We start from the raw sequence: 57,671 nt of genomic DNA on the forward strand, positions 1-57,671 counted from the left end.
AATTTGGAGACAAAGATAATAATTTATAAATTTACCCCTCAGGTTTTTACATTGACCCCAAAAGACAAACATTTCTATTTCATATTCAAAGATTTAACATACATTTGCCAAATGTAAAGTAAGGAGTTTCATAAAAGCACCTGTCTTTATTTATTAGAAAAACATATTTTAATCCAAACACCAAACTACAATGAAAACTCTTTTATTCTTTTTAGTCATAGGATTCAGCCTATGTACCGCTGGTAAAGCACAAACCTCTCTTGTTTCTACGCGAGAAAAATTCCGCCACCATGAAATATCCGTCAGTTACGGCTTCCTCCCCATTACCGACGCCAATAGTATAGCCGAAGAGTTTATTGCTCCGACAGCAAGTTTTGGAATCTATACACGCGAGAAGACCAGCTATTACGGCGCTCTGAATATCAGTTATATTTATAGAATCAACCGTAAAATCAGCCTAGGCGTAACCGGAGGAATAACCGGTAATAGAGGGACGGCCAGTAGCCTTTATGAAGTTTTGGATGAGAATAAGAACGATGACCGGCGCTATCTGTATATCCTCCCCACCTTCCGGTGGCATTGGTTCACCCGCCCCCAATTCTCCCTATATTCCTCTGCAGGGCTCGGCGCCTATTTCCTCCGGAACAGCTTTGGAGGAGACACTTATCACAAAAAGGAATTTGCCTATCAGTTCAGTTTTCTGGGTATCGAATATGGAAATCAGTTTGCCTTCTTCACCGAATTCGGCGTAGGATATACGGGAACAATCGTGGCAGGCGGACGTTTCCGCTTCTGATTCACGAACCCGCCACTGCCAGCGTCAGGATACTAACATGTACGCCTCCCACATCTTTAAGCGCATCGGCACATGCAGTTGTAGTGGCTCCGGTGGTCAGTACATCATCCACAATAAGGATATGTTTCCCCACAAAGCGTTCCGGATAGCGGAGAAGGAAAATACCGTCTACATTTTCCCAACGCTCGTAAGCAGACTTTCGGGTCTGCGTTTCCGTATGTCTTCTGCGCAGCACGGAGGACACATCAATAGGAATACCCGTTACGGCAGAAACGCCGCGCGCTATACATTCACTCTGATTGTATCCGCGCAACTTTTGTTTGCGGGGATGTAGAGGAACGGGGATAATTACGTCTATACCACGGAAAAAACCGGTAGCCGCCAGCTCCGCTGCCATAAAACGCCCCATTATTTCTCCCAAATCTTTCCGGCCTCCATACTTCAGTTGATGCAGGATGTGGCGGAAATCACTTCCTTTGTGATAATAAAAGAAGGAAGTGCCGCGTTCCAGAGGTATCTTCCCCCAAAACATACGCTCCACGGAGTTGTCTTCGCGAAGATGATAGTTTGTCCGTGGCATATTCATATTACACCTGATGCAAATGCCCTCTTCTCCCTCTTGCAAAGAGCTCCCGCATACAGCACACTGACGCGGGAAGAAGAGATGGACAAAGGACAAGAACCAGGCTTTAAATGTGTTTTCCATAAAAAAGTGTAATAAGGCAATAAGAACCGTATCAGAATGGCAGCGCCTCCCGTACCAACCGCAAAAACAACGGATGCAGCGGCCCGTTGGTGGCTATGATATGATGCCCTTCTATAAAGTTCTCGTTTCCCAAAAAGTCTGTTACCTTACCGCCGGCTTCCAACACCATGAGTGCAGCCGCAGAGAAATCCCACTTACCGATAAAAGCTTCCAGCCAAGCGTCAAAACGTCCGGCAGCCACATAGCAGAGGGCAAGCGCCGCCGAACCATTCATGCGAATGCCTGCAACCTTACCGTAAAGTTCGTGTATCAAATGTTCGCCCGTACGGGCATACTGCTCGAAATTGTAGGGTAACTCTGTCACCACAAAAGCGTCTTTCGGTTCACTGACAAGCGAAACACGCAACCGTTCTCCGTTCACATAGGCTCCTCCTCCTTTCCAAGCATAAAAACACTCGTCTCGGCAGGGTTCATAAACCACACCCAGCAAAAGCGACTGCTTGTCACGCAAGGCAATACTTACACAATAGGGAGCATTGTCGTGAATATAGTTCGTTGTCCCATCCAAAGGATCCACTACCCAGCAATACGTTTCGTCACTATAGGCAGCAGACCCTTCTTCGGCAATGAATCCGGCTTCGGGAAGCAATTTCCTAAGGGCAGATACAACCTTTTTCTCGGAAGCCTTGTCCACATAAGATACATAATCGTGCGCATGTTTTTCCTGCACCACCTCCCGACGGAAACTTTTCCGCTCTTCCTTCAAAAAATGCCCGGCTTCACGGGCTACACAGCAGACAGCCTCTGTCAACGCCTTCAAATTTTCCATATTCTTATATTATTTACCATTCGCATCTTCCTGATAAATGAGCCTCCCCCGTTGGCTGACCGTCCACTCACCGTCTTCCAGACGTACGTTTTTCGTATCATCATCTTCCACATTCCAGGCATATCCACCGGCAGGCAGACCTCGACGGTCCAGAATTTCGTTCGAAACACCTTCCTCCGAGAAAAACAACTCCACTTGCGTAGAGTCCGGACTGAACACCAAGAACAAAGTCTTCCCGGCATCATCCACTGCATTCATGCGGACACCTTTCTCCCACAAACGGATGCAATCTTTCTGCACCTCGCTCCACGTATATCCGGCAGAAGCAATACAACCATGTTCGTCTTTATCACTACCAACCACGGCCTCTTTTTCCTTTCTCTCCGAAGTTTCCGCTTCCTTTTTACCGCCGTTTCCACAACCGGTCAACAAAGCTCCGGCACATATCAGGCACATAGATACAACCTTCATATTCATACGCTTGTTTTTATTAGTTTTCAATTGACAAAGTTAAAAACAAATCGGCAGTACTAAAAGTTTCTTCCCTTTTTATACGCACGGCTCTTTCGTTTAAAGGAGTTATCGGGAGTCAGAAGGAGTCATCAGCCGGCAAGTCGGCTTAGGAGTTAAAGCCGATAGTTCTGTGAATACATACACAAGAGTATCGGCTGTAACTCCTAGCGGAGCAAAGTGATAACTCCTCTAACTCTCTTGCTTGTCATGGCTTGAGATATACCACTGTTTTTCCACTACCATATTTGCGAATAATACCTTCTTCCAGAAATAGGTTCAAATCGGCCACCGCCTGATGTTTCGCCTTTCCGGTCAGCTGTTCATAATCAGTACGCGTAATGCAGCCATACTTATTCAAATGCTGCAACAGTTTTTTTCTCCGCTCCTCCAGTGTCAATTTGGAATGAGAGATATAGGGAGATGCTTTCCGTTCCAGCTCCATCGTCTGAAAGCGGTTGCGGAATTTACTGCCGATACGCAAGTTTACATTCTGAAAATGCACGGACGGAGAGCGAATATCCTTTTTATTCGCCACGGCCTTGTCGCACTTCAATGATAACGAAAAGAATCCCAATTCGCCCACTTCAACTATCCATCCGTCTGCCAGCCAGCTGTGCAACTCATCCGTTATAGCCTGCAACGTGCCATCGAGAATGGCAGGGCTGAAACCGGTAGCCTTGTGAACCAGTTCGCGGAATTTATCGGCAGGAATGGTTCCTTTGGGAAGAATACGGGCGTGAAGCAGCTTTTCTTCACCGTCCTCCGGAGAAGGATTGGGGGTCTGGTATAAATCGTAATAAGCACTCATATAATTTAGAATATCAGTTGGGCAATATTATTCATTCAATGCTGCAAGAACAAGTCCTGATGCACCGAGTTTAATTCGTTAGACAGTTGTTGCTGTTTCGTTAAACGTCCATCTTACGAAAGAACAACAATTGTCTAACGGAAAGAAGACATCTGTCTAACGAATTAAAAACAACGCCCAAAGGTATTAATAAAAAGGGAAGTAGGGATTAAAAAAGGGGAAAAATCGCTCTAATAATAGGTTCATTGGCGTAATAAAAGCTTTTATTCAGTTGGTTTTTAAACAGACTCTTAAATGAGCAAAGTTGAGAATAAAAAGTTGCCGTTCCAAACAAAGAAAGAATATTTATTTTGCTCCTGCTGGGCAACTCCATAACATCGCCATAGAACACCTTCCAAGCAGCGACTCTACTTTTATAGCGGAACAAATAAATTTCTATCGGTTGTCGTCTACGCGACAATTGGTTATGATAAAAGACAAAAGCCATATTAAAGAAGCTGTTCTCTATGGAGGTCTTAAATATGATGCTGATACAACAGCTTTAGTAGTCGAAAACAAAAAATATACTGATATTCCTCGAGACTTGAATATTCAACATACCTTCTATCCGGATTCCCTAAACCTGCGTGACGGAGCCAAATACCTTCCCGCCACTAAGATAGAAGCTGAACAAATTAAACAAGCACTAGAGAATACGAGACTTCAGCCAGCCTTATATATGGATTTACGAGGTACAGAAGAATCTTTTAAAGCTTTATCAGGTAAGAATATCAGTATGCTACATATCGCCACTCATGGTTTCTATTGGACAGAAACAGAAGCCAGACAGACAAAGGATCTTGATTTCTTGATGATGGGAGACAATAACCAATCACGCTACGTAGAAGACAAAGCATTGACTCGATCAGGACTGCTATTGTCAGGAGCAAATATTGCACTGAAAGGAAATCCTTTGCCGGAAGGATTAGAAGACGGCATACTCACCGCCAAAGAGCTTGCCGGTTTAGATTTACGAGGGTTAGACCTGGTAGTACTTTCTGCCTGCCAAACCGGACTGGGAGAAATAACCGGTGACGGAGTATTCGGCTTGCAACGCGGTTTCAAAAAAGCGGGAGCCAACACATTATTAATGAGTCTCTGGAAAGTGGACGATAATGCTACTCAACTCTTGATGACACAGTTTTACAAGAATCTGCTCGCAGGAAAGAGCAAATTTGAATCTTTGCGCGAGGCCCAGAAGTATGTACGTGACTACGAAGTTGAAATTGAAACAACTCCCGACAAGCGCTGGCAGTCAGAAGCCAGGCAAAAAGAAAAACAGAGCAAAAAGCCTATGCCCAAAGAGTTCAAGAAAATAAAAAAATATAAGGATCCCTTTTACTGGGCTGCATTCATTTTATTGGATGCAATTGATTAACTCTTAATTTATGAAAAACATGAAAAATTACTTATTGTGCATATTCCTTGCAGTATTTACCATCAGTATTTATGGGCAAAACCACAAGAATGCTGCGGACTATAGGACAGATGCAATAAATGGAAACGCGATTGCACAATTCTATCTCGGACAGAGCTACTTTAGGGGATGGGGTATAAAACCTGATACCATACAAGCCGTTTATTGGTGGCGAAAGTCGGCTGAGCAAGGAAATCCTGCTGCACAAAACAATATGGGTGCAGCCTATAGTAATGGCTGGGGGAATTTAACTCAAAATAAAGAAACGGCCATCTATTGGTATAAAAAAGCAGCTGAAAAAAATGGGGCTTTTATTACTGTATCTAATTATTAGCCATTTAGCAAAATGGTGATTCATTCTTGTGCTTTGTATGCCTCATAAGAACATTACAAATATAACTCTTAATTCTGAAATAAAACGCATTTCCCTATGATATTTTAATCTATATGTTCTATTTAACAACTTATATTTAAATAAAAAGCCAACTATCATCTCGATAACTGACTTTTAATTTTTAATCACTTATTTGCCTTGTATATCTTTATAATACTCGGCAAAGTTCTCTGCATAATTCTTAGCTTCGGGACTTCCTTTAGTTTATGTACATCTTTATCCATTATTCTGCTTATAGAAGCAATAATTCCATTTTGTCGCTATCTACCACTTTGACATTTTCTTCCAATACAAACACATACCTCAATAATCCAGAATGTATCTTTTACATTAGATTGGACAGATTCTTATCAGTACCTTTGCTATAGATAAATCAATTACCAATCTATTTATTTCTACAAAAATATGCAAGTAACACCCAAAAAGAGCACCGTGATTTCTTATTTACCACAAGAGATTAGAGAAACTAGATTGACAGAGGTCACATATTTACCTATTACAAGGGAGATGTTAGAACAGTTATTCTCAAATTCATCCAAGAAGGATAAGCATAAATTAATTAAGAAGAGAAGGAAATGAACTAAAAAAGCAACACTTGATAGATAGTTCAAATGCCGCCTTCTTGTATAATAGATAATTAGTTGAATCTGTTTTTAAGGGTGCAATTAATTTGTACCCTTTTTATTCGTTCATATATTAATGCATCTATTAAATCTAAGTTTTTTGATAAAAAGATATTATTTATATAATTAATAATTATTATATTTGTAATTGAATTGGTAAAACAGAAGCGTTGTGCTGCTTTGTTGCAAAATGTGGGAAATTATTAAAAAGGGCAAAGATAGCATTACAGTTTCACGCTTCGATGTATAGTATTGATGTTCTTGTAGAAACTGGAGAACGGTAAAATTTGATAATATGAAAAAACTACTATCAATTACAATGTTGCTCATATCTTCATTATTTATTTATGCGCAACAAGACGTTACTAAATTTTTAGGTATTCCAGTTGACGGAAGTAAATCTGAAATGATTCAGAAATTAAAAGCTAAAGGTTATACGAGTAGTCCGCTTGATAAAGATGTTTTAGTTGGTGAATTTAATGGTGCAGATGTCAATATACACGTTGTAACAAATAATAATAAGGTGTATCGAATAATGATTTGTGATGTTAATAATATTGATGAAAGGGCTATCCAGATAAGGTTTAATAGACTCTGCGAGCAGTTTGTTAATAATTCTAAGTATTCTTCTTTACCTTTGGAAGAATATATGATACCAGATGATGAAGATATTTCTTATGAAATAACCGTCCATAAGAAACGCTATGAAGCAGTGTTTTATCAAAAAACTGATGAAACTTTTATGGCAAAACAAATTGAGGCTGCCTTCCCGCAATATACAAAAGAACAACTTGCGAATCCAAGTGAAGAGCTGCGAGCAGAGATAGTTAATTTTGTGACACAATATATATCAAAAAAAGCTGTTTGGTTTATGATTAATGAACGTTTGGGCAAATATTGTATTACGATGTATTATGATAATGAATACAATAATGCAAATGGTGAAGATTTATAATTAGATTATGAAAAAGGTATTAATATTTATTGCAGGCGTTGTTACAAGTGCTATTTTAATGCTTGTTATTGCTGCACTTATTGGAAATTCGTCAAATGGAGAATCTTCAAATAATGGAATGACATTCTTTGAGAAAGAAGGGGATTGCATTAGTGAAAATAATTTTGAGGTCTTTCAGGTTCTTGATTCAGGTGACGCTTTAGCTAATGAAATTGACGAACTCTCAATATCAACAGGACTAATGGTTTTATTTTTGTGTGATGAAGGGAAATCGTATTATGACGACCAAGTTATCAAAGTTCCTGAAGGAAAATGTGCAAAGCAGATTGGGACATTCAAATACTCAACAAAGGCAGGTTTTGATAAGACTGTTCCTATTGTAAGCATACTCAATAAATAGGATAAAAAAATAAAAAGCGTGTATGAGGGGCATTAATTTGCACCCTTCTGTAAAAATAAAGGCAGCAAGTGAATGTTACTTCAAATGCTGCCTTTATTTAATTATTACTTCTTCTTATAAGTAATTTCTGTGCCATACTCATTTTGGCAGTCATAGTATTGCCATTAATGTTGATAGTGTATTTGTCAGTATCATCATCGTCATAGTTTATTATTAATGTACTGGATTTACTATCATAGGTGTAAGTAAACTGATATGTGTATGATTCACTATCATCGTCATAAAATAAATGTTCTTCTCCACTTCCGTCATTTCGGAAGGTCCACCTTAAATGTTCGCCTTCATCATCGTTCTGCCATACTCCAACCAATGGATTAGACGGGTCATCATCGTCGTCATCACCACAAGCGGTAAAGTTCAAACACAACACAACCATTAACAAGGTCGTTCCAATTAATCTCAATGTTCTCATAATTGATATAAATTTAATCTTGCCAACCTGTTCCCTATAGTTGGCTACTACATACAAAAAGGTGTGGGAACTATCAGCATATCTGTTCCAAGGTATCGCCAAACACCCACACTACAAATACACACAAGTTGCCCACACCTAGACTATAATATTCTGCTAAATAACAGGTATATAGCCAAGCATGGGCGTTGTGCATATCCTCGTAGTGTAAAATTTTGGCGAAATTCTGGAACAAGGATAATGCAAAACGCCTTTCGTTAAATAAATATGTTATTCCATTACTGGAACGGCACAAATATACAAAAAGCGTTTGTATTATAACTAAACCTGTGTGTTAAAAACTAAGACAATCATAGGTATTTAATAATTCTTCTTGCCTTAATCCCAAGTATCTTTTAGTGATTGATACACTGGAATGATTGAATAGCTCCATGAGCTTAACAAGTGCAAGCTCTGAATTATCGTTATTCATGTTGTAGACCTGTCTGCCAAAAGTCTTTCTAAGAGAATGACACGAAAAATTGCCTATTTGTAGCCTGTATTTTTTCTTAATCTCCTTCAACATGACATTGATTCTCTGAACTGTGTACACTGTCCCCTTCTGACTTATCAATACAGGTGCATTTATACCAACTGGATTTATATGACCGTAACAATCTCTGATATGTTGCTGTAGCTGCATATTAATCCTAATTGTCCTTTGCTTTCCTGTTTTAATCTCTGTAATGGTAAATTCTTCTGCATCTAATATCTGATTCCACCTTAAAGCAAGAATATCAGAAATTCTTAGACCTGTGAAGCAACCCAAAGCAATAAGAAGTGACATCTTATAATTACTATCCCTTGCCAACTTTCTTATTAAGTTCATCGCTTCGCTCCATTGCAAATAATCTGCTGTTGTACTTGAATATTTAAGTGACATAACGTTCTGTTTTATAGTGAAACTAATAAAAGTGAATATTATTTTTTAGTTGGAATATCTAACCTACTGATTACTAGCTAAACATTCACTAATTATCAAAGTGAACATTTTTATAAAGCAAGGACACTAAGTAAATAATGTCCTTACTTCATTCAACCTATATAAAAGGTAGGTGGGCTTCATCCAACACGCCACTGTCAACTATCCGTTTGCAAAGTTCGTGCGATGCCTGATTTCTAAGGTCTGTGCCATAGTCCTTACTACCAACCATGCGAATAATCTCCACTATGGTTTTTATTAATTCCTGCTGTAGTGTACGGTGGTAACACTTTGTACTTTCAGCAAACCTTTTAGGATTCCAACTATAATCGTTCAAGGCTCTTTCAAGTTCTTGCGCTGCCTTGTATTCGCGACTGCCTTCTATTACCATATTCCAAATATTTAAGAGGTTTATAAATAGAAAGAGTACCTATATATAGTATATAGATACCCTTATTAGTTCTTCATGTACTACTTCACCGTAATAATCTTGTATATAGTCCAAATAATCATCAAGAAGAATACAATAGGTGAGATTGCACACATAACAAGTAACAAGATAATCCAAGATATAACGACTAATAACGCTTGTAACATAATCTTTTGAATATTAATAGGTAATGAATAATAAAGGGACACCCTTATTATATGGATGCCCCTTTTAAGTACTCTGTAATACCACTAACTAAGAAACCATTGATACTTGTCATCACCATGTAAAGCGGAACATATACCCGTTGCAAGTTCTGTAGCATTATAGGCTCTATCCAAGAATGAATCTATATAGCTACTCTTATTTGCACCTGTGAGCAAGTTGTAGAACTTCCACATAGACAAATCATTCCCCAAGCTGCCAAAGTTCTCATCATTGATATACGCTTTAGCCACATTGTTAACCTGTGTATCAGTAAGCAACATTTTAGGTATATCTTTCTGATAGCCTTGCGGTAATGACTGATAAAGTCTCATTCTTCCAAGTAGTTGGCAGAACTGATGCTCCGTCATACTGGTATTGCCTAAAGACTGCATCAAATGTATGTGTTTGGCTGCATCGTATTTGTGGAACATTTCCAATACCGCTTGATATAAATCCCTTGTATTGGTAACTTCCAAGCAACTAAGATAACCGTCCGTAGATACACATAGATTTGTGCAAACCTTACAAGTAAAGCCAATAAACACTTTAAACCGCTCCGCACCTTTCTTTGAATAAAGATTGGTGTGGTTATAAGCTCTGACACCGCCAATAGTAAGGGTTAGCCTGTTACCGTGTACTGTCTCATAGATAGTAGGAACTTCAATAACAAAAGCGCATCTTTCGTAGTAGATAGTCTTGTCACTCTCTAATAACTGATTGGCGGGCTTATGTATCGCTTCGGGAATCCTACCTTTGATTACATGAGAAACACGAATGTCTGGCGATTCAATTTGTTCACCGCTAAAGAATGTATTGGTTGCATCCTGTACCGCTTCAATGAAAGCCACATGAGATAATGTAGCTTCGTTGTCCTTTGCGAATACGGGTATAATACAATCATTCCTTAGATGCTCCAAACTGGCTTCAATCGTATTGGCTTCAATGAATAGAGGTCGTTTCTGCTTAATAATTGGCTCTTCAATTATTACCGCTTCTTCTGCAAATTCACCAAAGTTTCTACTAGTTCTCTGCACTGGCATAATCTGTAATGTTGATTCCATAATCTGTAATTTATTAAGTTAATATTAGAAATTCCTCTGTCTGAAAGCTAAGCAAGCCACAATCAGTATTAATAATCCAATAAAGAACTGTGGCACTAAGACTACTGGCACAATTAGAATTATTCCAAACGTCAATAAAATCTTTAAATTCTCCATACGCATAATAATAGATTAGTAAATAGTGTATTTAAGGACAAAATGAGGGCTTGACATGAAGTACTATTCATTCACTTATCTTTGTGCATCTTTATATGTAGACATATACAAATCGTTGATAAGTCCGCACATTTAAGAAGTTCAAAAGGTTTGTGGGCTGAATAGCAATTCATGTTATCCTTTCTTTTTCCTAATGATTGGTATGGGGGTGTAGAGTAGTTACACCGCTATAGAGTGCATAACATATACCTCATGCTCACTGTCTGACTAATAATTTCACTTGATAGCTGTATAAAGTCTAAATAGAAACACGACCTAAATCTAAAGGGTGGGGGTATGAATTTCAAGTACCTATATTTTTGAGTTGGGTATCAAAAGGAACTTTACCAGTAATATATATCACTCTCAAATGCCATTATTGGCCTTTAGGACATACTCCCCTATAGAATGACGGACTTATGACAGTATCAGTATAAAGTTTGCAGATTGTCCACAATTCATGATTTTACTGTCGGAATATTAATTACCTTTGCAATATCAGGACAATGGGAAACACCCCAAATATAATCCTCAAAATTATTCCGATTCCATGTTAGAGATACCCTAAACGGGTATAATTCGACCTGATGCGTATCAGGTTTTATTATTCTTGTGACTGTCCAATATTTCTACCATGACTCCCTTATACTAAAGATAAAAATTCTCTATAAAGTGGACAACACTAGATTAGATTATTCCAGTCAAATTAACTTTTAACTTAACTTATGAAGAAAGAAATGATTAAAATTCCGGCAAATATCAAGTATTTAACCGAACGGGAGAAGTTCATAGAAGAATTCGGGAAACCGTTTGAACTTCCTAATGGTATTTTGAATAAAGAGATACCCGGCTGTGGAGCAACTACAGTCGCACTGACAGATGAACATAAAACTATTATATGCAGCCCTCGCAATGAGCTGTTGAAAAACAAACATGAACAATACCCTGATACCTTGCTTGTAATTGGCGGGGTGGACACCAAAGAGATTGAGGCATATTTGCAGACTGCGGAGCTTCCCAAGATTCTGGTCTCCTACGATTCCGTGTATAAATTGATTGGCTGTATTAAATATAAATCAGATTGGCGTGTAGTAGTGGATGAATTCCAGTGCTTGTTGGCAGATAGTAGTTTCAAGTCTGAAATAGAATTGCACTTTTTGGATAATTCAAGGTCGTTTCCGTATGTTACATTCTTATCGGCAACTCCAATTCTTGACAAATATCTGGAACAGATTGACCACTTCAAGGATATGAATTACTATCAGCTTGACTGGGAAGAAAAGGATATTGTCAGAGTATATAGAGAACGCACAAAGAATCCTATCAATGCAGCATTGGAAATAGTTCGCTACTATCAGAATGGCAATTATCCTTCTGTGTATGTTAATGGGGAAAGGATTTACTCCAAAGAATGTGTTATATTTCTCAATAGTGTAAATAATATTGTGAACATTATTAAACAAACAGAACTCAATCCGGAAGAAGTAAATATCATTGTAGGTAATTCTGACGATAACGACAGACAGATTGCAAGGATTGGGGAAGGATTCAAACGGGGAAGAATTCCCTTGAAGGGGGAGACGCACAAGAAATTCACCTTCTGTACTTCCACCGCTTATGCGGGCTGTGATTTCTACTCCACCAATGCCGCAACTTTTGTCATTAGCGATTGTAATCGCCCGAACACTGCGGTTGATATAGCAACGGAACTGGTACAGATTGCAGGCAGGCAGCGTCTGGCATGCAACCCCTTCAGGCAGTTCCTCACCTTCGTTTACAATGTCAATGCAGAGGAGGTAGAGCAGGAGACATTCAATGAGCATCTGTGCCGGAAGGTCAATGTGACACTTGACGAGATTAGAGACAACAACAATGCCGGTGAAGCATTGAGAGCCAAACGTATCAAGGATTTTAGGAGAATCCCCGACAATGTAAAATATCAGGATTCATATACAATGTACGATGAACAGAAAGGAGAATTTGTTTTCAACCGTTTAGCCTATGTAAATGAGCAATACTGTTTTGATGTCCAGAAGTTCAATTATCAGAATGGGGTAATTGTAAAGAAACTGCTCCAAGATAGTAGTTTCGATGTCAGTGAGAATCAAACTTATGCCGTTTACCAAGAACAGTTGAAACATCTAATCAAAAAGGAGCCATTTGTAGACAGGATGCAGGCATACTGTGAATATCGTGCCAAGCAAGGGCTGATTGTCAATCTCGCAATGTCAACACTGGAAAGCAAATATCCAGAATTGAGGTATTATTATGAGGCTTTGGGCGTTGACAGGATTAAAGCTCTGAATTATAAGGAGAAGAAACTGCTCAATGAAATCCATATCATGAAAACCAAAAATAAGATTCGTCATGAATTACACGGCACTATTCACATCGGAGACAGGATATTAACTGCTGATATTCAGCAAACCTTACGTGTTGTATATGACAGGTTGGGCATTGACAAGTCACCGAAGGCGACCGACCTCAATGAATTCTTTGAGATTCATTCTGTCAAGATACCGACCGCCAACGGCCGGAAGAATGGCTTTGAGATTCGAGGAATATTGTAAACAAACAGAAAGAGGCTGAACTCAAAATCAATTTGAGACAGCCTCTTATTTTATGTATCATGTACAATCCGGTTATTCTTATTGCTGTTGAGCGTTACGCATCTCAATAACTCGCTCGATGATTAAGTGCTGAATACAGCTAATTTTATCTTCGCACTTAGCTGCTTCAATCCGCAACTTCTCTGTTGCTTCAATGCTGTTTAACACATTACAGACTGTATCAAAGTCATATTGCGAGATGCAATAATTAATGGCCTTAATATATCTGGTTTGTTTTGCAGCTTTCACGCCAAAGGCTTGTACTGTTGCCTTCATCAATTGCTCTGCCTGCGCATAAGTTCTATATTCTTCTTTAAAAAGAGAAGAATTCATAGCAAGGGCTTTGCTTTGTAATAAAGAAACAGTAGTGCTTATACCAAAATATCCCTGTACGGCAGTACCGGAAATAGAGTACTTCTCACCGAAGCTGCGGATATTCAGTAATAATTCATCTCCCGTTACAATTCCGGCATATCCTATCCACTCATCCTTTGAAGGACATTGAGAGAAATATGCAGTTGTTGCTACTCTGCGGTAAGCGTCGGCAACACTATCACATTCCACTAATTCAGCTTGCAGTGGCTCATCCGTCAAACCGAGCAAGTTAACATTGTCGGCTTTATCCAGATAGACCATTACGGCCGGAGCATTATCGAGAAGATTCTCTATTTTACTACCAACGTAATCGTATAGAGGAACATTCTCTGTGTAGAATGGTTTTGCGTCACATAAGCAAACCAGAGTCGGCAAGAGCTTACTCTTATCTATAGATTCATAGGTTTTATTCTTCTCAAAGTTTTTACGTTTGATAGAATAATCGGTGAAGGCAAGAATGATTTCCTGTTCTTCGCCATTAAAATTCACTGTGGTAACAAAGTACCACTTGGGAGCTTCTGCGCTCCCTAAATTTAAAAGCTTCATAAACTTCAATTTTGTTAAAATTATTAAGCGGGCGGTATATAAGAGCGGGCATACTTACACCTTCATATATACCCGGCAATCCGAGAATTGCCTAATTAATAATATTAACAATTATGAACTAATTGCCACAGCTTATCACTTCCAAGCAAAAAGCGATAGCTTAAAGCACCGAGGTGCTGGGGTCGGATTGTACATGATGTCAAAGAGCGGGTTGTTCAATGCTTACTCATCAACAATATGAGTTAATCATTTAACTGCTGCAAAGATAAACCATTTTACTGATAACATCCAAATTCTACGGTTATTATTTCTCGTAAATGCTTGATTTCGTCCGGATTAGCTACATTAATCCAGACTATCAGTTAACGTCAGTTAATGAGATTTTATCATACCTCCTTACAGCCGTATCTGTTTGGGGAGAATATGATGTTCAGGCTTACCAGAAGCCTTGATTTCCTAAAAAGCTTGTCAGCCCTGATTCCTTTTATCCAATAAGGCTGTAGTGATTTCTTTTATATTGGTGAATCTTTCCTTATCTAACAAGCTTATTTCCAAAGCCTTATTGACAAACTGCATAATTGCATCCTTACTGATACCAATTTTAACGCACTCGATAATCATTTCTCTAAAACTGTCATGCAAGTCTGATTGCTTCCCAACAGATAACTGTTTCACATATTGTTTTGCCACATCAGAATCAGAAGTGGAAGATTGGGAGAATTTTTCTATCTCGCTTATAAGAGACGTGATTTCATTGTCATAACTACACAGTTTCCCATTTTTCAAATGACCTACCTGTGATTGTAGTTCAGCAGCCTTATTGATTTTAGACGCAAAAAATTGAGTGTCTAACAGAGTATCGAACGTAATACCATTTATAGTATTTTGATACTGTTTTAAAATATTAATGGCTTCTTTGTTACCTTCTTGACTAATAGTAGTAGGTACTTTATCAGATTGCCTTACTTTTGTAGATTCTGTTTCCAACATTAGTAAAGCGGCATCCTCAGAGGTTAATCTTACATATTTCTTAAAAGACTTTGCATCATTATGTCCTGTTATCTTCATTATAATATGACTATCATAGCCATGTTTTAGCATATTACAGATAAAGGAACGTCTTGCTGTATGCGTTCCTATTAGTTCGTATGCTTTCACTTGTGTTGTAACAACTTCTCCTCCCCTATCCTCTGTTACATTATGTAATCTTGTTATACCTGCTTTTTCACCTATGTTCTTTAAATAGTTCAAAGCTGTTTGATTGGTATAAATAGGAAAACCATTTTTATACTTATTCAGAATATCTATAGCAACAGGTAAAAGAGGAATTGATACTCTATGCGTTTTCTTTTCTTGCACAATTTCTATTACTTTCCCTTTACCATTAGGCGCTTCCTTTATAATCCCCTCATTAATTGCTTGCGTATCAGAGAAGCGTTGCCCTATCCAACATTGTAATACAAACAAATCTCTCACTTCTTCTTCCCTTCCTGTTAAGCGCAAAGCATATATTTTATCTATTTCATCTTCCGTTAAATAAATCTCATTTTCATCACCTTGTCTACTTTGGGGCTTTTTATACTTGTCCAGTTTGGATTCGTGAATATCAATCATGCCTTGCTGCTCTGCTCTTTTAAGAATACATATTATCTTCTCTACCTTATTACCAACCGTAGTAGTTTTCGTTGTTTTACCTTTACCAACTTCCTTATTAAAAAGATAAGATTCATAATCCTTTATCAATGGTAAATTTATATCACTAAAACTAATAGGATATTTACCTACTTCATTCAGAAAAGCTTCAAAGAACTTTATTTGTTTCACATAATCAGCTCTTGTACTATCTTTTATAGTTCTATCTAAAGCTAATGTATTACGTAACCAATGTACTGCATTTATATTTTGCTTTTCTTTCTCCATAGTATCTTTGTATATAAACTTCTTTAATATCTTAACACTATTTCCGATTTCGTTGGGATTGTCACAAAGATAACGCTTATATTGCAGAAAGCGATTTTTAATCTCAATTATTTTCGTGTTAACAATAGTATTATTGAGATTATCAAGTTCACTTAACCTACAACCGATATAAGCCTCTTGCTTCTTCACATTCCAATGTTCTGGATATACCTTAACACCCGTAGAAAGTCTTATTTGCTTCCTATCTATCCTGCATACCAAATAGATATTAGTAGGCTTGTTTGATTTGGGTTCTCTCAAATTAAACTTAGCCTGTACTTCATTAAAAAAAATCTGTCCCGTTTGAGCCTTGTTATTCATTTCTGTGCTTCAATTTCGTAATTCAAACTCGTACTTCAATTTTGTGCTTACAAGGCTTTAGCTAACAAAATATCAAGAAGAATCCTCTCTCACAGTATTGTAGAACGCCAATTTACTATCATCAATAAGAGCAAAAAAAATGGGGCTTTTCCACAAAAGAACCTTGGACGCATATATGAAGACAAAGAAAACTATGAAGAGGCTTTTATCTGGTATAAAAAAGCCGCCGAACACAATAATAGCCCGGAATCTTATTATGCACAAAGCCGCTTAGCCTATTTACTGAAAAACGGGTTAGGAGTCACAAAGAATTACCCCGCCGGAATGGCATGGACAAAACGAGCAGCTAAAAACGGGAATGCAAGCGGACAGATTTCGCTTGCAATCTCTTATGAATACGGCATAGACAACATCTTGAGAAAAGATGGGAATTCAGCGTTATATTGGTACAAAAAGGCTGCTCTCAACAAAGACATTGGAGAACTCCAGAAGTCTATAGCAGAAGCTGCCATAGAAAGATTGGAAGAAGCGGGATTCAACGGACAGAATACTCTCCTCAAAATGATACCGGACTATAAACCATTCTACACTGCACCTTCGGAAAGTGAACAGAAAAGCATGCATGAATCTGTTCGCAATAGCACGGTAGAGTGGGGAAAAACAATAGAAGGAGAGGCTTCTCTAGGACAAACCCAAAATGATGAAATAAATGGATTCAGGGTAGAATTCAAAGAAGATAATATTAAAATTGGCTTTACTAAAAACTCAGAATTCACTTTATTCATCCATATTCAAGAAGATGACATAATAGTTAAAAATGGCTCTGAAAATGGTGTAGAATACAACCGAAACACCGGAAAACCGTATATGCTGCTCCGCCCCTACAGTTATGAAATAGAAGCCAAAGAATATCCCGGACAAATATTTGAACGGACAAACTACACAAACGGGAATAAATATTGGGGAGAAACCTATAATGGACAACGCCACGGATACGGCATTCATATCTGGGAAAATGGGAATATGTGGTTCGGCCCTTGGAAGGATGGTGAAAGAAATGGATACGGCGCTTACTTTGATATTACGGCACACACCATTCAGTCAGGAAAATGGATTGGAAATGAATTGATAGCCGGTACTTCTTATATCTGTAAAGAAAAAGCGGAACCGGTTCTTCCAGCCAGAACCAGAACCGTTTCAAAACCATTTTCCTATAGCGGTACTGTTCGCTATATAAATTTACCGACCAGCTCATACATGTCATACATCACAGAAGCCATCAACAAATGGGGGAAATGCCGTACCGGAGCAATCACTATGTATGGAGCAGGAGTAGGAGTGTATGGGAATAGTGGATATGCCTACACCGGCAGTACTCCCAGCAAGCTTAAGAAACGTATAGAAGAAGCCAACAGCAGCAATGCTGAAATAACAGACATCAACATCACTGAAAATGGCAACTATGTAATTATCTTAGGCGGTTCAGGGTATTGGACTCTTGGTTATCCGGATGCATTCCTCAAAAAACTGGAACAATATCGTACAGGAGATTTAAGAGACGACAATATTCTTTCGGCCTGCTTCAATGATAGAGGAGAATGGGTAGTTATCACGGACAAGCATTACAGCTATTCAAATGAAACCATCAAAAATTTCATACTGAAAGCCGAAGAACTATACGAAGAGGTTTACTATGCCTATATTACCAATTACGGGATGATAGCTTGCTGCAAAAACGGAGTATATTACAAAAACATTCCATCCAATTTGGCAGAGGCATTGAAGAAACTCACATTCAAACCCAAAGTCATCAAGTTTACAGACAATGGATTGTACTTGATTACAGATGGAGAATCACAAAATTATTATTTTATGTAATCACTCATTTTTTTTAAATATAGGCAATAGGTTATAGCATAGGACTTTCCATGTCGTCAAATGGCTAAATACAACGTTAAAAAAAGTCGTTCAGTCCCGTTAAAGCACCATGCCGTTTTTAAGTGTTGTAACTTCGCACCGTGGTCACAAAGAAACAGGTCTCGCTAACTGACGAGTGAACGAAACCGCAAGTAACAACCATTAAAAACAAAAAACATTATGGCATTTCGTTATGTAGTAAAAAAGAGAATGGTAGGCATTGGTACCAAAACCGAGAAGTATGTAGCTGCTTCTTATTCCGTAGCAAATATTGATTTTGATAGATTATGCGACCAGGTGACCAGTCAAGGGATGGTGCCAAGAGGTATCGTAAAAGCCGTATTGGACGGTATGATTGACGCACTCTGCACCTATGCCAGCATCGGTGCAACCGTACGGCTGGGAGACTTCGGAAGCCTCCGACCGGGATTGAACGGCAAAAGCCAGGAGGATGCAAAGTCTGTAACGGCTGATGTCGTTTACCGCCAGAAACTGATTTTCGTGCCGGGACAACGTTTGAAGAACATGATGAAACAATCGGGCATCACACGATTGGTAACCGGCTCTGAAATCGTGCCGGACAATGAAGAAAATCCCGGAGGAAACGAAAGCGGAGGCGGCGGCAATGATGGTGACCAAGGTGAAAATCCATTAGGATAAACTGATAGAGTTTTATCAAGGAAACAAACAATTCCACAGAGGAGGCTTCATGACAAGTCTCCTCTGTTTATTTATATGACCTGTTTCGCTATCCATGCACAAGCCTCAGCATCAGCCAACGCATGATGATGATGTTCCAACTGATAGCCACAGCAAACAGCCACTGTATGCAACTGATAGTTAGGCAATCCCTTTATAGCACGACGTGATGCCTGCAAAGTACAATAAAACTCATAATCCGGATAATCCATGCAGTAAGTACGGAAAACAGCTTTCAGGCAGCTTTCATCAAAGGCCTTGTTGTGCGCTACCAATGGCAAGCCTTCAATGCGTGGAGCTATTTCCTGCCACACAACGGGAAAGATAGGAGCATCCCGGGTATCTGCCAACGTCAGACCATGCACGCGGGTATTCCAATAAGTGTAATACTCCGGTTCGGGACGGATGAGGTTATAATAATGGTCCACAATCTCTCCATCACGTACGATAACCACTCCTACACTACAAACGCTGGTACGCTGTTCGTTGGCCGTTTCAAAATCAATGGCAGCAAAATCTTTCATCCGATATGGTTTTATAGTCGCCAAAGATACGAAAAATTCACTCCGTTCCTTTCATACTACACCTGGTTTCCATTATCTTTGTCCCCCGGACAAAGACTAAAATATCATGGAACATCCACTTTCGCAATTCAAATATTGTCCGAAATGCGGTTCAGCCCATTTCGAAGTTCATAACGAGAAGTCGAAGCAGTGCGCCGACTGCGGTTTCGTCTACTACTTCAACCCCTCTTCCGCCACCGTCGCCTTGATACTGAACGAGCGCGACGAGCTGCTGGTGTGCCGCCGCGCCAAAGAGCCTGCCAAAGGGACGCTGGACCTCCCCGGAGGCTTCATCGACATGACCGAGACCGGTGAGGAAGGCGTTGCCCGCGAAGTAAGAGAAGAAACCGGCATGAAGGTGGCAAAGGCCGAATATCTCTTCTCCCTGCCCAACATCTACATCTATTCCGGCTTCCCCGTACACACGCTGGATATGTTTTTCCGTTGTACGGTGGAGGACACCTTGCACTTCGAGGCGATGGACGACGCGGCAGACCTCTTCTTCCTCCCCTTAAAAGATATCCGTACGAAAGAGTTCGGACTCGGCTCCATCCGCAAAGGAGTGGGTATCTTCCTGGAAGACATGTGGAAGAACAAAAGCGAATGATTATTCGTTCCTATTATGGTATATATCCTAAAAAAGCCAAACAAGTGTAACATTTCCGGGTTAAAACCCGTATTTTTGTAAAATACCTATTCTAACAAAAGAAGATGAAACATAAAATCTCCCGAATATTGTGCACAGCACTCTGTTGCGCACCTTTACTCGCCTCAGCACAAACAAGCGAGAAGAGTACTTCTCCCAAGCGACTCTACCAAGAAGGACAAACGCTGTTCCAGCAAAAGGCCTATGCTGCCGCCATCTCCCCGTTGCAAGCCTATGTACGCCAGATGAATGCAGACGGCAAGCCTCTGCCCGATACCGGCGAGCGGCAAGAAGCGGAATACATGCTGGTATGCGCCGCATACGAGCTCAGAGACCCCAAAAGCATAGACCTGCTCCGTGCCTTCCTGGACGAATATCCCGATACTCCCCATGCCAACCGCATCTACGCCCTGATTGCCTCCGCCTACTTCTTCGAAGGCAATTATGACGATGCCCTCGCCATGTTCAACTCCGCCCGCCTCGACCTGCTGGGTTCCGAGGAGCGAGACGACATGACCTACCGCCTTGCCACCTGCTACCTGAAAACGGGCAACGTAAAGGAAGCAGCCATCTGGTTCGAGACGCTACGTAGCACCAGCCGCAAGTATACAGCGGACTGTGCTTACTACATCTCTTATATCCGATATACCCAAGGACGGTATGACGAAGCGCTCAGCGGTTTCCTGCCTTTGCAGGACAATGCCAAATACAAGGACTTGGTTCCCTATTACATCGCCGAAATCTATCTGTTGAAGAAGCAGTACGACAAGGCGGAAATCGTGGCGCAGAATGCACTGTCAGCCCATCCCGACGGTCTGAGCTACACCCACACGGCGGAGCTGAACCGTATCCTCGGTACAGCCGAATACCATTTCGGGAAGTATCACGAAGCCGTAAAGTCCTTCGGACAATATATAGAACACAATGCCGAATCTGCCGCTCATAGAAGGGATGCCCTTTACATGCTGGGAATGTCCTATTATCAATGCGGCGTGTATTCGCAAGTCCCCTCCGTCCTCGGCAGAGTGACTGCCGAAAACGATGCCCTTTCGCAGAACGCATACCTGCACATGGGACTGGCTTATCTGCAACTGGCAGACAAGACCAAAGCGCGTATGGCCTTCGAGCAGGCTGCCGCCTCCAACGCCGATATGAAAGTCAAGGAACAAGCCGCCTATAACTACGCCTTATGCATTCACGAGACCTCCTATTCCGCTTTCGGCGAATCGGTGACCGTCTTCGAGAAATTCCTGAACGAATTTCCAAACTCTCCTTATGCCGAGAAAGTCAGCAACTACCTGGTGGAAGTATACATGAATACACGCAGCTATGATGCCGCACTCAAGTCCATCGACCGTATCTCCCATCCCAGCAAAGCCATTCTGGAAGCCAAACAAAAGATTCTGTTCCAACTCGGGACCCAGTCTTTTGCCAACACGCAGTTCGAGCAAGCCATCGGTTACTTCGACCAAAGCGTCACGTTGGGGCAATACAACCTCCAGACCAAGGCAGACGCCCTCTACTGGCTCGGCGAGTCTTATTACCGCCTGAACCGGATGAGAGAAGCTGCCCGCAATTTCAACGAATATCTGTCACTCACCCGGCAGAGGGATACGGAGATGTTCGCCCTTGCCTACTATAACCTGGGCTACATCGCTTTCCACCAGAAAGACTATTCGACGGCAGAGAACCGTTTCCGCAACTTTGTCCAACTGGAGAAAGGTGAAAACCCGACCGCATTGGCAGATGCCTACAACCGTATCGGTGACTGCAACCTGCACGTCCGCCGCTTCGACGAGGCCAAGCAATACTATACAAAAGCAGAAAGTCTGGGAACACCTGCCGGAGACTACTCTTACTATCAGCTGGCCCTTGTAGCCGGCCTGCAAAAAGACTATTCCGGAAAGGTTACTTTACTGGACCGCCTTGCCGTCAAATATCCCAATTCGCCTTATGCCATCAATGCCCTTTACGAAAAAGGGCGCTCCTACGTACAGAGCAACAACAGCCCCCAAGCTATCGCCGCCTTCCGCGAATTGCTCGGCAAGTATCCCGAGAGTCCTGTCAGCCGTAAAGCCGCCGCCGAAATCGGTCTGCTTTACTACCAGAACGATGACTATGACCGTGCCATAGAAGCCTACAAACATGTAGTCACCCAATATCCCGGAAGCGAGGAAGCCCGCCTTGCCATGCGCGACTTGAAGTCCATCTACGTAGATGCCAACCGCGTGGATGAGTTTGCCGCCCTTGCCGCCCAAATGCCGGGAGAAATCCGCTTCGAACCCAGTGAGCAAGACTCGCTGACTTACATCGCTGCCGAAAAAGTATATATGAAAGGCGAAGCCGCACCTGCCAAAGAGAGCTTCACCCGCTATCTGCAAAGTTATCCGGGAGGCGCTTTCAGCCTGAATGCACACTACTACCTCTGCGTCATAGGCAAAGAGCAGAAAGATGAAGAGGCGGTATTGGAACATGCCGGAAAACTGCTGGAATACCCCGATAACCCATATTCTGAAGAGGCTTTGCTGATGCATGGAGAAATTCTGTTCAACCGCCAGCAATATGCCCTGGCATTGGCCGACTACAAGAAATTGCAGGCCAAAGCCACCACGGCAGAGCGCCGCCAGCTTGGCGCTATCGGTGTACTGCGCTGTGGAGCACTGATGCATGATGATGCGGAAGTCATCAACGCCGCCACAGCCTTGCTTGCCGAAGCCAAGCTGTCTCCGGAGCTCCGGAACGAGGCGTTGTACTACCGTGCCAAGGCATACCTCAACCAGAAAGCCGACAAGAAGGCAATGGATGACCTTCAGCTGCTGGCCAAAGACACCCGTACCCTTTATGGAGCCGAAGCCAAATATCTGGTGGCATTACAATGGTACAACGCCGGTAATTATGCCTCTGCAGAAAAGGAAATCCTTAATTTCATCGACCAAAGCACACCGCATGCCTACTGGCTGGCACGCAGTTTCATCCTTCTGTCTGATGTATATGTAGCCATGGACAAGAAGCTCGATGCACGCCAATACCTATTGAGCCTGCAGCAGAACTACCAGGCCGATGACGATATAGCAAGCATGATTAACGAAAGACTGGAGAAATTGAAGTAAGAAATATAGCACATTATGAAAAAGATACAATATATCCTCGCAGGAACTATGCTTGTCTCCCTCTCTTTGGGAGCACAAGCCCAGACACAACCCCAAGACACCACCATGAACCGTACGGTAGTCGTGGAACAAGAATATAATCCGGACATCATGGATGCCTCCAAAGTGAACGTGCTTCCCAAGGTGGAACCTCCTACCGTCAGCAAAAAGGCGGTGGAATATGACGCCACCCTGATGCCGGCAACCCATATCCCGGCAGGTATCATGCAAGCCTATACCGGAAAAGAGACGCAGGCGAAAGCGCTGCCCGGATATGTACGCTTGGGATACGGTAACTACGGTAACCTCGATGTACGCGCCAACTACCTCTTCTCTTTATCCCCCAAAGACCGCCTCAACCTGACATTCACAATGGATGGCATGGATGGCAAACTGGACTTGCCGGATAATGGCGGGAAGTGGAATTCATTCTACTACCGTACCCATGCTGCCATGGATTATGTACATGCCTTCAGCAAAGTCGATTTGAATATTGCCGGAAAGTTCAACCAAAGCAATTTCAACTTCCTGCCCGACTTCGTCAGCAACAAGCAGAAATTCGTTTCGGGTGATGTACATTTCGGGGTAAGTTCCACGAGCGACGATATGCCTCTCCAATTCCGTGCCGAAACCAATTTGTTGGTCTACCAGCGCCAACACGACCTCATGGTGAGCAATATCAAAGAAAATATCGTGCGCACCAAAGCCGATGTCACCGGTTCCATCTCCGATGAGCAGACCATCGGCATGGCTTTTGCCATGGACAACACATTCTACAGCGACGGACGTTTCGAGAATCACACCGACGTAGACTTCAATCCATACTATCTCTTTCAGAATGACGACTGGAAAATACGTCTCGGCGCACACGTCGACCTGGCTTTCGGTTTCGGCAAGAAGTTCCGCGCCGCTCCCGACGTAGAAATACAATACATCTTCTCGGACAGCTACATCCTCTACGCACAAGGTAAGGGAGGACGGCTACAGAACGATTTCCGCCGTCTGGAAACCATTACGCCTTATGGCATTACAAACCAGCAGCTTGACAATACCTACGAACAGCTCAACGCAGCCATCGGCTTCAAGGCAAGCCCGGTCAGCGGATTGTGGTTCAACCTATACGGCGGATATCAAGATTTGAAAAACGACCTGATTGACACTCCGACTGTCAAGTCCGACGGGATAAGCAATGTTTACCTCACAGAAGATACCAAGAACCTCTACGCCGGAGCCGACCTGAGCTACAACTACAAGGATGTTTTCTATCTCGCCGCCAATGCCGTCTATCGCCATTGGACAACGGACTCAGACGGTTCTGATGTCGTAGTAAGCTTCAAACCGGCCGTAGAAGGCAATCTCAATCTCAAGGTACGCCCCATCTCCCCACTGCTTGTCGGCATCGGCTATCAGCACATCTCACGCCAGGGCGTGGAGGGCAACAAGGCGGACCCCGTCAGCAATCTCTATCTGAACGGCAGCTACGAACTCTTCAAAGGTATCTCCGTGTATGCGCGCGTGAACAACTTGCTGAACAAAGATTACCAGTACTACTGGGGATACCCTTCAGAAGGTCTTAGTTTCTTAGGCGGAGTAAGCTTCCTCTTTTAATAGGGGCAGCACAAGCCGGAGCTCTAAATTGAACAAAAAAGGTCATTTTTGCTAAATTCTCCTTATATTATAAGGTGGGAAGAATCTTTTTTTCCTACTTTTGCGGGCGAATTCAGTGGCGGGAGTCACTAAAAAACAGAAATTTATGCAGAAAAACCTTGTCATAGTCGAGTCTCCGGCGAAAGCAAAAACCATCGAGAAATTCCTTGGAAAAGATTTCAAAGTCCTTTCCAGCTACGGCCATATACGTGATTTGAAGAAAAAAGAATTCAGTATTGACGTAGACAAAGACTTCAAACCGCATTACGAGATACCGGCGGATAAAAAGAAAATCGTAACCCAGCTGAAAGAAGAAGCCGAGCAGGCAGAAACCGTATGGCTGGCTTCCGATGAGGACCGCGAAGGGGAAGCCATCGCATGGCACTTGTACGAAGTGCTGAAACTGAAGCCGGAACACACCAGACGCATCGTCTTCCATGAAATCACCAAAGGTGCCATCCTGAAAGCGATAGAAAATCCCCGTGACATTGACATCAACCTGGTCGATGCCCAGCAAGCCCGACGTATCCTGGACCGTATCGTAGGTTTTGAACTTTCACCGGTATTGTGGAAGAAAGTGAAACCTGCCCTTTCTGCAGGCCGTGTACAGTCCGTAGCCGTCCGTCTCATTGTAGAGCGCGAACGCGAGATACATGCATTCCAGACCGAAGCATCCTACCGTGTTACCGCCGTATTCCTCGTTCCGGACACTGACGGCAAAACAGTGGAAATGAAAGCCGAACTGGCGCACCGGCTTAAGACAAAGGCAGAAGCCCGGAAATTGCTGGAGAGCTGTAAAGCAGCCACGTTTACCATCAGCGACATCACTACCCGTCCGCTGAAGAAAACTCCCGCAGCCCCGTTCACCACCTCTACCTTGCAGCAGGAGGCTGCCCGCAAACTGGGCTTCACCGTGGCACAGACCATGATGGTGGCGCAACGTCTGTACGAATCCGGATTGATAACCTACATGCGTACCGACTCCGTCAACCTTTCCGAACTTGCCGTCAACGCCAGCCGTGAAACCATCTCCAACCTGATGGGCGAACGTTACGTACACAACCGCCACTTCGCCACCAAGACCAAAGGAGCGCAAGAGGCCCACGAAGCTATCCGCCCCACCTATATGGAGAATGCCAAGATAGAAGGTACCCCACAGGAAAGAAAGCTGTACGACCTCATCTGGAAACGTACCATCGCCTCGCAGATGGCAGATGCCGAAGTGGAAAAGACAACCGTAACCATTGCTATCAGCAACGAGACGGAGACTTTCACTGCAACCGGCGAAGTGGTGAAATTCGACGGTTTCCTCCGTGTCTACCGCGAATCATACGATGATGACGTAGAAACCCAGGAAGATGAGGCACGCCTACTGCCCCCTCTGAAAAAAGGACAGAAGCTCGAACATGAAGGTATCACCGCTACCGAACGTTTCACCCAACACCCTCCCCGCTACACGGAAGCAAGCCTTGTGCGCAAATTGGAGGAACTGGGTATCGGACGTCCGTCTACCTATGCTCCTACCATTTCCACCATCCAGCAACGCGAATACGTGATAAAAGGAGAAAAAGCTGGTGAAGAACGCACCTACAATGTGCTTAACCTGCAGGGTAATGAAATAACGGACAACAACCATACAGAAATCACCGGAGCCGAAAAGTCAAAACTGATGCCGACAGACACCGGTATTGTGGTCAATGACTTCCTGATAGAGTACTTCCCGGACATCCTTGACTACAACTTCACAGCGAGCGTCGAAAAGCAATTCGACGAAATAGCCGAAGGTGACAAGCAATGGACTGCCATTCTGAAAACATTCTATAAAAAATTCCATCCTTCAGTAGAAAACACACTTGCCGCGAAAACCGCCCACAAGGCAGGCGAACGGATTCTGGGAACAGACCCCGTCAGCGGAAAGCAAGTGTCTGTAAAAATCGGACGTTTCGGCCCAGTAGCACAGATAGGTACTGCCGAAGATGAGGAAAAGCCCCGTTTCGCCCAGGTAAAAAAAGAAATGTCCATCGAGACCATTACGCTGGAAGAAGCGCTGGAGCTGTTCAAACTTCCCCGTACCCTCGGAGAGTACGAAGGTAAGAATGTAGTCGTAGGTGCGGGACGTTTCGGACCTTATATCCAGAACAACGGCTTGTATGCCTCGTTACCCAAGACAATGGACCCGATGACTGTTACGCTGGAAGAAGCTATTGAACTTTTGCAAAAGAAACAAGAAGCAGAAGCCCAAAAACATATCAAGAAGTTTGAGGAAGAACCGGAACTGGAAATCCTGAATGGACGCTATGGCCCTTACATCGCTTATAAAGGCAGCAACTACAAGATTCCTAAAGACATCATCCCTCAAGACCTGAACCTTCAAGCTTGTCTGGAAATTGTGAAACTGCAAAGCGACAAGGATACGGGCAAGTCTAAGCGGACTGCAAAGGCGGTGAAAGCAACGAAAACGACTAAAACAACCGCCAAGGCAACTGCCAAAACAAGCAAGACAAAATAGGACTTAGTCTACACGTATAAAATGGGAGAAAGGAGACGATAATTTAAACTTCTATTATTTCTACCACAAGAATAAATATTGCACTATAAAAAAATAAGCCCGAAGAAGTATCCTCGGGCTTATTCTTTTATAGTACAATGTTTACATCCTATCCGGCACCTCAATTCCCAGCAATCCCATACCTAAGCGTACCACCTTGGCTACATTCTCGGACAATGCAAGGCGGAATACCTTCACTGCTTCGTTCTCCTCACGCAGAATGCTGAAGTCATGGTAGAACTGGTTATATTCCTTCACAAGGTCATACGTATAGTTTGCAATGATGGACGGACTGTAATCCTCACCTGCCTGCTTCACAATAGCGGCAAAGTCGGCAACCATCTGTATCAGTCCCTCTTCCTTCTCACTCAGTTCAATGCCGGCAGGTAACTGGGCAGGGATTTCGATACCGGCCTCTTTTGCCTTGCGGAGAACAGACTGGATACGTGCATAAGTATATTGGATGAACGGTCCCGTATTACCATTAAAGTCGATGGACTCTTTTGGATTGAATGTCATGTTCTTGCGGGCATCCACTTTCAGGATGAAGTACTTTAAGGCACCCAGACCAACGATACGGGCGATATTGTCTGCCTCTTCCTTTGTCAGACCATCCAGCTTACCCAGTTCATTGCTGGTTTCCTTGGCTGTATCAATCATCTCCGCCATCAAGTCGTCAGCATCAACTACTGTACCTTCGCGGCTCTTCATCTTGCCCTCGGGAAGTTCCACCATACCGTAAGAGAAGTGCACCAACCCTTTACCCCATTCGAAGCCCAGTTTGTCGAGCAGGATGGACAATACCTGGAAATGGTAATTCTGTTCGTTGCCTACCACATAAATCATCTTGTCGATGGGATAATCTGCAAAGCGGAGTTTGGCAGTACCTATATCCTGCGTCATGTAGACGGATGTACCGTCCGCACGCAACAGCAGCTTGTGGTCCAACCCCTCCCCCGTGAGGTCCGCCCATACAGAGCCGTCTTCTTTCCGGTAGAAGAAGCCTTTCTCCAGGCCCTCCATTACCTTCTCCTTACCTTCGAGGTACGTGTTTGATTCGTAATATATCTTATCAAAAGTTACACCCATCATACGGTAAGTCTCGTCAAAACCTGCATACACCCAGTCGTTCATTTTCTTCCAGAGCGCACGTACTTCCGGGTCATTGGCCTCCCACTTTACCAGCATTTCACGAGCCTCCTTCATCAAAGGAGATTCAGCTTCCGCCTTGGCTTTGGCTTCTTCCTCATTCATGCCTTCGCTTTGGAACTTGGCCATCAGCTCCTTCACTTCCGCTTTATAATGCTTGTCGAAGGAAACATAGTAATCGCCAATCAAGTGATCTCCCTTCTTGCCGGATGATTCGGGAGTTTCACCATTTCCGTACTTCAGCCATGCCAACATGGACTTACAGATATGAATTCCACGGTCATTGACAATATTTGTCTTTACTACCTTATTACCGTTGGCAGCCACTATATTAGCCAGCGCATTTCCCAAAAGATTATTGCGTACATGTCCCAAATGAAGCGGTTTGTTGGTGTTGGGAGAAGAATACTCAATCATCACCAATGGAGAGTTGTCAGTAGCAGCCACGATACCGTACTGCTTGTCCGCATGAATGCCATTCAACAATTCTATCCACGCAGAGGAGGCAATGGTCAGGTTCAGGAAGCCCTTGATGACATTAAATGCTGCAACCGAAGGCTCGTTTGCCTGCAAGTATTCACCGATTTCCTGGGCCGTCTGCTCCGGTCCTTTCTTGGACATACGGAGGAAAGGGAATACAACCAGCGTGAGGTGTCCCTCAAATTCTTTCTTGGTTTTCTGCAACTGCACTTGTGTGGCAGGAACATCCTGTCCGTAAAGCGCTTTCAGTCCGCCGATGACGGACGATACCAGTTTCTGTTCTATATTCATGATTCAAATGTATTTTCCTGCGTGCAAAGATAGCGTAAACCGAAATCAGTACAAAACAAGCAGGCTTGTTTTTATTGACTCACAAGATATTCAACATACAAAGAGGGGACGCTCCTTGTAAAACGTCCCCTCTTTGTATGTTGAGTATACTGTTCTTATTCAGCTGTCAATTCCGCACCTGGTTTGAATTTAACAACTTTCTTTGCAGCAATCTCGATAGGCTTTTTAGTAGAGGGGTTGATACCCATACGCGCTCCTCTTTCCACCACACTGAAAGTTCCAAAACCAACCAATGATACTTTATCACCGGCCTTCATTGCCTTAGTGACTGACGCGATAAATGCATCCAATGCTTTCTTTGAATCAGTCTTTGACAAACCAGACTCCGCTGCCATAGCGCTAATAAGTTCCGCCTTATTCATAATGCTTAAAAATTAATTAATATGTTACACAAAAGATATTTTTACTTTTCATCACAAACCTCCACAAAAATAGAGCAATATTTCTGAATATCAAATAAAAACATTAAAAAAATATTGGAAAACAGCGAAAAAGAAGGAATAGAATCTGCTTTTTCTGTTATAGAACAGAATTTATTCGTATTTTTGCCGGAGAATGCAAAAACAGACAACTGTTTTTGAACTGTAAAATGAATTGAAACAACAGATTATGAATACTATACCTACTGTAACCAAGAACCTTTTAATCATTAATGTGCTGATGTTTTTGGGCACCATTGTCGCCCAAAGCTACGGCATCGACCTCGCCCAATATCTGGGATTGCATTTTTTCCTTGCCGAAGATTTCAATGCAGCACAATTGATAACATATATGTTCATGCACGCCGGATTCGCGCACCTGTTTTTCAACATGTTTGCCGTATGGATGTTCGGACGTATTTTAGAGCAGGTATGGGGGCCAAAACGATTTCTGTTCTACTATCTGGTGTGCGGCATAGGAGCCGGAATTATCCAGGAGGTGGTACAGTATATTCATTATGAGACAGTACTTTCCGCCTACGACAGCGTGAATACCGGCATGGCCATCATCCCGATGAAGGAATATCTCAATATGATGACTACCGTGGGAGCTTCGGGCGCAGTATACGCCATTCTGCTGGCATTCGGCATGTTGTTCCCCAACCAGCAAATGTTCATCTTCCCGCTGCCGGTTCCCATCAAGGCCAAATATTTTGTCATCGGATATGCCCTGATTGAGCTTTATGCCGGATTTGCAAACAGTGCAGGAGACAATGTGGCTCACTTCGCACATTTGGGTGGTATGGTATTCGGCTTTATCCTGATTATGTACTGGAGAAAAAAGAACAGAGGAAATGGCTACTATTATAACTGATTTGAAAGAGACCTTCCGTAGGGGGAACATTTATATCCAACTGATTTACATCAATGTTGCGGTATTCATACTTACTACGCTAACCGAAGTCATGTTCCAGTTGTTCAACCGGAGCATAGCAGGCGTATTCGAATGGTTGGAACTGCCGGCATCAGTCCTACGCTTCATCCTGCAACCATGGTCACTACTGACATATATGTTCATGCATGCAGGATTCATGCACATTCTTTTCAATATGCTGTGGCTTTACTGGTTCGGTGCACTGTTCCTGAGTTTCTTCTCTGCAAAGCATCTGCGGGGTGTATACATTCTGGGAGGAATTTGCGGCGGTCTGCTCTATATGGCCGCCTATAACATTTTTCCGTATTTCCGTCCCATGACAGACTATTCTTTCATGCTGGGCGCCTCTGCCTCTGTACTTGCCATTGTAGCCGCCACCGCCTATCGCGAGCCCAACTATCCGATAAGGCTGCTGCTGTTCGGAACCATCCGGCTGAAATACCTGGCACTCATCGTTATAGGCACCGATTTGCTGTTCATCACCTCCAGCAATGCCGGCGGACACATCGCACATTTAGGAGGTGCGCTGGCAGGGTTATGGTTTGCCGCCAGCCTCAGCAAAGGTAGCGACCTGACCTCATGGATAAACAAATGTCTGGATGCCTTAGTTTCCATCGTCAGCTTCAAACCCCGAAAACCGAAAATGAAAGTACATTACGGTACTGGCAAACAAAAAGATTATGATTACAACGCACGGAAAAAAGCCCAATCCGACGAGATAGACCGCATTCTCGACAAATTAAAGAAATCGGGATACGAAAGCCTTACTACAGAGGAAAAGAAAAGCTTGTTCGACGCGAGTAAACGTTAAACCAATGGAAAACGGAAAATGAAAAATGAGAAATGAGAATATAACCGCCACTCTTATTTTCAGTTTTCACCTTTCAATTTTCAACTATTATAATGAAGCATCTCGGTAATTTTGTCGCTCTTCTGATTTTAGCGGTCAATGCCTTGTTTACGGGCCTATTACTGTTCACCGCCTATAGTCCGCACATCCAGCCGGTCACACATCCGGTGCAATCGTGCCTGGGGCTGACATTTCCCGTGTTCCTGATGATAAATGCCGGCTTCCTCATTTTCTGGCTGGTCATCCAGCGCTATAGGTCGGCTTTGCTGCCCCTGATAGGGATGTTGCTCTGCTATTCGCAGATACGCACCTATCTGCCCATCAACTTCCATACAGACCACTTACCGGAAACAAGTATCAAACTGCTCTCCTACAACATTATGGGATTTGACGGTGCCGCCAAGCAAGATGGCAAAAACCCGATATTGACCTATTTGAAGGAAAGTGGCGCCGATATCCTCTGTCTGCAGGAATATTCCACAGTACAATCCTCAAAGCATCTTTCGCAAAAAGACGTAGAGCGGGAACTCAAGGCATATCCATACCACCGCATCAACACAGTGGGTAGCGGAAAGGGACATACCAACAAGATAGCATGTTACTCTAAATTTCCGATTCTCTCGTCACGCATATTGGATTATCCCAGCGAATACAACGGTTCGGTACTCTATGAAATCAAGATTGGGGAAGACACGGTTACCCTCATCAACAATCATCTGGAGTCCAACAAACTGACCAAAGCCGATAAAGTCGTGTACGAAGACATGCTGAAATCTCCCGAAAAGGAAAAAGTGAAAAGCGGCGCACGCCTGCTCATACGCAAGCTGGCAGAAGCATCGGCCATCCGTGCCCCGCAGGCTGACACTATTGCACATGAAATAGCCGCTTCACCGCATCCTTACATTATTGTGTGCGGCGATTTCAACGATACCCCCATCTCCTATGCCCACCGCACCATCGCCCAGGATTTGGACGACGCATTCACCCAATCAGGACGGGGGCTGGGCATCTCCTACAACCAGAACAGATTCTATTTCCGGATAGACAACATACTGACAAGCAAGAACCTGAGAGCCTACAATTGTACAGTAGACCGCTCCATCAAAGAGTCAGACCACTATCCGATATGGTGCTATATCACTAAGAGATATTGAAAATTAATACTTAAACATTTAATACTTAGAAAACAATGTTCAAAAAATGTATTCTAATTTTAGCAGCAAGTTGTATGATGTACTCCTGTGCCACCCAGACGGAAAGCAATCCGTTCCTTACTGAGTTTCAAACACCCAATGGCGTGCCTCCATTCGATAAAATCAAGTTGGAGCACTATGAACCCGCATTCCAGAAAGGTATAGAAGAGCAGAACGCCAATATCCAAGCCATCATTGACAATACGGAAGCCCCTACTTTCGAAAATGTCATTGTTGCCCTCGACAACAGCTCTCCCACCCTGGACCGTGTAGGCGGTGTATTTTTCAACCTGACGGAGGCCGAAACTACCGATGAACTGACAGCCCTTTCCATGAAACTGGCTCCGACATTGGCCGAACACGAAGACAACATCTCCCTCAACCAGGAGCTTTTCAAGAAAGTGGATGCTGTCTACAGCCAGCAAGATGCTCTCGGCCTGACCCGCGAACAACAAAGGCTGCTGGAAAAGACCCATAAGAAATTTATCCGTTCCGGCGCCAATCTTCCGGCCGACAAGCAAGCCCGTCTGCGTGAAATCAACAAGCAGCTTTCCACACTCGGAATCACGTTCAGCAACAACATCCTGAACGAAAACAACGACTTCAAGCTTTATGTAGGAAAAGAGGAAGACCTCGCCGGACTTCCCCAATGGTTCCGCGAAAGCGCCATGGCTGAAGCCCGTGCCACCGGACAGGAAGGCAAATGGCTGTTTACCCTCCATAATGCAAGCCGCTTGCCTTTCCTTCAATACTCCGCCAACCGGCCGCTACGCGAACAGATGTACAAGGCCTACATCAACCGCGGCAATAACAATGACAAGAACGACAACAAGAAAATCATTGCCGACATCGTAAGCCTGAGACTTGAAAAGGCGCAACTGCTGGGTTTCGACTGTTACTCCAACTTTGTATTGGACAATACAATGGCAAAGAATTCCACCGCCGTGATGGACTTCCTCAACAACTTGTGGAGTTATGCACTCCCCAAAGCAAAAGCCGAAGCAGCCGAACTGCAAAAGCTGATGGACAAGGAAGGCAAAGGAGAGAAACTGGAAGCATGGGATTGGTGGTACTACACCGAAAAACTCCGTAAGGAGAAATATAACCTCGAAGAAGAAGAGATTAAGCCCTACTTCAAGCTGGAAAACGTACGTGAAGGCGCCTTTGCCGTTGCCAATAAGCTCTATGGCATCACGCTGACAAAGCTCGAAGGTATCCCCGTCTATCATCCCGATGTAGAAGTGTTTGAAGTGAAAGCCGCAGACGGCTCACAAGTAGGTATCTTCTATGTAGATTACTTCCCCCGTCCCGGCAAAAGCGGTGGTGCCTGGATGAGCAATTACCGCGAACAACAAGGCAGCATACGTCCATTGGTATGCAACGTATGCAGCTTCACCAAGCCCGTAGGCGACACTCCTTCCCTGCTGACCATCGACGAAGTGGAAACTTTGTTCCATGAATTCGGCCATGCCCTGCACGGATTATTGACCCAATGCCAGTATAAAGGTACTTCAGGCACCAATGTCGTACGCGACTTCGTGGAACTCCCCTCTCAAATCAACGAGCATTGGGCCACCGAACCCGAAGTGTTGAAAATGTATGCCAAGCATTACAAGACCGGCGAGGTCATTCCCGACAGCCTGATTGAAAAGATACTGAACCAGAAAACGTTCAACCAGGGTTTCATGACTACCGAGTTGCTGGCCGCCGCCATCCTCGACATGAACCTGCATAACCTGACTGATACCGAAGGCCTTGATGTCGTTGCATACGAAAAAGAAGCGATGGACCAACTGGGGTTGATTCCGGAAATAGCTCCCCGCTACCGTACCACATACTTCAACCACATCATCGGCGGTTATGCTGCAGGCTACTACAGCTATCTCTGGGCCAATGTTTTGGACAACGATGCCTTCGAAGCTTTCAAGGAACACGGTATCTTCGACAAGCAGACAGCCGACCTCTTCCGCCAGAATGTTCTGGAAAAAGGAGACAGCGAAGACCCGATGACTCTCTATAAAAACTTCAGAGGAACTGAGCCTCAATTAGACCCGATGTTAAAAAATCGCGGTATGAAGTAAGATTTGTGAAAAAAAAGCTATATTTGCAGCCTTGTATGCAACAGAATTTAATTAAAAAGTAATCATAATAAACTAAAAGTAACATGCAAAACAAAGGATTTGTAAGGGTTTTTGCGATATTGCTCACACTGGTGTGTGTGTTCTATCTCTCCTTCTCTTTTGTAACTCGCCATTACACAAGTAAGGCCAAAGAGTTTGCGAAAGGCGATGTGAAAGTAGAGCAGGACTACCTCGATTCTCTGGCTAATGAGAAAGTGTATTTCGGCAATTGGACGCTGAAACAATGTCGTGAGATGGAAATCAGTTTAGGTTTGGACTTGAAGGGCGGTATGAACGTCATCCTTGAAGTTTCCGTACCCGATGTCATCAAAGTATTGGCTGACAACAAGACTGACGAAGCATTCAACCAAGCATTGGCCACTGCCGCCAAACAAGCTACCACAAGCCAGGATGACGTAATCACCCTATTCGTCAGAGAGTATCACAAGCTTGCTCCGGGTGCTCCTCTTTCACAACTGTTCGCAACCCAACAATTAAAAGACAAGGTAACTCAGAAATCTACCGACGCGGAAGTTGAGAAAGTATTGCGCGAAGAAGTAAAGGCAGCAGTCGAGAACTCCTACAACGTACTTCGTACCCGTATCGACCGTTTCGGTGTAGTTCAGCCCAACATCCAGAGTCTGGAAGACAAAATGGGCCGTATCATGGTAGAGCTTCCGGGTATCAAAGAGCCAGAACGTGTAAGAAAATTATTACAAGGTTCCGCCAATCTGGAATTTTGGGAAACATACACAGCAAAAGACGTTACTCCTTATCTGCAAGCTGCCGACACCAAGTTGCGTGCCATCGTTGCAAGCGAAACTCCGGCAGAAGAAGCAGACAGCACAGCCGCCGAAGCTCCTGCCGTAGCACAGGCTACCAGCACAGCCGACAGCCTTGCCGCTGCTTTAAAGGGTGAAAACAAGACACAAACCGCTGACCTTGCACAAATAAAGAAAGAACATCCGCTGTTCGCCATCCTGCAGGTCAACCCCAGCGGACAAGGTCCTGTTGTAGCCTATGCCAACTACAAGGATACAGCTGAAATCAACAGATACCTTTCCATGCCGGAAGTTCAGGCCGAAATGCCGAAAGACTTGCGTCTGAAGTGGGGTGTATCTCCATACGAGTATGACCCGAAAGCCCAGACTTTCGAGCTCTATGCTATCCGTTCTACAGAACGTAACGGTAAAGCGCCTTTGGAAGGTGATGTAGTAGTTAGCGCCAAGGACGAATACGACCATTATGGCAAGCCCGCTGTAAGCATGTCCATGAATACCGACGGTGCACGCCGTTGGGCTCAGCTCACCAAGCAGAACATCGGTAAGAGCATCGCTATCGTGCTGGACGGCTATGTTTACTCCGCACCAAATGTAAACAATGAAATCACCGGTGGTAACTCACAGATTACCGGCCACTTCACTCCCGAACAGGCAAAAGACTTGGCAAACGTATTGCGTTCAGGTAAGATGCCGGCTCCCGCACACATTGTGCAAGAAGACATCGTAGGTCCTTCACTGGGACAAGCTTCTATCAACGCCGGTATCATGTCATTCATCGTTGCATTGATTCTGCTGATGATTTACATGTGCTCCATGTACGGATTCATTCCGGGTATGGTGGCCAACGGTGCTCTGGTGCTGAACTTGTTCTTCACGCTGGGTATCCTCTCTTCTTTCCAGGCTGCACTGACCATGTCCGGTATTGCCGGTATGGTATTGGCACTGGGTATGGCCGTGGATGCCAACGTATTGATTTACGAACGTACCAAAGAAGAGCTGCGTGCAGGCAAGGGTGTGAAGAAGGCATTGGCTGACGGTTATGCCAACGCATTCTCCGCTATCTTCGACTCCAACTTGACATCTATCATCACCGGTATTATCCTGTTCAACTTCGGTACAGGTCCTATCCGTGGTTTTGCCACTACATTGATTATCGGTATCTTGATTTCATTCTTTACTGCCGTATTCATGACACGTCTGTTCTATGATTATTTCATGAGCAAAGACAAATTGCTGAACTTGACATTCTCTTCCAAGATTTCAAAGAACCTGATGGCGAATGTACATTTCGACTTCATGGGCAGAAACAAGCTGTGGTTGACCATCACCGGAGCCGCTGTAATTGTATGTATCGCTTTCCTCGCTACCCGCGGATTGAGCCAGAGCATCGACTTCACCGGTGGACGTAACTTCAAGGTGCAGTTTGAGAACAAGGTAGAGCCGGAACAGATTCGTGAGCTTATCTCCAGCAAGTTCGGTGACGCCAATGTCAGCGTTATCGCTATCGGTACAGACGGTAAGACTGTACGTATCAGCACGAACTACCGCATTGAAGAAGAAGGTAACAACATCGACTCTGAAATCGAAGCATATCTGTATGAGACTCTGAAACCTGTATTGACCCAGAACATTACGCTGGAAACCTTCATCGACCGCGAAAACCATACGGGCGGAAGTATCATCAGTTCCCAGAAGGTAGGTCCGAGTATCGCAGACGACATCAAGGTTTCAGCCATCTGGTCCGTTGTACTTGCATTGATTGCCATCGGTATTTATATTCTGATTCGTTTCCGCAATATTGCATACAGTATCGGTTCAGTAGCCGCATTGGCCTGTGATACCATCATCATCCTGGGTGCCTACTCCATCTGTTGGGGCTGGATGCCGTTCTCTCTGGAAATCGACCAGACCTTTATCGGTGCCATCCTGACAGCTATCGGTTACTCTATCAATGACAAGGTGGTAATCTTCGACCGTGTACGCGAATTCTTCGGCCTCTATCCGAAGCGTGACAGATTCCAATTGTTCAATGACTCATTGAACACAACTCTGGCACGTACCATCAATACTTCACTGAGTACCTTGATTGTGTTGCTGTGTATCTTCATCCTCGGTGGTGATTCCATCCGCAGCTTCGCATTCGCCATGATTCTGGGTGTTGTATTCGGTACAATGTCTTCTCTGTTCGTTGCATCTCCTATCGCATATCTGCTGATGAAGAACAAGAAAGGTACCGAGCCAGTTGTAGAAGTAGCCAAATAAGAATTTAGACAAAAAACTATAAACTAAAAAAGGAGGAAATCCGAAATGGATTTCCTCCTTTTTTGTAGTCTCGCCGGAGAACAGAACGGAAAGGAGAATGATGATTCTTACCACATGCTATGAAAGTCATATGCGTTTTCCTACGGACATGAAGCTCCTTTGGGAGAGCATCGAATAGGCTCTACCGGCACATCTGCATGCATTGCAGGAAGCTCGGCATAAGGCTTCCCCGTAACAAATATACGGATGTTGCGGCATTTTATCTGTCCTATTACAAGAAAAGAAAGAGGAAGCGGACTGTAAAACTATCCGCTGCCACGGTTTTATACTTTCAATTCGAAAGAAGAGCGGGAACAGATTCTCTACAGGAACTTTGTGGAGGTTGGGCTGGAGGCGAAAGCGATGATTGGGGATGTACTTAATAAGAAGGGGGCATCTAAGGTTTTCTGTCATTAAAAATCACTCCAACTGTCCAATCGCCCTAAGGTATTCTATTTCTCGTATTTTGTAATTTGTACGGGCTTCAATATTGTTGCTGTAAGCCTCCTGCCATTGTGTCTGCGCTTCCATAACATCAAGGATCGTGGCCATTCCCATTTCATAATTGTTTTGGGTCTGAGAAAGATTATGTTCTGATTCTTCAAGGCCATGCTCTGCTGTACGAATAAGTAGCAATGCACTTTCATAAGCGGATTTGGATTGCTGTGCTTCTATATCCATCAATGAACGATTTTTGTTGAGTTCCACTGTGCTGATTTCGTGTGCCAGTCGTGCGCTCCTTATTTTTTTACGTCCTTCCCCGAAATTGAATATAGGAATGCTTATACTGGCCATTACCATCGGTATTTTCATATCGAGAGATGAACCGGCTAATTTCATGCCCCCCATATATTGATAACCAGCACTAATCCCCACTGTAGGGAAAAAATCGGCACGGGTATTTTTTATCTCCAAATCCTTCAATTCCACTTGCATTTCCTGTATACGGTATTCCGGGCGATTGACAATATCGTGTGATAATTGATTGTTGTAGTTTTGAGTTAAAATAAGTGTGTCGGTGGCAATTATTTGAGCATCCAACTCCAGTCCGATCAGATGGCACAGGGACATACGAGTCAGTTCCCGTCCGCTTTCCGCCCGTTGGAGTTCGTATGTCACATTGCTTCGTCGGGTGCGTACTTTATGCAAATCCTGAGCAGTAGCCATTTTGAGTTCAAAAAAACTGCTGACCTGCTGATGCAACGAATCCAACAATTGAGTATATTGTGTAAGCAGTTTTACCTTTTCCGCTACCGAAACATACATCCAATACGTCTGCTCCACCTCTACCAGGGTATTGATTCGGGTAAGCCTTTTGTTTTCTTCCGAGATTGCTACGCCGGTTTTTGCCATTTTGTTTGCGTTGACAATTTTCCCTCCTGCATATACAGGCTGTTGCAGGGTAATACCTGCCATATACATACCTTTCATACTCATTTCCATACCCACCATACCCATATCGATGTTTTCGAAAATATAGGCATAGGTTGCCGATCCTGATATTTTCGGGAAATAGGCTGTTTTTGCTGCTTGTCGATCTGATACCGCCTTGCCTACCTTGCGGGATGATATTTTTATATCGTCGCTGTTCTCAAGTGCCATTCTCCGGCAATCTTCGATTGATAAACGGGTTTGGGCTTGTACAGCATTGATGCCCAACCATAAAAAGATGGCAGGAATCATAAGTATCGTTTTTCTTAACATGACATTTTCTTATTGGTTCTTATTTATCTGTGGGGAAGATAGTAACAATAACGCGGGCGAAGGTGGTCAACGCCGGAATCCCCGTATCGGTCACTTCAAGGATGAGGTGCAGGGTTTCGGGTTTGTCGACTTTGGGAGCAACAAAGGTAGATTTGCCTGAGTCAACGGCGACAATGTCGATATAGCCATTGTATGTTCCTGCTTCTTTATATTGCCACCAGTAAGCGTTATATTTGGGATAACGTTGCGGAGCTATTTCGACAAAACTTTCTTTATTAAAGCCGAGCTGCTCATAAAGGGCAGAGTATTTCGCCCAGATTCCGTCAATATCGAGGGAATCTGGTTCTGTGATATCGGCATTTAGGGTTACGGTTTCACCGGATTTCACTGTTTTTTCCAGCCCGCCGGGTATGGCGATTACCGGTTTGTGGTTAGCATCTTCATATTTGCCAGCTACACACCACCGGAGTCTGGATTCAAAATCACGGTTGGCTACTTCTACCCACCGCAGGTAACTACCACGGTCTACATCACGATATACGTTTTTTAGTCCTTCTATTTTATAGAACTGTCCGCCCCAACCACCGTAAGTAGGGTCTCCATAACCACGTAATCCGCTACCAAGCGTATAAAGGAACGCAGGTGAATCGCCTTCGCTGATGTAATCCTGTGGATAAAGGGCTGCCAATGGACCGTGACCGTTGTGCAGATAGTTTTTGGCAAAACCGTCGGTATAACGTTGGCTACCGTAATCCCAAGTTCCACTAAAGTAGTAAGACACCAGCAGAGTGACGTCGGGGTGGTAAGTTTCAATGTAGTTTCCAGCGCCATCCTGATACCAGATGTTATACATAACTGCTTTCTTCACAGCACGCTCATACTCGGAAGGGTATTGGGTTTTTAACTTTTGGAAAGCTTTGGCTGCGGTGTTACCACCTCCCCAAGCCTGTATATAGACTTTGCGAGGATCGTTTTCCAAAAGAGTTTCAACAATCTTATCGGAACCGGGTGTATCAGCCCAATGCGTGGGGTCTATCATGGATTCAGTTCCGGGTACACGACGGATGACATCTGTATCGACCACAATATGTGTTGAATCTTGGTCACCAAGGAAGAGTTTGCTTCTTAGTTCGTTGGCAGTAGGATAAGCAGGATCGTGTACGATGAGGTTGGGATATACCTGTTCGTAAGCATCAAGTTGCTTTTCTATCCATCCGGCATTACTCCATCCACCCCGTTGAAAAATGGAATTGGTTTGGATAATAGCTACAACTTCCATATCGTTAGCATGGAGCAGGAAGCGGATCATAGAACATTGGTCATCTATCTCTCCGTCAGTCATTGCAATGACACGAGGCTTTTCTGACATTTGAGCATTGGTGTTCACTCCCAAAAGCATAAGTGCCAGAGTTACAAGGATGATTGTTTTCTTTTTCATTCGTAAATATTTATTAGCGAAGTTTTTTTAATTTTGAAAAATAATGAATAAAAAATAGGCAGCAGAATCAGCGTAATTATGGTGCCTGCTGTCAAACCGGCAACTACCACAACTGCCAGACTGGAATACATAGGGTCGAACAGAAGCGGGAGCATGCCAAGTATGGTCGTGGCCGAAGCCATTATTACCGGACGGGTACGATTTACTGTCGAATTAATGACCGCATCATAGGGAACCATTCCTTCTTTTGTAAGGCGCGTAATCTCGTCTACCAATACGATAGAGTTCTTAATCAGCATTCCCATCAATCCCATCGCTCCGATTATACCCATAAATGTGAATGGTGTACCTGTTACAAGCAAAAGGGGGGTGATTCCTATGAATGCGAAAGGCAGACACAGAATAACCAGCAGAACCTTGCGCATATCATTGAACAACCATACAAGAATCAGCACAATCAACACAAGGGCTATCGGCACGAATCCGAAAATATTTTCAAATGCGCTGTTCTGTAATTTCTGTTCTCCTAACCATTTGAGTGAATACCCGGCAGGGAGTTCTATTTGTTCAAACCGATCCTGGATTTCCGACAGTATCTCGCCGGGAGCTTCGCCGGCAAGAGGGTCACACTGTACTTTTATCGCCCGTTTACCGTCGTAACGCGCCACGCTTGTTTCTTCCCACTTAACGCGTTCGTTATTCGTTATCTGACTTAAAGGGATTGTGCGGAACATATTGTCAGTTATATCGTCGGGTGTCGCCGTACCCTGCAATACTCTACCTATATTTACTTCTTCAAGGCTGGTATTTGGAATCATCCCCCATACCGGTATGTCATTCTGGTCTGTAATGCGACTGTCATCCGAATTTTGGACTTTCAGATTAATAATAACCGATTTGTCATTTTCGTAAATAAGACCTACGGGCAAGCCTTCTGCTGAAGCCAATAAAGCGTTCGCAATATCGCTGCGGTTCATTCCGCTACGTTTGGCAGATTGCTCGGAATAATCCCTATATATGGATTTTCCCTGAGGTTGCCAGTTGTCGGTAACCGAATAAGCATCCACTATTGCACAATCGCGCATAATTTCTTTGCCTTGCCCGGCCAGCTCTCTTAATATCTGCGGATCGGGACCGGAGAATATGGCCTCAACCGTGTGGCTCGTACTGACTGCGAAGTTGTATTTCCGTACCCGAACATACGCATCGGGATATTCTTCCCGCAGTCGTGTCTGAATTTCCGGAAGAAGTCTGTATGCATCGCGGTAATCCTCGAAGTCGATAATCAATTCTCCGTAATTGTCGCCCACCGCATTGATGGAACGCACAAGGCAATATCGGGTGGGGGTTTGTGCCTGACTTGCCGTTATCTTGTTTATCTCGTCATAGTCCGAGAGTTTTTCCGATATTTCCAGCAAATCATGTTTTACCCTGTCAGGGTGCGTTTGCGGTGGCAGGGTATATTCTACATATAACTGGTTATAATCGAAGTCGGGGAAGAATATCGACTTAACCGAAAAGAATCCAACGAAAGCCAGAACCAAACATCCGAAACTTACCAAAAAAGTTGATATTTTATGGTTCATAAAAAAATGAAGCGCCTTTCGGATAACCTTATGAAGGGGTGTGTTGAGTTGATCTTTTATCTTCTCTGGGTTTTTACCGCCGTTTGCACGTGCCGATAAGAATAGTTTTGCAAAGACAGGTATCTGTGTCATGGCAAGCACCCAACTTACCAACAATGATATGGCCAGCACAAAAAACAGATCACGTGCATATTCTCCAGCGGTATCGTTGGATAATCCGACAGGAAGGAAAGTCATTATGGCGATTAAAGTTGCACCCATTAAAGGCCACGCTGTGTTTTCCGCTGTCCGGAACAATGCTTTCTTTGGCGGCAGACCATTTCCCCTGTCTACAAGTATACCGTCGAGAACCACAACCGCGTTATCAACCAGCATACCCATTGCCACAATGAATGCCCCCAATGATATGCGTTGTAATGTTCCTCCTGTCATCAGTAATACGGGAAAAGTCATCAATACGGTCAAAATCAGTCCTGCACCGATAATTAGCCCACCTCTGATGCCCATTGTAAGAATCAGTACAAGCACTACGATGACTACCGATATTACGAGGTTCCAGTTGAAAGAGCCTATTGCGTTCGATACCCTATCCGGTTGGAAATATATCTTTTCATACTCAAATCCGGCAGGCAACCGCTCTTGGAGCTCCGTCATTCGCGCCTCGACCAGCTTACCTACATCCGTAACCACAACGCCCGGCTCCATCGAAACGCAAAGAGCGATTGCCGGATGGCCGTTCACCCAAAAGCCCCTGGTCTGCGGATCGGCATACTCCTTTGCGACTTCGGCAATATCGCCTAACTTTACCTGCCCGCCGGAAGGCGTTTGCATAATAAGGTCTTTCACATCTTCAGCGCTCCTTAGTTTGCCACCGACCTCATTACGCAGCAATTGACCATCCGAATAGTAATGCCCGGCATTGACTGGCTGATTGCGGGCATCGATAGTAGTCATAATTTGCACAGGGTAGATGCTGTTGCGTGCAATCATTTCTTTGGGGAGCTTTATATTTACATTTTCATTCCTTGTGCCAAAGAATGAAATCCGCCTTACTCCTTTCAATTCAAGGAGTTCACGTTTAATAAGCCCGGCATATTCTTCCATTTCCGCAAGCGTATAGCCTTCGGCGGAAAGGGCATAGAACATTCCGTAGATATCACTTACATCGTCTACCACCACTGGAGGATAAGCCCCTGACGGCAACCGTTGCGCGGCTGACTCCACCTTTCTACGAAGAATATCCCAACGTTGTTCGAGACCCTCGACCGGAACAGCCATGTCGATATTGATAGTGATAGTTGACATATTTTCCGAAGAGACCGATTCCATATCGGAAATATTACTGAGTGTCCGTAGTTCATCTTCGAGTACCGATGTAACTTCGAGTTCGACTTCGTGTGCAGAAGCCCCCGGATAGTAAGTTACCACCATTGCTTGCTTGACAGACAATTCAGGGTCTTCCAGTTTCGGCATAATAATGTAGGCGTATATACCGCTGAATACGATCATTACCACGCACGTCCAGAAGAACGTGGCGTTTCTGAAGAAAAAATCAGTCAGTTTCATTATAGTATCCCTCCTACATTTGTTTTGGCGGGTTGTGCGATTACCCGTACTACATCACCTTCATCGAGGGCGCTCAACCCCGATTCGACAATATTGTCTGTTTCGTTCAGACCAGACAGGATGATGATTCGCCCTTTGCTGTCGAGACCGGATATCTCCACGGGTTTTAACTTCACTTCGGAACGGTCATTCACGACCCATACATAACTTTTACCGTTCTGCATAAATACAGATCTGGGCCAAAGGGTATAACCACCTGAATGTTCTCCATTGCGAATTTCCACCGTTACCTCTACATTCATTCCTATCGAAAGAGCGTTCTTCGCATCTGTTTCGGGAAACAGGCGCATCCTGTATAACTGATTGCTGTTAGATTTGGGATTTATCGAGGCTAATTTCAAAGAGAAGTTATTATCTGCCAATAACCGGGAATGACATGAATAACTTATAAAGTTATCTTTTTGCAGGTAAACAGATGCAGGGAGTTCGCTCTCTATTTCTATGTTATTTACATCGACCAATGTAACAACGGCTGTTCCCGTATTGACCATTTCTGCTTTTTCAAAATGAACAGCCTGGATATAGCCCGATATAGGAGAATGAAGTTGGGTGTAGTTGACGGTGTTCCGGTTCGATTCCAGTTGTGCTTTCAACTGCTCCAATCCGGCTACGGCTTTTTCATAATCATTGTCGGTTATATTATTTCGACGGTGTAGTTCTTCCAGTCTTGTCATTTCCGTACTCAACTGTCGGTACTGGCTTTCGGTAGCTGCCAGTTGCAGTTGATAATCCGTATCGTCCAACCTGGCAATGAGCTGTCCTTCACGGATATAGTCACCCTCATCAACGCACAATTGCTTGATTTGTCCGGCTGTTTTAAAACCGAGTTCAATCTGCTGCGCTGCTTTGACCACTCCGGGGAACGACCGGAATGTATTTCCTGCGATAGGCTCGGCATGTACGATATGCACGTTTTTTACAATCGGTTTTTCTTTGACGCCATGGTTCCCACAAGAACAGAGTAGCGCAAAACAAAGGAGAGACAAGCTGAATAGTTTCATTGTTATTACTGTTATTATTATTTTTGTGTAAAGGTGAAGAATTCTCACATGCCATTTAGGCATTATAGTCGTCATTATTGACCAAAAAGTCGGAATCGAGTCATACAAAAGAAAAAATGATTATTTTTGTTGACCAAATTAGACGTTCATGAAAGACAAAGCACAGAATATTGGTTTACGAATGGTGCAGGAGTTCGCCTCTACAGAAGCGTTATCAGACAAGTTCCTTATTTTTGATAACTATACGTCTCCGATGGAACATCTGGGAACTTTTGCCATTACCGGACACCCTGTCAAATTAGATAGCCTCTTAATTGTAATATGCTCGGAGGGGTATGCCCGGTTAATAGTCGGTTTTGAAGAGATTACAGTGCTGGAAAACCACTTTTTGATAGTGATGGAAGGCAAACCTTTCGAGGTGTTGGAATTAAGCAAGAACTTCAAGGCAGAATTGATGTGCTTAAAAGAAAGCCTCTTCGAGTTGCAGGGAAGTCATATACTAAGATTCCTCCACTTAATCAGAGAAAATCCCTGTCAACCGGTATTGGCTTCCAAAAAGCAGGAGTTTGAAGTCCTATTGAAATGTTTGAAACAAACGATGACAGATACCGGAAATATATTTCGTCAACAGATCATTCAATACTATTTATATATCTTGGCTTGTAATATCTTTAATTTGCTTTTAACCAACTACGCTCCGGCAGTTTTATCCCGAAGCGAATCCATTTTTCAGGAGTTCATAAAGAATGTAGAAAAATACTTTCGCAAGGAAAGGAGTGTCGGTTTTTATGCAGACAAGCTGAATCTGACCCCGAAATATCTTTCTACTGTGATTCAACAACAAACGGGAAAACATGCAACGGATTGGATTGACAAATATACTATTTTAGAAGCCAAGACCTTGCTTAAATCGTCCACTCTCTCCATCCAACAAATAGCCTATGACTTGAATTTCTCGACTCAATCCCATTTTGGTCGATATTTCAGAAATCATACAGGAATGTCGCCAAAGCTATACAGAAATTCGTAAGTAGACGCTGCTTCCTTTCTATTTTCCCAGCTTGCGCACTTGGTCATTGAAGGTTTCACGGTCAATAGCCTTCTGACGGATGTACACCCGTTTGTTATAGACCGTCTGGGTTGACCAGTGGAAGAAATCTGCAATTTTGCTGGAATCCGTAACGCCGAGATGCATTAGTGCGAATATGCGCAATTCCGTGTTTAGCCGCCCCTCTTCCTTGGGGATGATACGGTATTCGGGTTGAAGTAAAGAGTTGAAGTCGCTCACGAAAGAAGGATAGACATGTAAGAAAATAGCATCGAAAGTCCGATAAAACTCCTTTAATTCAGATTCTATCATGATGGGAGAATCCGTAAATTTCAGTAGGTCTTTATACTGCTGGGTTTTCACCTTGTTGTTGATGTTTTTTCGGTATTGGTCAAGCTTACTGATGTAGTCAGAACAGAGGGTGAGCACAAATCCTATATATTCTTCTTTGATGATATTCTGGTCATAGAGTTTTTCATTGGCTTCTTTCAGCAGGTTGTTGGTTTCTGTAATCTGCTGGTGAAGTACGGTAATTTCATGCAGGCTGTTCTTCAACCGTTCATTGGCCGACTCCAACTCTGTATTCGAAGCAGAAAGCAGTCCATTCAGATTCTTCAGTTCTATCCGTTGCCGGCTACGGTGTTTCAAAATTCTGTACGTATATATCAGAGTAAGGGTGAGCAGGCAAGAAACGAATCCGATAACCCATAGCGACCAGCTTAACTGTCTGTTTTTAGCTTTCTTAATTTGCAGACTTGTCTTCTGTATGGCATCAAATGTAGAGAGACAAGAAACCATACGGACCCGATTGTTCATGATATGGGCCATTTCCAGACATAGGGAGATATATTTGTAAGCGCGCTCATTATCCCCTTTTTCATTGAGTAGCGTAGCCAAGTCATGCAATGTAACGTTATCGTTGTTGGCCAGTGTCATATCCATGATGGCGGCTTCTGCCAAACACTCCAGCCTCAGATCCGGTTGATTGTTGTCCCGATATAGTGTGGATAGTATATATAGCAATTTGCTGTTAGCGATGCTGATTGTCTTTGATGTTTCCAAATATACTTTTATTGCAACGATGGAACCGGAATAGTTCCCGGCTCGTAAGTCTTTTAATCCTTTATAAAGAATGTAATAGGGATTTTCATGAGGTAGTACATTCAAGGTAGAATCTATATAAAAGTGTTCTCTCTCGTAATAATAATCTCGCTTATCGCTACCACCGTCTGTATATTCGGCAAATCGGGAGTAGAGCAGAGACATCTGTCCCAAATATTCTATAAGCATACCTCCTGTTAGTTTGTCGTGGTCTATTTGTCGCATCTCTTCAACAGATTCATGCAGTTGTCCAATAATGGCATAAATATATGACCTCTGTATACGACATAGGTTCATCATGTTGTCATCACCCGTCTGTTGGGCAATGACAATATTGGCATTGACATATACGAGTGCCGAATCTATATTGAAATATTGATATTCCTGAAACAAACGTTTGTTGTGTTCATAGCGCGCCTGTAGCGTATTGGGCATAGGTTTACTAGCTATCCGGTTGATAGCCGATTGGCGCTGTTCGATGACTTGAGGGTAGTTCTCTATCAGTGAATCCAGTGTGTTCAACAGGTTTGCAGCCTTGTCGCTATAGAATGCTGCTTTACCTTGTAGGCTACATAGGAAAAGTAACAAAAAGGTTCTGGCAACTGTTTTCATACTTATATTCTTATTTTGCCCTAAAGATACTAAGATATTTGGAAACACTACAATTTTCATTATCCTATGACGTAAAAAGCAGAATTTTTCACTACACTTTTTCATCCGGATAAGGAAATTAGCCTCATCAAATCGTCTATAAAATCTACTTTTTTATCGTCCAATGCAAAGCATAAATCATTGATTATAAAATAAATATACTGAATTAGAATCTACCGTCACCAGCTACCCGCAGTTAGGTCATCTATATTAATATCGTAATTTAGCAGCAGAAACGGAAATTCATTAGAGGAAATTACAATGAATAAGGCAAGAGTTTCGGATTTAGAATCAGAAGTTAGGATTGAAACCTCTTTGCATGGTGAAAAGGGAAAATCACCCATCTTCCGTGCCTATGCAGAGTGTATCTCGTGTCTGCGCAAAGTGTCTTTTGTGCCTATGAAATCTTAGAATAAAGGATTTGTTCGCAAAAATAAAGCCTTTGTTTCTATAACTAAAGCCTTTATTCATAGAAATAAATCCTTTATTCTAAGATTGCGTCGCATCGAAACGGACTTTGCACCCCATATCGTTTATGTTTGCGTAGGGAGCAGGTTGCAAAGTGTCATCCGAAGCTTTGTGGGCACAGTTGCAGAAGTGTGGTAAGAATGAACATACGGTGTCGCAGAAGATAATGGGTATCATAATTCACATATCTATTACAAACTAATAAACCTAAATCCGAAACTTGAGATAAGGTAACTTTATACTAATTACTAATACTTAAAAAACAGAACAATGAATCGTAAATTTAGTTTTAACAAGTCTATGCTATTTGCAGGATTATTGTCTGCCATGACACTGGGAGCAACCTCTCAGGTCTATGCAGTTCAGAGTCCTGATGTGCAGAAGATGCAGCAACAGACGGTAAAGTTGACAGGCAATGTATCCGATGCAATGGGTGCCATTATCGGCGCCAGTGTGATAGAACAAGGTACAACCAACGGTGTGATTACCGATATTGAAGGTAATTTCACGCTAACGGTCAACCGGGGAGCCAAACTCGAAATCTCCTATGTAGGCTATAAGACCCGCGTTATAGAAGTAACAGATGTCACTCATCTCCAGATTACGTTGGAAGAAGACTATCGGGAACTGGAAGAAGTGGTAGTAGTGGGCTACGGTGTACAGAAGAAGAAACTCGTTACCGGCGCCACCGTACAAGTGAAGGGTGATGATGTGACAAAACTCAATACCACCAGTGCACTGGGTGCATTACAGAACCAGACGCCCGGCATCAACATTACAGCCAACAACGGTCTGCCCGGCGAAGGTTTCAAGGTGAATATTCGCGGTATCGGTACCGTGGGCGACTCTGCACCGCTGTATGTGATTGACGGTGTGGCCGGTAGCGACATCAATACGCTCAACCCGGCAGATATTGAGTCTATCGATGTGCTCAAAGATGCTGCTTCGGCTGCTATTTATGGTTCGCGTGCCGCTAATGGTGTTATCCTGGTTACGACCAAACAAGGTAAGACGGGCAAGATACAGCTCAGTTACGACATGTATTACGGTTGGCAGAACGTATATAAGATGCCCAACACGCTCAATGCGCAGCAATTCATGGCAATTACTGATGAAACCAACTTCAATAACGGTGTTCCGGCGCTGAACTGGCAGACACAATTGGGCGAATACACTTGGAATATGCTTCAGAACGGTTGGCAAGGTACTAACTGGCTCGACGAGATGCGCAACGAGAATGCAGCGATGCAGAACCATGCCATCAATCTGACAGGTGGTAACGAGATGAGCAAGTTCTCAGCCGGTTTCAGTTTTACCTCGCAAGACGGTATTATAGGCAAGGGTACTGTGCCCAACTATACGCGTTATACCGCCCGTATTAACTCCGATCATGTGCTCCTCAAGGGAAGCGATCGGGACATCATCAAGATTGGCGAGAATTTACTGTTCTACTACTCAAACCAGAGCACGATAGCACAGACATCTACTCTCTATAACGATGTCTATAATTCCATAAAGACTACTCCGCTATTGCCTATGCACAATGCCGAAGGAGAACTGTTCGACTACCACGACATGCAGCAAACGGGCTGGGTGTATGACGATAAACAGGGCAATCCTATTCTGATGATGCAGAAGGCGCATGGGCTGAACAAGAACCGCACATACGGCCTCAACGCGACTGCCTATCTGGAGGTAGAACCCATTAAGAATCTTAAGTGGCGCAGTTCGTTCAGTTACCGTATGACCAACAGCTCCTACCGTTCACTTACCGCTCCCTATCAGGCTGCTACAAACGAGGGAAGTGCCTCATATATTGTGGCCCAGAGCTCAGCATTGGGACATAACATTTCGCAGGAGAATACAATCTCTTACATCCTTCCCAATTGGAACGGTCACCTCTTTGATGTACTGGTAGGCCAGTCGTTTGAGAAGACCATACCGGGCGAAAACCTTTCTATAATCAACAGCGTGACGGAAGGGCAACAATTGCCCACGATGAAACCCGATATGGATCATGCGTGGATATCCAACACCATCGGAAACGCCGCCACCGACATCGAGGGCTATCCGTTTGACGAATGGGCGCTGGCCTCGTTCTTCGGTCGTATCAACTACAATTACAAAGACAAGTACATGGCTACGCTGATTATTCGTGCCGATGGCTCTAGTAACTTTGCCCGTGGAAATCGCTGGGGCATCTTCCCCTCTGTATCGGCCGGATGGCTTATCAGCGAGGAAAAGTTTATGGAAAGCACCCGTGGCTGGCTCGACTTCCTGAAACTGCGTGCCAGTTGGGGACAGAATGGTAATCAGTCGATACCTAACTTTCAGTATGTGTCGCCCATTGCTTTCGACCTCTCGCATGGCTACCAGTTTGGACAGACACACATCGCAACGGGGAAGCTTCCTACCACCGGTGCCTATGCCACCACATTGGCCAATGAAAATGTGACGTGGGAGAAGTCCGAACAAATCAACTTGGGTATTGATGCCGTATTCTTGGGCAACCGCTTGCGGGTAAGCGCCGACTGGTACAACAAGAAGACCAAGGACTGGCTCGTACAGGCTCCGGTACTCTCCACAGCAGGTACCCAGGCCCCCTACATCAATGGTGGCGACGTGAGCAACAAGGGTGTGGAACTCTCACTCGCCTGGAACGACCGTGTGGGTAAGGACTTCACATACGGATTGAGCCTAAATGCCTCGTATAACAAGAATGAAGTCACCCGTATTGCCAACTCAGAGGGCATCATCCACGGCAATGAAGGAGCTATTGCTTCCGTCAACGCCGCCGAGTTCTACCGGGCACAGGTTGGTTATCCCATCGGTTACTTCTGGGGCTATCAGACAGCCGGTGTTTTCCAAAACCAAAAGCAGATTGATGATTGGAAGGCAGCAGGCAACGGTGTGGCACAGGCCAACCCTCAACCCGGCGACCTGATTTATGTGGATCGCCACCACGATGGAGTTATCGACGAAAAAGACAAGACCATGATTGGCAATCCACACCCCGACTGGCGTCTGGGCTTCTCGGTCAATCTCGGATGGAAGGGCTTCGACTTCTCGGTCACCACTTCCGGAGCCTTTGGGCAACAACTCTACTATGGCACGCGCCAGCACACCATCGAGGCATTTGACCGCTGGCATGGCGAAGGTACATCCAACCGCTACCCGCGTCTGGGCAACAGTGCCATGATTGCAGAACATGTGACTGATATTGACATAGAGAACGGCGACTATCTCCGCATTCAGAACATGACATTGGGATATGACTTCAAGCGCCTCTGGAAGAATTGCCCACTGTCGCAACTGCGCCTCTATGTAAGTGTACAGAATCTCTACACCTTCACCGGCTATAAAGGAATGGATCCGGAGGTAGGTTTCGGCGGTACCGACCGTTATGGCGAAAACGCCACTTCGTGGGTGAGCGGCATAGATATGGGATCTTATCCGATCGCCCGTACCTGGCTGATTGGCGCCAATCTGAAGTTCTAAGACACTGTTAACTCTAAATTAAAATAAAACAATGAAAACAAAAAAAGTAACGAAATATATGGGGATAGTCGCGCTGGCCGCGATGACGCTCTGCTCGTGCGAGGATCTGCTCGATACCAAGAACTATACACAGTCCAACACGCAAAATTTCCCCACATCGATGGATGATGTGGAAATGCTTGTGACATCTATGTACGCCAACCTGAATCATCAGGCGGCAAAGCCCGAATCCTCCTATTTGCTCACCAACCTCTATGCCAGCGACGATATGTTTGCCGGAAGTCAAGATGCGGAACTCGACCATCTGATGTATAAGAGTGATTCACAGTTTGACTTCTGCTGGGATATTCACTATAAGGGCATCTATGCCGCCAATACCTGCCTGGAGGGTCTTGACCTGATGGAGGCTGCCGACAACGTGCCCGATGCCGGACTCTTCAGCCAACGTAAGGGCGAAGCCTGTTTCATGCGTGCCTTCCAGTACTACGAACTGGCCGAACTGTTTGGCGGCGTACCCCTGATACTCAGCACTACGCAAGAGACTAACACGCCCCGTGCTACTGCCGACGAGGTGTGGGCGCAGATAGCTACCGATTTGCAGCAAGCTATCAGCCTTATGAGCGATAAGAAGTATCACGAAATAGAGTCCGGACACGCCACCAAATGGGCAGCCCAGGCGCTGATGGCCCGCTGCTTCCTCTTCTATACCGGCTACTACCAGAAAGAGGCTATGCCCACGGCCGACGGTGGCAGCATAACCAAGCAACAAGTGGTAACCTGGCTGGAAGACTGCATCGCTAACTCCGGACACCAGTTGGTGGGCGATTTCCGCAACCTATGGGCATACACCAACGAATATACGGTAGACGACTACGCATATACGGCCGGTGTAACAGGAGTAGATGGCCAGCCCCTCCGCTGGGCAGGCAACGGCAATGCCGAGGCTGTGTTTGCCGTGAAGTTCGGCAACTTTGCCGGTTATTCCTACGAAAATCAGGGCGGCTACTGCAATCTCTATCTGAGTTTCTTCGGCATCATGAGCAAAAGCGACAATGGGGCTGCTTTCCCCTTTGGCAACACCAACTCCTTTGGAACGGTTCCTACCAGTCTCTGGGACTCCTGGGAAGCAGCCGAGCCTGATGATATCCGTCGCAGAGCATCTGTTATCGTAGACGAAGATGAATTCGATATGGCCAATTATGAAAGTGGCGAGGTGCGCCAACAGTGGGAAGAGACCGGTCTGTGGAACAAGAAATTACAGCCCATTCTCTCCAAGCAAGCATACGACAAGATGGGTTCCTGGGGCAACTCGCTCTTTTGGATAGCCCATCCTGAATTTGCGGGTATGAACGATCCCTACATTCAGCCCCGTTGGGCAGCCATGTTCGAGGACCTTTACATCATCCGCTTTGCCGACGTGCTGCTTATGCACAGTGAATTAACCGGCAATGCCGACAACATGAACCGGGTGCGCGCCCGCGCTGGCCTGCCCGCCATCGGCTATTCGCTGGAGGCATTGCAGCAGGAGCGCCGCCACGAACTTGCCTTCGAGGGACAGCGCTTTCAGGACATTCGTCGCTGGCACATTGCAGAGACTGAACTCAACAAACAGAACAATACCACGCTAAAGAATCTGGGCGTAAGTACCGTGATGCGCGATGGCAAGTATGCCGCACGTTATCAAGCCACCGGCGGATTCTGGCCTATTCCGCCCGCGCAAATTCAGTTGTCCGACGGTGTACTCACGCAAAATCCCGGCTGGGACACTCCGGACGCGCGCTACACCACTTGGAATTTCGATTAAGTAATTTGTAGCTCTAAATTATTAAAAATATCATCATGAAAAACTTTTGCAAATACATCAGTATAATCGCTGTGATGGGAGCATTCGCATCTTGCGACCCTATCACCGACACATATACCATAGACGATAGCACCATCCCCGCTGATGAGCTCCAACTCAGTGTGGCTCCGAAGGTGGTCGATGGCAAAAATGGTAACATCATTGTTGTAGAAAACAATTCTCCGATACTCTCTGAATGGAGTGTAGGCGAGTCTGTCGCACGCAAGGCGTATGCCGAACTTTCGGTATCTTTCACCGGGCAGCATACCGTCAACTTCCGTGGATTGAATTCGGGTGGAAAGGCATTCACCGAGACCTCGTTTACCGTAAAGGTAGATACCATCTCGACGATTCCGGCCAATATAGCCACCCGGCTGTGCATCGGTCAGGAGGGGGCCCCCACCTACTTTGGCACAACTATCGACCTGGGAAAGATTGAGTTCTCCAACGAAGAAGATCTCCTCACCGTGAAGAACGGCAACCCCGTATTGACCGTGTGGAGCTGCGGCGGTGTCACTTCAGACAAGAATGTGGCTCAGATGCGACTGACGGGTGCGGGTGAGTTTCCCCTTTCGGCAACCTTTACCCTTGCCAACGGCGAGCAGGTGACAGAAGAACTGGGTACAGTCATTGTCAAGGACTTCAATCTACCGCAAATAGTGCTCGACCTGATAGGCGAGGATGGCGAGAAGACATGGACCTGGGCCGACCAAAGTTTCTTTGGCTTAGGCGGTTACGAGGCCGACCCCGGCCCCGCGTGGTTTGCCGCCAGTGTAGAGATTATGGACATGTTTACTCTGTATATGCCCACCATCAATCACCTGACGGGTGAGTCCACCGGCAGCATGACGCTCGATATAGACGGCAATTTCTCTGTCGCTCCCACAGGTCGCACCGGCACCTTCACGTACGACTTCGACGACATCGTGCCCAACTGGTCGGTAGGCAAGCTTAAGGTAACGGCCCCCATCCTTTATGGTACGGCCATAGCCCTGGTTGGCGAGGGTGCCGCGCCTACGTACCTGCCCACTGAGTTCTTCATTGTGAAGTGTGATGCCAATAATCTTGTATTGGCTGCGCCTGCCGAAGAAGGGCAAGCACTTTATCCATGGGCAGCTTGCACCTTCTGGTGCTTCAAACCAAAACCATGAAGCCAAGTCGGAAGTACCCGATAGTACATAATTTACAGTATATAAAATAGATGGGAGTTATCGCTCGCTCAAGCAGAAATGGATTCATTAATCTGAAATAAAGCATTTAGGTATTAGGAATTAGGCATAAACAGTAAGTGAGCCATTCTAAAGCCTGATGCGGAGCGATAACCCCTCCAAAACATTTTTGACAATAGAATGAAATACAATAAATTGATTGCTTTAGCATGTGGAGCGTTGATTCTGGCTGGTTGTGCCTCTGATAATAAATCGACATCCGTTTTCTTTCGACACAAAGCACAGGAAATACCGTTGTCAAATGAGTTTACCGAGAAGATAATCGATAACATATATCAACGCATGAGTATGGATGAACGTGCAGCTCAACTTCAGAGCATGTATCTATCGGAACTTTTCGACAAAAACAATCAGCTTGATACAGTCCGATGCTATGAACTTATTCCTAACGGAATAGGACATTTTGCTCAGTATGCCAGCAATTCGTTAGATGGACCCGAAGAGCTTCGCGATATGGTAAAACAAGTGCAGGAGTGGCTGGTGAAGAATACACCAACTGGAATACCGGCCTTATTTCATGAAGAAGTCATAACAGGTATTGCTGCAAAAGAAGCAACGGTTTACCCACAGCAAATTGGTTTGGCATGTTCGTTCAATACTGACCTGGCTGCAGAAAAAACTCGTCAAACTGCTATCAGCATGCGAAAAATCGGAGGCATGCTTTCGTTGTCACCTATGGTGGATGTGATTCGGAATCCATATTTCAACCGTTTGGAGGAATCGTATGGCGAAGATGCTTATCTAAGTGCTGCTATGGGTTCTGCTTTTGTTGAAGGTTTGCAGGACGGAGGGATGAAAAGTGGAGTCGCGGCATGTTCAAAACATTTTTTGGGCTATGGTGGCGGATGCAATACCGATAGGAGAAAAGAACTTTTTGAAGAAATACTCTTGCCTCACGAAACAATGATTCGAACTAAGGGTAGTAAAGTGATAATGACCGGTTATCACTACTTCCATGGTGTGAAAGCCGTTGCCAATAAATATCTTATGCAGGATATTTTGCGTAATTATCTCGGATTTGACGGCATAACAGTAAGTGACTATGGCTCGATTAACCAGATTGACACAGAAGAAGATGCGTTGCATCGTGGAGTGGCTGCCATAAATGCTGGGAACGATGTGGAATTTCAAAACCGTGACAATTATCAATACCTTCCCGAAGCAATAAAGCAAGGACTTGTTAGTGAGGCGACATTCGAGGGCGCTGTCAAACGAGTTCTGAGGCTAAAAGCTGCAGTGGGTCTGTTTGATAAAAATCCGGCATTCTGTGCAGAAGGCGATATAGAATTCGACACCGCCGAGGAGCGTCAAACCGCTTATGAACTTGCTACACAATCAGTAGTACTTCTTAAGAATGATAACATCCTCCCTATCGAACATCCTAGGAAGATAGCTCTTGTGGGACCTAATGCCAACACAATGTGGGCTATGCTTGGCGATTACACATATCAAGGCTTGCACTATTTTTGGCGAGGCATTAATACCGGAAACACAAATAATCAGATTATAACTTTGAAAGAAGGTCTGGAAAAAAAACTACCAGATGGATGCACTTTGAACTATTCCTGTGGTGTGGATTGGGTTGACAAAACTGAGACATCCATTTCAAAAGGCGGGGATGATCGTGCAATATGGCTCGATAAGAATCGCCATATAGCCCGCGATGAGAAAATAGATGCTAAAGAAGCGCTTTCGTTAGCTGCCAATAGCGACATAATCATTGCTGCAATGGGGGAGAATACTTTACTGTGTGGAGAAAATCGAGACCGCGGAAGTTTACGGTTACCAGGAAAACAAGAGGAATTTGTCAGACAATTAATAGTTACAGGTAAGCCTGTTGTATTGGTTATGTTCGGTGGGCGTGCACAGGTTATTGGCGACCTTGCGGATAAATGTGCAGCCGTGATTCAGGCGTGGTACCCCGGTGAAGAAGGGGGTAATGCTCTAGCCGATATTATTTACGGTAATGTTGCGCCATCAGGAAAGTTGAGTGTGAGTTATCCAAAAGTAGAACTTAACGAAAACATCTGCTATAATTATTCCAGTACTCCTGATGAGCGTATTCAATATCACTTCGGGTACGGACTGAATTACACTACTTTTGATTATTCAGA

Annotated in this window: 40 protein-coding genes and 1 pseudogene (1 of these 41 running past the window's edge); 23 read left to right on the forward strand and 18 right to left on the reverse strand. The window is 44.2% G+C overall.

Annotated features, from left to right (window positions below):
* Nucleotides 1-190 precede the first annotated feature (190 nt).
* Nucleotides 191-796: an outer membrane beta-barrel protein gene (locus DWY55_RS09850; protein WP_005830614.1), complete on the forward strand. Its 606-nt coding sequence runs from the start codon at nucleotides 191-193 to the stop codon at nucleotides 794-796.
* 1 nt (nucleotide 797) lies between these two features.
* On the opposite strand, the gene DWY55_RS09855 is transcribed toward DWY55_RS09850, so the two are convergent.
* The 4 genes from DWY55_RS09855 to DWY55_RS09870 all read right to left on the reverse strand — a co-directional run bounded on the left by DWY55_RS09855 (nucleotide 798) and on the right by DWY55_RS09870 (nucleotide 3,652).
* Nucleotides 798-1,502 (reverse strand): ComF family protein, encoded by a 705-nt coding sequence (locus DWY55_RS09855; RefSeq protein WP_005830616.1) that lies wholly within the window; start codon nucleotides 1,500-1,502, stop codon nucleotides 798-800.
* 31 nt (nucleotides 1,503-1,533) lie between these two features.
* Nucleotides 1,534-2,331 (reverse strand): inositol monophosphatase family protein, encoded by a 798-nt coding sequence (locus DWY55_RS09860; protein WP_016272410.1) that lies wholly within the window; start codon nucleotides 2,329-2,331, stop codon nucleotides 1,534-1,536.
* Nucleotides 2,332-2,340: 9 nt separating this feature from the next.
* Nucleotides 2,341-2,808, reverse strand: a complete 468-nt coding sequence (locus DWY55_RS09865; RefSeq protein ID WP_016272409.1) for a hypothetical protein — start codon at nucleotides 2,806-2,808, stop codon at nucleotides 2,341-2,343.
* Between the two features lie 241 nt (nucleotides 2,809-3,049).
* Nucleotides 3,050-3,652 (reverse strand): DsbA family protein, encoded by a 603-nt coding sequence (locus tag DWY55_RS09870; RefSeq protein ID WP_016272408.1) that lies wholly within the window; start codon nucleotides 3,650-3,652, stop codon nucleotides 3,050-3,052.
* A gap of 304 nt (nucleotides 3,653-3,956) precedes the next feature.
* Here DWY55_RS09870 and DWY55_RS09875 point away from each other — a divergent pair, with 304 nt between their 5' ends.
* The 4 genes from DWY55_RS09875 (at nucleotide 3,957) to DWY55_RS09890 (ending at nucleotide 7,480) form a co-directional block, all read left to right on the forward strand.
* The gene (locus tag DWY55_RS09875; RefSeq protein ID WP_080707087.1) at nucleotides 3,957-5,069 is read left to right on the forward strand and encodes a CHAT domain-containing protein; all 1,113 of its coding nucleotides are present in this window, start codon (nucleotides 3,957-3,959) and stop codon (nucleotides 5,067-5,069) included.
* 10 nt (nucleotides 5,070-5,079) lie between these two features.
* Nucleotides 5,080-5,442: a tetratricopeptide repeat protein gene (locus tag DWY55_RS09880; protein WP_243633652.1), complete on the forward strand. Its 363-nt coding sequence runs from the start codon at nucleotides 5,080-5,082 to the stop codon at nucleotides 5,440-5,442.
* Between the two features lie 978 nt (nucleotides 5,443-6,420).
* The gene (locus DWY55_RS09885) at nucleotides 6,421-7,080 is read left to right on the forward strand and encodes a hypothetical protein (protein ID WP_004321160.1); all 660 of its coding nucleotides are present in this window, start codon (nucleotides 6,421-6,423) and stop codon (nucleotides 7,078-7,080) included.
* 7 nt (nucleotides 7,081-7,087) lie between these two features.
* Nucleotides 7,088-7,480: a hypothetical protein gene (locus tag DWY55_RS09890; RefSeq protein ID WP_120178069.1), complete on the forward strand. Its 393-nt coding sequence runs from the start codon at nucleotides 7,088-7,090 to the stop codon at nucleotides 7,478-7,480.
* 97 nt (nucleotides 7,481-7,577) lie between these two features.
* Here the strand turns inward: DWY55_RS09890 and DWY55_RS09895 are convergent, their stop codons facing one another.
* The 4 genes from DWY55_RS09895 to DWY55_RS09910 all read right to left on the reverse strand — a co-directional run bounded on the left by DWY55_RS09895 (nucleotide 7,578) and on the right by DWY55_RS09910 (nucleotide 10,611).
* Nucleotides 7,578-7,952 (reverse strand): DUF5640 domain-containing protein, encoded by a 375-nt coding sequence (locus tag DWY55_RS09895; RefSeq protein WP_120178074.1) that lies wholly within the window; start codon nucleotides 7,950-7,952, stop codon nucleotides 7,578-7,580.
* A 334-nt stretch (nucleotides 7,953-8,286) separates the two neighbouring features.
* Entirely contained in the window at nucleotides 8,287-8,874 is a 588-nt protein-coding gene (locus tag DWY55_RS09900) for a tyrosine-type recombinase/integrase (protein WP_120178070.1), read from the reverse strand.
* 157 nt (nucleotides 8,875-9,031) lie between these two features.
* A complete protein-coding gene (locus DWY55_RS09905; RefSeq protein WP_004321010.1) occupies nucleotides 9,032-9,304 on the reverse strand; it encodes a hypothetical protein in 273 nt (90 codons plus the stop codon).
* Nucleotides 9,305-9,594: 290 nt separating this feature from the next.
* Nucleotides 9,595-10,611, reverse strand: a complete 1,017-nt coding sequence (locus DWY55_RS09910) for a DUF3871 family protein (protein ID WP_005681910.1) — start codon at nucleotides 10,609-10,611, stop codon at nucleotides 9,595-9,597.
* Nucleotides 10,612-11,531: 920 nt separating this feature from the next.
* On the opposite strand from DWY55_RS09910, the gene DWY55_RS09915 reads away from it, so the two are divergent.
* Entirely contained in the window at nucleotides 11,532-13,376 is a 1,845-nt protein-coding gene (locus tag DWY55_RS09915; protein WP_120178071.1) for a DEAD/DEAH box helicase family protein, read from the forward strand.
* 78 nt (nucleotides 13,377-13,454) lie between these two features.
* Here the strand turns inward: DWY55_RS09915 and DWY55_RS09920 are convergent, their stop codons facing one another.
* Together DWY55_RS09920 and DWY55_RS09925 are read right to left on the reverse strand one after the other, a co-directional pair.
* Nucleotides 13,455-14,336, reverse strand: a complete 882-nt coding sequence (locus DWY55_RS09920; RefSeq protein WP_120178072.1) for a hypothetical protein — start codon at nucleotides 14,334-14,336, stop codon at nucleotides 13,455-13,457.
* A gap of 468 nt (nucleotides 14,337-14,804) precedes the next feature.
* The gene (locus DWY55_RS09925) at nucleotides 14,805-16,616 is read right to left on the reverse strand and encodes a site-specific integrase (protein WP_118496793.1); all 1,812 of its coding nucleotides are present in this window, start codon (nucleotides 16,614-16,616) and stop codon (nucleotides 14,805-14,807) included.
* A 171-nt stretch (nucleotides 16,617-16,787) separates the two neighbouring features.
* Here DWY55_RS09925 and DWY55_RS09930 point away from each other — a divergent pair, with 171 nt between their 5' ends.
* Entirely contained in the window at nucleotides 16,788-18,494 is a 1,707-nt protein-coding gene (locus tag DWY55_RS09930) for a tetratricopeptide repeat protein (RefSeq protein ID WP_279387220.1), read from the forward strand.
* 219 nt (nucleotides 18,495-18,713) lie between these two features.
* Complete coding sequence (locus DWY55_RS09935; RefSeq protein WP_005830632.1) at nucleotides 18,714-19,193, forward strand: DsbA family protein; 480 nt, start codon at nucleotides 18,714-18,716, stop codon at nucleotides 19,191-19,193.
* Between the two features lie 71 nt (nucleotides 19,194-19,264).
* On the opposite strand, the gene DWY55_RS09940 is transcribed toward DWY55_RS09935, so the two are convergent.
* Nucleotides 19,265-19,756: a 3'-5' exonuclease gene (locus DWY55_RS09940; RefSeq protein ID WP_117878821.1), complete on the reverse strand. Its 492-nt coding sequence runs from the start codon at nucleotides 19,754-19,756 to the stop codon at nucleotides 19,265-19,267.
* A 106-nt stretch (nucleotides 19,757-19,862) separates the two neighbouring features.
* On the opposite strand from DWY55_RS09940, the gene DWY55_RS09945 reads away from it, so the two are divergent.
* From DWY55_RS09945 to topA, 4 genes are all read left to right on the forward strand, one after another.
* Nucleotides 19,863-20,402, forward strand: coding sequence for an NUDIX domain-containing protein (locus tag DWY55_RS09945; RefSeq protein WP_117866716.1), 540 nt, complete (start codon nucleotides 19,863-19,865; stop codon nucleotides 20,400-20,402).
* A 104-nt stretch (nucleotides 20,403-20,506) separates the two neighbouring features.
* Nucleotides 20,507-23,551, forward strand: coding sequence for a tetratricopeptide repeat protein (locus DWY55_RS09950; protein ID WP_117878819.1), 3,045 nt, complete (start codon nucleotides 20,507-20,509; stop codon nucleotides 23,549-23,551).
* 15 nt (nucleotides 23,552-23,566) lie between these two features.
* Entirely contained in the window at nucleotides 23,567-25,198 is a 1,632-nt protein-coding gene (locus tag DWY55_RS09955) for a TonB-dependent receptor (protein ID WP_117878817.1), read from the forward strand.
* Nucleotides 25,199-25,343: 145 nt separating this feature from the next.
* A complete protein-coding gene (gene topA / locus DWY55_RS09960) occupies nucleotides 25,344-27,746 on the forward strand; it encodes a type I DNA topoisomerase (protein WP_117878815.1) in 2,403 nt (800 codons plus the stop codon).
* Nucleotides 27,747-27,887: 141 nt separating this feature from the next.
* Here topA and argS read toward each other — a convergent pair whose 3' ends face one another.
* Both argS and DWY55_RS09970 read right to left on the reverse strand, forming a co-directional pair.
* Complete coding sequence (argS, locus tag DWY55_RS09965; RefSeq protein WP_117878813.1) at nucleotides 27,888-29,705, reverse strand: arginine--tRNA ligase; 1,818 nt, start codon at nucleotides 29,703-29,705, stop codon at nucleotides 27,888-27,890.
* A 155-nt stretch (nucleotides 29,706-29,860) separates the two neighbouring features.
* Nucleotides 29,861-30,127 carry an HU family DNA-binding protein gene (locus DWY55_RS09970; protein ID WP_117878811.1) on the reverse strand — a complete coding sequence of 89 codons (267 nt, stop codon included), beginning with the start codon at nucleotides 30,125-30,127 and terminating at the stop codon, nucleotides 29,861-29,863.
* A 247-nt stretch (nucleotides 30,128-30,374) separates the two neighbouring features.
* Here DWY55_RS09970 and DWY55_RS09975 point away from each other — a divergent pair, with 247 nt between their 5' ends.
* The 6 genes and pseudogenes from DWY55_RS09975 to DWY55_RS10000 all read left to right on the forward strand — a co-directional run.
* The gene (locus DWY55_RS09975; RefSeq protein ID WP_165852461.1) at nucleotides 30,375-31,058 is read left to right on the forward strand and encodes a rhomboid family intramembrane serine protease; all 684 of its coding nucleotides are present in this window, start codon (nucleotides 30,375-30,377) and stop codon (nucleotides 31,056-31,058) included.
* Nucleotides 31,039-31,929 (forward strand): rhomboid family protein, encoded by an 891-nt coding sequence (locus DWY55_RS09980; RefSeq protein WP_025831509.1) that lies wholly within the window; start codon nucleotides 31,039-31,041, stop codon nucleotides 31,927-31,929. The genes DWY55_RS09975 and DWY55_RS09980 overlap by 20 nt, the downstream gene beginning before the upstream one ends.
* 92 nt (nucleotides 31,930-32,021) lie before the next feature.
* Entirely contained in the window at nucleotides 32,022-33,122 is a 1,101-nt protein-coding gene (locus tag DWY55_RS09985) for an endonuclease/exonuclease/phosphatase family protein (protein WP_057256542.1), read from the forward strand.
* A gap of 35 nt (nucleotides 33,123-33,157) precedes the next feature.
* Nucleotides 33,158-35,242, forward strand: a complete 2,085-nt coding sequence (locus DWY55_RS09990) for a M3 family metallopeptidase (protein WP_057256543.1) — start codon at nucleotides 33,158-33,160, stop codon at nucleotides 35,240-35,242.
* Nucleotides 35,243-35,325: 83 nt separating this feature from the next.
* Complete coding sequence (gene secDF / locus DWY55_RS09995) at nucleotides 35,326-38,325, forward strand: protein translocase subunit SecDF (RefSeq protein WP_057256544.1); 3,000 nt, start codon at nucleotides 35,326-35,328, stop codon at nucleotides 38,323-38,325.
* Between the two features lie 112 nt (nucleotides 38,326-38,437).
* Nucleotides 38,438-38,618, forward strand: a pseudogene (locus DWY55_RS10000) (DDE transposase); the annotation flags it as partial.
* Nucleotides 38,619-38,784: 166 nt separating this feature from the next.
* Here the strand turns inward: DWY55_RS10000 and DWY55_RS10005 are convergent.
* The 4 genes from DWY55_RS10005 to DWY55_RS10020 are packed head-to-tail and all read right to left on the reverse strand — an operon-like array spanning nucleotide 38,785 to nucleotide 45,719.
* Nucleotides 38,785-40,047: a TolC family protein gene (locus DWY55_RS10005; RefSeq protein WP_070101230.1), complete on the reverse strand. Its 1,263-nt coding sequence runs from the start codon at nucleotides 40,045-40,047 to the stop codon at nucleotides 38,785-38,787.
* A 40-nt stretch (nucleotides 40,048-40,087) separates the two neighbouring features.
* Nucleotides 40,088-41,506, reverse strand: a complete 1,419-nt coding sequence (locus tag DWY55_RS10010; RefSeq protein ID WP_120178073.1) for a DUF1593 domain-containing protein — start codon at nucleotides 41,504-41,506, stop codon at nucleotides 40,088-40,090.
* Nucleotides 41,503-44,658 carry an efflux RND transporter permease subunit gene (locus DWY55_RS10015; protein ID WP_057256548.1) on the reverse strand — a complete coding sequence of 1,052 codons (3,156 nt, stop codon included), beginning with the start codon at nucleotides 44,656-44,658 and terminating at the stop codon, nucleotides 41,503-41,505. The genes DWY55_RS10010 and DWY55_RS10015 overlap by 4 nt, the downstream gene beginning before the upstream one ends.
* Nucleotides 44,658-45,719 (reverse strand): efflux RND transporter periplasmic adaptor subunit, encoded by a 1,062-nt coding sequence (locus DWY55_RS10020; protein WP_057256549.1) that lies wholly within the window; start codon nucleotides 45,717-45,719, stop codon nucleotides 44,658-44,660. Before DWY55_RS10020 ends, DWY55_RS10015 begins: the two co-directional genes overlap by 1 nt.
* A gap of 148 nt (nucleotides 45,720-45,867) precedes the next feature.
* Between DWY55_RS10020 and DWY55_RS10025 the strand changes: the two genes are divergently transcribed.
* Nucleotides 45,868-46,749, forward strand: a complete 882-nt coding sequence (locus tag DWY55_RS10025; RefSeq protein WP_005830672.1) for a helix-turn-helix domain-containing protein — start codon at nucleotides 45,868-45,870, stop codon at nucleotides 46,747-46,749.
* Nucleotides 46,750-46,767: 18 nt separating this feature from the next.
* Here DWY55_RS10025 and DWY55_RS10030 read toward each other — a convergent pair whose 3' ends face one another.
* On the reverse strand, nucleotides 46,768-48,480 hold the full coding sequence (locus DWY55_RS10030; RefSeq protein ID WP_057256550.1) for a DUF6377 domain-containing protein: 1,713 nt from the start codon (nucleotides 48,478-48,480) through the stop codon (nucleotides 46,768-46,770).
* Nucleotides 48,481-49,257: 777 nt separating this feature from the next.
* Here DWY55_RS10030 and DWY55_RS10035 point away from each other — a divergent pair.
* The 4 genes from DWY55_RS10035 to DWY55_RS10050 all read left to right on the forward strand — a co-directional run.
* Nucleotides 49,258-52,485, forward strand: coding sequence for a SusC/RagA family TonB-linked outer membrane protein (locus tag DWY55_RS10035; protein ID WP_005830680.1), 3,228 nt, complete (start codon nucleotides 49,258-49,260; stop codon nucleotides 52,483-52,485).
* A gap of 31 nt (nucleotides 52,486-52,516) precedes the next feature.
* Complete coding sequence (locus tag DWY55_RS10040; protein ID WP_005830682.1) at nucleotides 52,517-54,289, forward strand: RagB/SusD family nutrient uptake outer membrane protein; 1,773 nt, start codon at nucleotides 52,517-52,519, stop codon at nucleotides 54,287-54,289.
* Between the two features lie 35 nt (nucleotides 54,290-54,324).
* Nucleotides 54,325-55,479: a hypothetical protein gene (locus tag DWY55_RS10045; RefSeq protein ID WP_117866722.1), complete on the forward strand. Its 1,155-nt coding sequence runs from the start codon at nucleotides 54,325-54,327 to the stop codon at nucleotides 55,477-55,479.
* Nucleotides 55,480-55,677: 198 nt separating this feature from the next.
* Nucleotides 55,678-57,671: the 5' portion of a glycoside hydrolase family 3 N-terminal domain-containing protein gene (locus DWY55_RS10050; RefSeq protein WP_057256552.1), read on the forward strand. 397 nt of this gene lie beyond the right edge of the window; the window shows 1,994 of its 2,391 coding nt (coding positions 1-1,994); it begins with the start codon at nucleotides 55,678-55,680; the stop codon falls past the right edge of the window.

It is taken from the genome of Bacteroides sp. AF25-38AC (genome assembly GCF_003602995.1).
Classification (GTDB): Bacteria; Bacteroidota; Bacteroidia; order Bacteroidales; family Bacteroidaceae; genus Bacteroides; species Bacteroides uniformis.

Coding starts and splice junctions, on each gene's coding strand:
- DWY55_RS09955 (WP_117878817.1), top strand. CDS start 23,567: ATGAAAAAGATACAATATATCCTCGCAGGAACTATGCTTGTCTCCCTC.
- argS (WP_117878813.1), bottom strand. CDS start 29,705: ATGAATATAGAACAGAAACTGGTATCGTCCGTCATCGGCGGACTGAAA.
- DWY55_RS09935 (WP_005830632.1), top strand. CDS start 18,714: ATGGCATTTCGTTATGTAGTAAAAAAGAGAATGGTAGGCATTGGTACC.
- DWY55_RS09910 (WP_005681910.1), bottom strand. CDS start 10,611: ATGGAATCAACATTACAGATTATGCCAGTGCAGAGAACTAGTAGAAAC.
- DWY55_RS09990 (WP_057256543.1), top strand. CDS start 33,158: ATGTTCAAAAAATGTATTCTAATTTTAGCAGCAAGTTGTATGATGTAC.
- DWY55_RS10030 (WP_057256550.1), bottom strand. CDS start 48,480: ATGAAAACAGTTGCCAGAACCTTTTTGTTACTTTTCCTATGTAGCCTA.
- DWY55_RS10045 (WP_117866722.1), top strand. CDS start 54,325: ATGAAAAACTTTTGCAAATACATCAGTATAATCGCTGTGATGGGAGCA.
- DWY55_RS09890 (WP_120178069.1), top strand. CDS start 7,088: ATGAAAAAGGTATTAATATTTATTGCAGGCGTTGTTACAAGTGCTATT.
- DWY55_RS09870 (WP_016272408.1), bottom strand. CDS start 3,652: ATGAGTGCTTATTACGATTTATACCAGACCCCCAATCCTTCTCCGGAG.
- DWY55_RS09865 (WP_016272409.1), bottom strand. CDS start 2,808: ATGAATATGAAGGTTGTATCTATGTGCCTGATATGTGCCGGAGCTTTG.
- DWY55_RS10005 (WP_070101230.1), bottom strand. CDS start 40,047: ATGATTCCTGCCATCTTTTTATGGTTGGGCATCAATGCTGTACAAGCC.
- DWY55_RS10035 (WP_005830680.1), top strand. CDS start 49,258: ATGAATCGTAAATTTAGTTTTAACAAGTCTATGCTATTTGCAGGATTA.
- topA (WP_117878815.1), top strand. CDS start 25,344: ATGCAGAAAAACCTTGTCATAGTCGAGTCTCCGGCGAAAGCAAAAACC.
- DWY55_RS09925 (WP_118496793.1), bottom strand. CDS start 16,616: ATGAATAACAAGGCTCAAACGGGACAGATTTTTTTTAATGAAGTACAG.
- DWY55_RS09940 (WP_117878821.1), bottom strand. CDS start 19,756: ATGAAAGATTTTGCTGCCATTGATTTTGAAACGGCCAACGAACAGCGT.
- secDF (WP_057256544.1), top strand. CDS start 35,326: ATGCAAAACAAAGGATTTGTAAGGGTTTTTGCGATATTGCTCACACTG.
- DWY55_RS09850 (WP_005830614.1), top strand. CDS start 191: ATGAAAACTCTTTTATTCTTTTTAGTCATAGGATTCAGCCTATGTACC.
- DWY55_RS10015 (WP_057256548.1), bottom strand. CDS start 44,658: ATGAAACTGACTGATTTTTTCTTCAGAAACGCCACGTTCTTCTGGACG.
- DWY55_RS10025 (WP_005830672.1), top strand. CDS start 45,868: ATGAAAGACAAAGCACAGAATATTGGTTTACGAATGGTGCAGGAGTTC.
- DWY55_RS09855 (WP_005830616.1), bottom strand. CDS start 1,502: ATGGAAAACACATTTAAAGCCTGGTTCTTGTCCTTTGTCCATCTCTTC.
- DWY55_RS09905 (WP_004321010.1), bottom strand. CDS start 9,304: ATGGTAATAGAAGGCAGTCGCGAATACAAGGCAGCGCAAGAACTTGAA.
- DWY55_RS09980 (WP_025831509.1), top strand. CDS start 31,039: ATGGCTACTATTATAACTGATTTGAAAGAGACCTTCCGTAGGGGGAAC.
- DWY55_RS09895 (WP_120178074.1), bottom strand. CDS start 7,952: ATGAGAACATTGAGATTAATTGGAACGACCTTGTTAATGGTTGTGTTG.
- DWY55_RS09985 (WP_057256542.1), top strand. CDS start 32,022: ATGAAGCATCTCGGTAATTTTGTCGCTCTTCTGATTTTAGCGGTCAAT.
- DWY55_RS10040 (WP_005830682.1), top strand. CDS start 52,517: ATGAAAACAAAAAAAGTAACGAAATATATGGGGATAGTCGCGCTGGCC.
- DWY55_RS09945 (WP_117866716.1), top strand. CDS start 19,863: ATGGAACATCCACTTTCGCAATTCAAATATTGTCCGAAATGCGGTTCA.
- DWY55_RS09975 (WP_165852461.1), top strand. CDS start 30,375: ATGAATACTATACCTACTGTAACCAAGAACCTTTTAATCATTAATGTG.
- DWY55_RS09920 (WP_120178072.1), bottom strand. CDS start 14,336: ATGAAGCTTTTAAATTTAGGGAGCGCAGAAGCTCCCAAGTGGTACTTT.
- DWY55_RS09860 (WP_016272410.1), bottom strand. CDS start 2,331: ATGGAAAATTTGAAGGCGTTGACAGAGGCTGTCTGCTGTGTAGCCCGT.
- DWY55_RS10020 (WP_057256549.1), bottom strand. CDS start 45,719: ATGAAACTATTCAGCTTGTCTCTCCTTTGTTTTGCGCTACTCTGTTCT.
- DWY55_RS10010 (WP_120178073.1), bottom strand. CDS start 41,506: ATGAAAAAGAAAACAATCATCCTTGTAACTCTGGCACTTATGCTTTTG.
- DWY55_RS09970 (WP_117878811.1), bottom strand. CDS start 30,127: ATGAATAAGGCGGAACTTATTAGCGCTATGGCAGCGGAGTCTGGTTTG.
- DWY55_RS09880 (WP_243633652.1), top strand. CDS start 5,080: ATGAAAAACATGAAAAATTACTTATTGTGCATATTCCTTGCAGTATTT.
- DWY55_RS09900 (WP_120178070.1), bottom strand. CDS start 8,874: ATGTCACTTAAATATTCAAGTACAACAGCAGATTATTTGCAATGGAGC.
- DWY55_RS09915 (WP_120178071.1), top strand. CDS start 11,532: ATGAAGAAAGAAATGATTAAAATTCCGGCAAATATCAAGTATTTAACC.
- DWY55_RS09885 (WP_004321160.1), top strand. CDS start 6,421: ATGAAAAAACTACTATCAATTACAATGTTGCTCATATCTTCATTATTT.
- DWY55_RS09950 (WP_117878819.1), top strand. CDS start 20,507: ATGAAACATAAAATCTCCCGAATATTGTGCACAGCACTCTGTTGCGCA.